This is a genomic window from Aeromonas sp. 2HA2 (assembly GCF_029237345.1).
In the GTDB taxonomy this organism is placed as follows: domain Bacteria; phylum Pseudomonadota; class Gammaproteobacteria; order Enterobacterales; family Aeromonadaceae; genus Aeromonas; species Aeromonas salmonicida.
In genome coordinates this window covers 575304-630598 of record NZ_JAACGB010000001.1, presented here as the reverse complement: position 1 = coordinate 630598, position 55295 = coordinate 575304, and the positions used below count along the sequence as shown (strand labels likewise).

General features: G+C 60.2%; 58 protein-coding genes and 1 pseudogene (2 of these 59 cut by a window edge). 18 read left to right on the top strand and 41 right to left on the bottom strand.

The features are described 5' to 3' along the window. Together GWQ29_RS02895 and fldB are read right to left on the bottom strand one after the other, a co-directional pair. A protein-coding gene (locus GWQ29_RS02895) for a TldD/PmbA family protein (protein ID WP_275918714.1) crosses the window boundary here: on the bottom strand, positions 1 to 656 show its 5' portion. The gene continues 745 nt to the left of window position 1, outside the view; only the first 656 of its 1401 coding nucleotides appear in the window; the start codon lies at positions 654 to 656; the stop codon falls past the left edge of the window. A 196-nt stretch (positions 657 to 852) separates the two neighbouring features. Continuing rightward, positions 853 to 1371 (bottom strand): flavodoxin FldB, encoded by a 519-nt coding sequence (fldB, locus tag GWQ29_RS02890; protein ID WP_005317454.1) that lies wholly within the window; start codon positions 1369 to 1371, stop codon positions 853 to 855. Between the two features lie 205 nt (positions 1372 to 1576). Here fldB and xerD point away from each other — a divergent pair, with 205 nt between their 5' ends. Then, a complete protein-coding gene (gene xerD / locus GWQ29_RS02885) occupies positions 1577 to 2488 on the top strand; it encodes a site-specific tyrosine recombinase XerD (RefSeq protein WP_265462845.1) in 912 nt (303 codons plus the stop codon). On the opposite strand, the gene GWQ29_RS02880 is transcribed toward xerD, so the two are convergent. Both GWQ29_RS02880 and mscL read right to left on the bottom strand, forming a co-directional pair. Then, a complete protein-coding gene (locus GWQ29_RS02880; protein ID WP_275918713.1) occupies positions 2485 to 4020 on the bottom strand; it encodes a sensor domain-containing diguanylate cyclase in 1536 nt (511 codons plus the stop codon). The two genes, xerD and GWQ29_RS02880, sit on opposite strands and share 4 nt — an antisense overlap. Positions 4021 to 4105: 85 nt before the next feature. Then, positions 4106 to 4513, bottom strand: coding sequence for a large-conductance mechanosensitive channel protein MscL (gene mscL / locus GWQ29_RS02875; RefSeq protein ID WP_005317444.1), 408 nt, complete (start codon positions 4511 to 4513; stop codon positions 4106 to 4108). 257 nt (positions 4514 to 4770) lie between these two features. On the opposite strand from mscL, the gene GWQ29_RS02870 reads away from it, so the two are divergent. From GWQ29_RS02870 to nqrE, 4 genes are all read left to right on the top strand, one after another. Continuing rightward, on the top strand, positions 4771 to 5487 hold the full coding sequence (locus tag GWQ29_RS02870) for a disulfide isomerase DsbC N-terminal domain-containing protein (protein WP_275918712.1): 717 nt from the start codon (positions 4771 to 4773) through the stop codon (positions 5485 to 5487). Further along, positions 5453 to 7183 (top strand): single-stranded-DNA-specific exonuclease RecJ, encoded by a 1731-nt coding sequence (gene recJ, locus GWQ29_RS02865; RefSeq protein ID WP_275918711.1) that lies wholly within the window; start codon positions 5453 to 5455, stop codon positions 7181 to 7183. Before GWQ29_RS02870 ends, recJ begins: the two co-directional genes overlap by 35 nt. A 395-nt stretch (positions 7184 to 7578) precedes the next feature. After that, complete coding sequence (locus GWQ29_RS02860; RefSeq protein WP_265462849.1) at positions 7579 to 7905, top strand: hypothetical protein; 327 nt, start codon at positions 7579 to 7581, stop codon at positions 7903 to 7905. Positions 7906 to 8071: 166 nt separating this feature from the next. After that, on the top strand, positions 8072 to 8671 hold the full coding sequence (nqrE, locus tag GWQ29_RS02855; RefSeq protein ID WP_169045550.1) for an NADH:ubiquinone reductase (Na(+)-transporting) subunit E: 600 nt from the start codon (positions 8072 to 8074) through the stop codon (positions 8669 to 8671). A gap of 41 nt (positions 8672 to 8712) precedes the next feature. On the opposite strand, the gene GWQ29_RS02850 is transcribed toward nqrE, so the two are convergent. From GWQ29_RS02850 to leuS, 18 genes are all read right to left on the bottom strand, one after another. After that, complete coding sequence (locus GWQ29_RS02850) at positions 8713 to 9285, bottom strand: alpha/beta fold hydrolase (protein ID WP_275918710.1); 573 nt, start codon at positions 9283 to 9285, stop codon at positions 8713 to 8715. A 141-nt stretch (positions 9286 to 9426) separates the two neighbouring features. Continuing rightward, entirely contained in the window at positions 9427 to 9918 is a 492-nt protein-coding gene (locus GWQ29_RS02845; protein WP_234592739.1) for a GNAT family N-acetyltransferase, read from the bottom strand. Between the two features lie 120 nt (positions 9919 to 10038). Then, the gene (lipA, locus tag GWQ29_RS02840; protein ID WP_017412924.1) at positions 10039 to 11004 is read right to left on the bottom strand and encodes a lipoyl synthase; all 966 of its coding nucleotides are present in this window, start codon (positions 11002 to 11004) and stop codon (positions 10039 to 10041) included. A gap of 85 nt (positions 11005 to 11089) precedes the next feature. Beyond that, positions 11090 to 11767, bottom strand: a complete 678-nt coding sequence (lipB, locus tag GWQ29_RS02835) for a lipoyl(octanoyl) transferase LipB (protein WP_169045553.1) — start codon at positions 11765 to 11767, stop codon at positions 11090 to 11092. Between the two features lie 81 nt (positions 11768 to 11848). Then, the gene (ybeD, locus tag GWQ29_RS02830) at positions 11849 to 12112 is read right to left on the bottom strand and encodes a DUF493 family protein YbeD (RefSeq protein ID WP_005317360.1); all 264 of its coding nucleotides are present in this window, start codon (positions 12110 to 12112) and stop codon (positions 11849 to 11851) included. Between the two features lie 279 nt (positions 12113 to 12391). Continuing rightward, on the bottom strand, positions 12392 to 13582 hold the full coding sequence (locus GWQ29_RS02825; RefSeq protein WP_059111444.1) for a serine hydrolase: 1191 nt from the start codon (positions 13580 to 13582) through the stop codon (positions 12392 to 12394). Between the two features lie 194 nt (positions 13583 to 13776). Next, positions 13777 to 14736 (bottom strand): septal ring lytic transglycosylase RlpA family protein, encoded by a 960-nt coding sequence (locus tag GWQ29_RS02820; protein WP_275918709.1) that lies wholly within the window; start codon positions 14734 to 14736, stop codon positions 13777 to 13779. After that, positions 14678 to 15676, bottom strand: a complete 999-nt coding sequence (mltB, locus tag GWQ29_RS02815; RefSeq protein ID WP_275918708.1) for a lytic murein transglycosylase B — start codon at positions 15674 to 15676, stop codon at positions 14678 to 14680. Before mltB ends, GWQ29_RS02820 begins: the two co-directional genes overlap by 59 nt. Beyond that, positions 15676 to 15810 carry an FtsW/RodA/SpoVE family cell cycle protein gene (locus tag GWQ29_RS02810; RefSeq protein WP_111587331.1) on the bottom strand — a complete coding sequence of 45 codons (135 nt, stop codon included), beginning with the start codon at positions 15808 to 15810 and terminating at the stop codon, positions 15676 to 15678. Before GWQ29_RS02810 ends, mltB begins: the two co-directional genes overlap by 1 nt. Next, positions 15810 to 16913, bottom strand: coding sequence for a rod shape-determining protein RodA (gene rodA, locus GWQ29_RS02805; RefSeq protein ID WP_021138172.1), 1104 nt, complete (start codon positions 16911 to 16913; stop codon positions 15810 to 15812). Before rodA ends, GWQ29_RS02810 begins: the two co-directional genes overlap by 1 nt. After that, positions 16906 to 18822: a penicillin-binding protein 2 gene (gene mrdA / locus GWQ29_RS02800; RefSeq protein WP_021138173.1), complete on the bottom strand. Its 1917-nt coding sequence runs from the start codon at positions 18820 to 18822 to the stop codon at positions 16906 to 16908. Before mrdA ends, rodA begins: the two co-directional genes overlap by 8 nt. 47 nt (positions 18823 to 18869) lie before the next feature. Then, positions 18870 to 19337: a 23S rRNA (pseudouridine(1915)-N(3))-methyltransferase RlmH gene (gene rlmH, locus GWQ29_RS02795; RefSeq protein WP_017411988.1), complete on the bottom strand. Its 468-nt coding sequence runs from the start codon at positions 19335 to 19337 to the stop codon at positions 18870 to 18872. Positions 19338 to 19356: 19 nt separating this feature from the next. Beyond that, entirely contained in the window at positions 19357 to 19698 is a 342-nt protein-coding gene (rsfS, locus tag GWQ29_RS02790; RefSeq protein WP_005317340.1) for a ribosome silencing factor, read from the bottom strand. Positions 19699 to 19883: 185 nt separating this feature from the next. Beyond that, positions 19884 to 20528 (bottom strand): nicotinate-nucleotide adenylyltransferase, encoded by a 645-nt coding sequence (nadD, locus tag GWQ29_RS02785; RefSeq protein WP_275918707.1) that lies wholly within the window; start codon positions 20526 to 20528, stop codon positions 19884 to 19886. 76 nt (positions 20529 to 20604) lie between these two features. Then, a complete protein-coding gene (gene holA, locus GWQ29_RS02780; protein ID WP_005317335.1) occupies positions 20605 to 21636 on the bottom strand; it encodes a DNA polymerase III subunit delta in 1032 nt (343 codons plus the stop codon). Beyond that, a complete protein-coding gene (locus GWQ29_RS02775) occupies positions 21636 to 21782 on the bottom strand; it encodes a DNA polymerase III subunit delta (protein ID WP_275918706.1) in 147 nt (48 codons plus the stop codon). The genes holA and GWQ29_RS02775 overlap by 1 nt, the downstream gene beginning before the upstream one ends. 13 nt (positions 21783 to 21795) lie before the next feature. Beyond that, positions 21796 to 22278, bottom strand: coding sequence for an LPS assembly lipoprotein LptE (lptE, locus tag GWQ29_RS02770; RefSeq protein ID WP_021138176.1), 483 nt, complete (start codon positions 22276 to 22278; stop codon positions 21796 to 21798). A 166-nt stretch (positions 22279 to 22444) separates the two neighbouring features. Further along, the gene (gene leuS / locus GWQ29_RS02765; RefSeq protein ID WP_275918705.1) at positions 22445 to 25024 is read right to left on the bottom strand and encodes a leucine--tRNA ligase; all 2580 of its coding nucleotides are present in this window, start codon (positions 25022 to 25024) and stop codon (positions 22445 to 22447) included. Positions 25025 to 25169: 145 nt separating this feature from the next. On the opposite strand from leuS, the gene GWQ29_RS02760 reads away from it, so the two are divergent. Then, complete coding sequence (locus GWQ29_RS02760) at positions 25170 to 25676, top strand: zinc ribbon-containing protein (protein WP_005317324.1); 507 nt, start codon at positions 25170 to 25172, stop codon at positions 25674 to 25676. A gap of 86 nt (positions 25677 to 25762) precedes the next feature. On the opposite strand, the gene lnt is transcribed toward GWQ29_RS02760, so the two are convergent. From lnt to miaB, 5 genes are all read right to left on the bottom strand, one after another. Continuing rightward, entirely contained in the window at positions 25763 to 27307 is a 1545-nt protein-coding gene (gene lnt, locus GWQ29_RS02755) for an apolipoprotein N-acyltransferase (RefSeq protein WP_275918704.1), read from the bottom strand. 278 nt (positions 27308 to 27585) lie between these two features. Next, entirely contained in the window at positions 27586 to 28470 is an 885-nt protein-coding gene (gene corC / locus GWQ29_RS02750; RefSeq protein ID WP_005317320.1) for a CNNM family magnesium/cobalt transport protein CorC, read from the bottom strand. 95 nt (positions 28471 to 28565) lie between these two features. Continuing rightward, a complete protein-coding gene (gene ybeY, locus GWQ29_RS02745; RefSeq protein ID WP_275918703.1) occupies positions 28566 to 29030 on the bottom strand; it encodes an rRNA maturation RNase YbeY in 465 nt (154 codons plus the stop codon). Then, positions 29027 to 30070, bottom strand: coding sequence for a PhoH family protein (locus tag GWQ29_RS02740; RefSeq protein ID WP_058393795.1), 1044 nt, complete (start codon positions 30068 to 30070; stop codon positions 29027 to 29029). Before GWQ29_RS02740 ends, ybeY begins: the two co-directional genes overlap by 4 nt. A 56-nt stretch (positions 30071 to 30126) precedes the next feature. After that, on the bottom strand, positions 30127 to 31560 hold the full coding sequence (miaB, locus tag GWQ29_RS02735) for a tRNA (N6-isopentenyl adenosine(37)-C2)-methylthiotransferase MiaB (protein ID WP_005317314.1): 1434 nt from the start codon (positions 31558 to 31560) through the stop codon (positions 30127 to 30129). Between the two features lie 267 nt (positions 31561 to 31827). Between miaB and GWQ29_RS02730 the strand changes: the two genes are divergently transcribed. From GWQ29_RS02730 to GWQ29_RS02715, 4 genes are all read left to right on the top strand, one after another. Continuing rightward, positions 31828 to 32991, top strand: a complete 1164-nt coding sequence (locus GWQ29_RS02730; protein WP_275918702.1) for an FAD-dependent monooxygenase — start codon at positions 31828 to 31830, stop codon at positions 32989 to 32991. 49 nt (positions 32992 to 33040) lie between these two features. Beyond that, positions 33041 to 33607: an isochorismatase family cysteine hydrolase gene (locus tag GWQ29_RS02725; protein ID WP_275918701.1), complete on the top strand. Its 567-nt coding sequence runs from the start codon at positions 33041 to 33043 to the stop codon at positions 33605 to 33607. A 119-nt stretch (positions 33608 to 33726) separates the two neighbouring features. Beyond that, on the top strand, positions 33727 to 34386 hold the full coding sequence (locus tag GWQ29_RS02720; RefSeq protein ID WP_275918700.1) for a cold shock domain-containing protein: 660 nt from the start codon (positions 33727 to 33729) through the stop codon (positions 34384 to 34386). 202 nt (positions 34387 to 34588) lie between these two features. Next, positions 34589 to 35545: a sensor domain-containing diguanylate cyclase gene (locus tag GWQ29_RS02715; RefSeq protein ID WP_021138185.1), complete on the top strand. Its 957-nt coding sequence runs from the start codon at positions 34589 to 34591 to the stop codon at positions 35543 to 35545. Here GWQ29_RS02715 and GWQ29_RS02710 read toward each other — a convergent pair. Continuing rightward, complete coding sequence (locus tag GWQ29_RS02710) at positions 35531 to 36493, bottom strand: LysR family transcriptional regulator (protein WP_275918699.1); 963 nt, start codon at positions 36491 to 36493, stop codon at positions 35531 to 35533. The two genes, GWQ29_RS02715 and GWQ29_RS02710, sit on opposite strands and share 15 nt — an antisense overlap. Positions 36494 to 36608: 115 nt before the next feature. On the opposite strand from GWQ29_RS02710, the gene GWQ29_RS02705 reads away from it, so the two are divergent. Both GWQ29_RS02705 and GWQ29_RS02700 read left to right on the top strand, forming a co-directional pair. Next, positions 36609 to 36833: a hypothetical protein gene (locus tag GWQ29_RS02705; RefSeq protein ID WP_058393800.1), complete on the top strand. Its 225-nt coding sequence runs from the start codon at positions 36609 to 36611 to the stop codon at positions 36831 to 36833. Then, positions 36830 to 37483, top strand: coding sequence for an HAD-IA family hydrolase (locus GWQ29_RS02700; protein WP_275918698.1), 654 nt, complete (start codon positions 36830 to 36832; stop codon positions 37481 to 37483). The genes GWQ29_RS02705 and GWQ29_RS02700 overlap by 4 nt, the downstream gene beginning before the upstream one ends. Before the next feature lie 62 nt (positions 37484 to 37545). On the opposite strand, the gene GWQ29_RS02695 is transcribed toward GWQ29_RS02700, so the two are convergent. Next, positions 37546 to 38148 carry a nitroreductase family protein gene (locus GWQ29_RS02695; protein WP_275918697.1) on the bottom strand — a complete coding sequence of 201 codons (603 nt, stop codon included), beginning with the start codon at positions 38146 to 38148 and terminating at the stop codon, positions 37546 to 37548. Between the two features lie 307 nt (positions 38149 to 38455). Between GWQ29_RS02695 and GWQ29_RS02690 the strand changes: the two are divergent. Further along, positions 38456 to 38795, top strand: a pseudogene (locus GWQ29_RS02690) (diguanylate cyclase); the annotation flags it as partial. 234 nt (positions 38796 to 39029) lie between these two features. Then, entirely contained in the window at positions 39030 to 39503 is a 474-nt protein-coding gene (locus GWQ29_RS02685; RefSeq protein ID WP_212538966.1) for a YMGG-like glycine zipper-containing protein, read from the top strand. A 70-nt stretch (positions 39504 to 39573) separates the two neighbouring features. On the opposite strand, the gene GWQ29_RS02680 is transcribed toward GWQ29_RS02685, so the two are convergent. The 5 genes from GWQ29_RS02680 to GWQ29_RS02660 all read right to left on the bottom strand — a co-directional run bounded on the left by GWQ29_RS02680 (position 39574) and on the right by GWQ29_RS02660 (position 44686). Then, on the bottom strand, positions 39574 to 40530 hold the full coding sequence (locus GWQ29_RS02680; protein ID WP_125599522.1) for a D-2-hydroxyacid dehydrogenase: 957 nt from the start codon (positions 40528 to 40530) through the stop codon (positions 39574 to 39576). Positions 40531 to 40657: 127 nt separating this feature from the next. Beyond that, the gene (locus tag GWQ29_RS02675) at positions 40658 to 41410 is read right to left on the bottom strand and encodes a DUF3530 family protein (RefSeq protein WP_021138193.1); all 753 of its coding nucleotides are present in this window, start codon (positions 41408 to 41410) and stop codon (positions 40658 to 40660) included. A 119-nt stretch (positions 41411 to 41529) separates the two neighbouring features. Further along, positions 41530 to 42096 (bottom strand): elongation factor P, encoded by a 567-nt coding sequence (gene efp / locus GWQ29_RS02670; RefSeq protein ID WP_021138194.1) that lies wholly within the window; start codon positions 42094 to 42096, stop codon positions 41530 to 41532. Between the two features lie 45 nt (positions 42097 to 42141). Then, positions 42142 to 43329, bottom strand: a complete 1188-nt coding sequence (gene earP / locus GWQ29_RS02665) for an elongation factor P maturation arginine rhamnosyltransferase EarP (RefSeq protein ID WP_275918696.1) — start codon at positions 43327 to 43329, stop codon at positions 42142 to 42144. A 313-nt stretch (positions 43330 to 43642) separates the two neighbouring features. Beyond that, the gene (locus GWQ29_RS02660; RefSeq protein ID WP_265455705.1) at positions 43643 to 44686 is read right to left on the bottom strand and encodes a GMP reductase; all 1044 of its coding nucleotides are present in this window, start codon (positions 44684 to 44686) and stop codon (positions 43643 to 43645) included. Positions 44687 to 45089: 403 nt separating this feature from the next. On the opposite strand from GWQ29_RS02660, the gene GWQ29_RS02655 reads away from it, so the two are divergent. Continuing rightward, a complete protein-coding gene (locus tag GWQ29_RS02655) occupies positions 45090 to 45593 on the top strand; it encodes an ATP-dependent zinc protease (RefSeq protein ID WP_265462868.1) in 504 nt (167 codons plus the stop codon). Positions 45594 to 45667: 74 nt separating this feature from the next. On the opposite strand, the gene GWQ29_RS02650 is transcribed toward GWQ29_RS02655, so the two are convergent. The 7 genes from GWQ29_RS02650 to GWQ29_RS02620 all read right to left on the bottom strand — a co-directional run bounded on the left by GWQ29_RS02650 (position 45668) and on the right by GWQ29_RS02620 (position 52356). After that, on the bottom strand, positions 45668 to 47113 hold the full coding sequence (locus GWQ29_RS02650) for an ATP-binding protein (RefSeq protein WP_275918695.1): 1446 nt from the start codon (positions 47111 to 47113) through the stop codon (positions 45668 to 45670). 76 nt (positions 47114 to 47189) lie between these two features. After that, positions 47190 to 47879 (bottom strand): response regulator, encoded by a 690-nt coding sequence (locus tag GWQ29_RS02645; RefSeq protein WP_265422823.1) that lies wholly within the window; start codon positions 47877 to 47879, stop codon positions 47190 to 47192. Between the two features lie 112 nt (positions 47880 to 47991). After that, positions 47992 to 48624, bottom strand: a complete 633-nt coding sequence (locus tag GWQ29_RS02640) for a tetratricopeptide repeat protein (protein ID WP_265422810.1) — start codon at positions 48622 to 48624, stop codon at positions 47992 to 47994. A gap of 1 nt (position 48625) precedes the next feature. Continuing rightward, complete coding sequence (locus GWQ29_RS02635) at positions 48626 to 49495, bottom strand: SDR family oxidoreductase (RefSeq protein ID WP_275918694.1); 870 nt, start codon at positions 49493 to 49495, stop codon at positions 48626 to 48628. Between the two features lie 70 nt (positions 49496 to 49565). Continuing rightward, entirely contained in the window at positions 49566 to 50222 is a 657-nt protein-coding gene (locus GWQ29_RS02630; protein ID WP_265462870.1) for an iron-containing redox enzyme family protein, read from the bottom strand. Next, positions 50219 to 51715 carry an AMP-dependent synthetase/ligase gene (locus GWQ29_RS02625; protein WP_275918693.1) on the bottom strand — a complete coding sequence of 499 codons (1497 nt, stop codon included), beginning with the start codon at positions 51713 to 51715 and terminating at the stop codon, positions 50219 to 50221. Before GWQ29_RS02625 ends, GWQ29_RS02630 begins: the two co-directional genes overlap by 4 nt. After that, entirely contained in the window at positions 51712 to 52356 is a 645-nt protein-coding gene (locus GWQ29_RS02620; protein WP_005317227.1) for a thermostable hemolysin, read from the bottom strand. The genes GWQ29_RS02625 and GWQ29_RS02620 overlap by 4 nt, the downstream gene beginning before the upstream one ends. A 238-nt stretch (positions 52357 to 52594) precedes the next feature. On the opposite strand from GWQ29_RS02620, the gene GWQ29_RS02615 reads away from it, so the two are divergent. The 3 genes from GWQ29_RS02615 to GWQ29_RS02605 form a co-directional block, all read left to right on the top strand. Next, complete coding sequence (locus tag GWQ29_RS02615; RefSeq protein ID WP_275918692.1) at positions 52595 to 53233, top strand: class I SAM-dependent methyltransferase; 639 nt, start codon at positions 52595 to 52597, stop codon at positions 53231 to 53233. A gap of 74 nt (positions 53234 to 53307) precedes the next feature. Continuing rightward, complete coding sequence (locus GWQ29_RS02610; protein ID WP_275918754.1) at positions 53308 to 54537, top strand: winged helix-turn-helix domain-containing protein; 1230 nt, start codon at positions 53308 to 53310, stop codon at positions 54535 to 54537. Positions 54538 to 54586: 49 nt separating this feature from the next. After that, a protein-coding gene (locus GWQ29_RS02605) for a transporter substrate-binding domain-containing protein (RefSeq protein WP_275918691.1) crosses the window boundary here: on the top strand, positions 54587 to 55295 show its 5' portion. Its footprint extends 68 nt past the window's final position; only the first 709 of its 777 coding nucleotides appear in the window; its start codon is at positions 54587 to 54589; the stop codon falls past the right edge of the window.

The following is a 55295-nucleotide window of genomic DNA, read 5'->3' as shown; positions in this document are numbered from 1 at the left end:
CGAGTGGCAGTGAGGGCCAGCTCGCGCGGATCGATACGATCTGCGTGTTCCCAGCCCATCAGGGCACCGGGCGCCTCATAGCCTACGCTCTGCTCGCTCCCCTCAACGGCGATGGTCTGGGCCATGATGCGGTTGTAGTGGCGGCGATCGCTCACCTGCAACCCTTCGCTGTTGAAGATCTCCACCTCCTGCTCCCAGCCCAGCACATTGCCGGAGAACTGGCTCACCTTGCTGTTTTCGGCGCGGGCCACCACATCCATGGCGTGCAGATAGGCAATCTTCTGCTCCAGCTGCTTGTCGGCTGACAGCGGCAACGCCACCGGGTTGCGATCGGTCAATCGGGTGAAATCGAAGGCGGTGGCGGTCACCACTGGGTCGCGTCTGTCTTTGGCCGCCAGCAGAGTGACGATGCGCAGCAGTTCGTCGCGGCTGGCCAGATTGGTGTAGCCGTAGAGCACCTTGTGGCCGTAGCACAGGCGCACGCCTATGCCGAAATCGAGGCCGCCACTGATGTTCTCTATCTGGCTGGAGAGCAGGCTGAGCTGGCTGCGGCGTTTGCGCTCCACAAACAGCTCGGCGAAGTCAGCCCCTAGCGCCAGCGCGTGATCGAGTACGTCGCGGGCAATGGCAGGGGCCAACAGGGAGAATGGGGTCATAGAATATCCTTTTCTGGTCTGTTCCTGTTTGCTTCCGACACCCGTTCTGATTGTGTTATGGGGTGTCGATTGCATTGTTGCAGACCAGCACAAAAAAGTCGCTATAGCGTCAAGCGATGATACCGATTGAGAAAATCGGTGCGATAACTGCGCCCGGACGGCCAATGCATCGGGACACTGGCCGTCGGTCAGGGGCTCACAACAGTTCGTGGATCTCGCCGAGGATCTGGTCGACCCACTGCTCGATGCGAGATTCGGTCTGGTCATACTGGTTGGCGTCATCGAGGGCCAGCCCGACAAAATGCCGGCCATCGTCGATCAACGCCTTGGAGGCGTCGAACTCGTACCCTTCGTTTGGCCAGTAACCCACCAGTTTGACCCCCTTGGGCACCAGCTGATCGTGCAGGAGGCCGAGGGCATCCTGATACCATTCGCCATATCCCAGCTGATCGCCCATGCCAAACAGGGCTATGATGCGCCCCTCCAGATTGACATCGGCTATGTCTTCCCAACGGGATTCCCAATCTTCCTGCAGTTCGCCGAAATCCCAGGTGGAGATGCCCAGGATCAGGATGTCGTACTCCTGCATGCGGACAAGGGGCACATCCTTGATGTTATGGATATCGACCAGCTCGGGGCCAATGAGGGCGCGGATCTTCTCTGCGGCCATCTCGGTGTAACAGGTGGTGGAACCGTAAAACAAACCTATCTTCATCGCACTGTCCTTACCGTAAAACAGATCGCTCTTCATCCTGGCGGCGCGTGGGGCGTACGCGCCCGGAGGCAACAGGGAGGGGCGCCAGTTTAGCAGATAGACCGACGCCCTTCACGGGGCAAGCGTGGCGCAGGCCCTCAGATCCCGCTGTCGTCCGGCGCCGGGCGCGCTACAATGAGCCACCGTTTGCCCAAGACCCAGTACCATGACCAAGCCAGCCCCCGCCGTGCACAATCATCCCCTGATCGAACCCTTTCTCGACGCCCTCTGGCTGGAGCGGGGACTCTCTGACAACACTGTCAGCTCCTATCGCAGCGATCTGGAGAAATTTGCTTTCTGGCTCGACGGGCAGGGGCGCTCTTTGTTGCTGGCGGGGATGGATGACATACAGCACTATCTCGCCTGGCGGGTGGACCACCAGTTTGCCGCCAGCAGCACGGCTCGCTTTCTGTCTGCCCTGCGCCGCTTTTACCAGTATCTGAACCGCGAAAAGCTGCGCAGCGATGATCCGACCGTGTTGCTGGAGGGGCCCAAACTGCCCAAGAAGCTGCCCTCTGACTTGAGTGAAGTCGAGGTGGAAGCACTGTTGCAATCACCGCTGGTGGACGACCCGCTGGAGCTGAGGGACAAGGCGATGCTGGAGCTGCTCTACGCCACAGGGCTGCGGGTATCCGAGCTGGTGGGGCTCACCGCCGAGCATGTCAGCCTGCGTCAGGGGCTGGTGCGGGTGGTAGGCAAGGGCAACAAGGAGCGACTGGTGCCCATGGGGGAGGAAGCAGTGCACTGGCTGGAGCGTTACTACCGGGAGGCCCGCACCCTGCTGCTGGGGGGCACCAGCTCGGACGTGGTATTTCCCTCCAAGCAGGCCCGCATGATGACCCGTCAAACCTTCTGGCACAGGATCAAGCTCTATGCCCAGCGTGCTGGTATTCGCGGGGAGTTGTCTCCCCATACCCTGCGCCACGCCTTTGCTACCCATCTGCTCAACCATGGCGCCGATCTGCGGGTGGTGCAGATGCTGTTGGGCCACGCCGATCTCTCCACTACCCAGATTTACACTCATGTGGCCAACGAACGGCTCAAGGCGCTGCACGGCGAGCACCATCCACGTGCTTAAGCGCGCTGCAGGCGATTCTTGCCCGTTTGCTTTGCCTGATAGAGGGCAGCATCCGCGCGGGCCATCACACTGTCCGGTGGGGTATCGAGGGATTCGGCAATGCCGCCGCTAAAGGAGACGCTCAAGCCTGGTTCACGCCAATCCTGCTGACCCATGCTGGCGCGCCACAGCTCCATCAACTGCTGCGCGCTGGCAATGTCAGTTTGTTCAAAAATAGCGACAAACTCTTCTCCCCCAAAGCGGCAAAGGATTGCGTGTTCCTCCAGCAATTGGTTACCGAGCTGAGCTGTGCGCTTTAAGACGGCATCGCCGATTGGATGGCCATAGGTATCATTGATTCGTTTGAAGTTATCAATGTCGATAATCGCCAATATGTATTGGTGATTATCTCTGTGTAGCGTGCCCAAGGTCTCTTCCAGATGGCGGCGGTTGTATAAGCCGGTTAAAGCATCACGCAGAGATTTCTCTGTCTCTGCCTGCATTTTGTCTGAAATCATCACTATTTCATCTTCCAGCTCTTCAATGCCGGCCAGTTTTGGGATCACAATTTGTTGTCCTGCTGGTGTGACCCTTAATTGGCGCACCACTTGAACCAAAGTGCTTATTGTATGCTCCAGTCGCTGTCTGAAAATGATAGCGACCAGCGTAAAAATAGAGAGCGACAATATCAGGCTGATTAATGTGGTTGGCAACATTTCACCAATCAAAAAACTGTTGGTAAAAGGGAACACTGTGATGACCAGCCAGGACGGATTATTATGCAATGCATGGTAAGCGATGAGCTCTCCATCCGTACTCATGAATGAGCCATTGCGACCTTTCAGTTCATCAGTCCAGGATGTGACCAATGGCATGCCGTTTTCAAGCGGATCACTGTGGGCGATAACCAGTCTGCTGCCTCGGTCGTAAAGCATATAGCCGACCTTGTCACCGCTCTCCAACAGCCTGCCTATTCTGGCTGAAAAAACCTTCAAGTTGAGATCTATACCGATTACTCCCAGAAAATTGCCTTGATTATTCAATACTGCATGAGAAAGCGTTACGACAGGTGTTTTTTGAACGGCATCAATATAAGGTGAGCTCCAGATACTGGTACTTGGCTTTTCCATCGCATTCTGGTACCAAGTTCGTTGGGTTACATTGATATCTTGTGGCATGGATGCCAGCGAGAAGTTGGTTTTCTCATTATTTTTCAATACATAATAAACCGTTTTTATCGGTCCGTCAGGATAAAGAAGATATTGCCAAATATCGTGATATCTGGTGCGCAAGGAAATCGGCAATTGGCCATCGTTTTTTTTAATGTCATCGATGATGATGTTTATTTGTCGTTCGACAGAAGACAGCGAGTTATCCCATTGCTGGCCAGTGCTGTCATTAAAAAACCGCATTGTATTCAGCAGGGTGTTTTTTTGCATCACAGAAAAAAGATATGCGCTGCCCAACGTTGTCAAAACAAGAGGCAGCGCCAGCAAAAATAGAAAGCGAAGAATAAAACTGTGATTGGAGCTGGATGAGGGGGTCACTGACATAGTCACGATGCCTATCTAGCGATGGAATAGGTATAACCATAGCTGATGGGCATCGTGATATGTGGTCGCTGCTTATATGAGCTGTTTACTTGCCTTGTTGCGACTTGAGCAGATCGCGAATTTCGCTCAACAGCTCCTGATCCTTGGTGGGACCGGCGGGGGCTGCTGCCTCTTCCTGCTTCTTCTTGAGGGTGTTGATGGCTTTGAGCCCCATGAAGATGGCGAAGGAGATGATCAGAAAATCGATGATGGTCTGAATAAATTTGCCGTAGGCGATGACCACGGCCGGGGTTGCACCCTCGGCGGCCTTCAGGGTCACGGCCAGATCGCTGAAGTCCACACCACCCAGGATCAGGCCGATGGGTGGCATGATGACGTCGCCCACGAAGGAGGAGACGATTTTGCCGAAAGCGGCGCCAATGATGATACCGACCGCCATGTCGATGACGTTGCCTCGGGCGGCAAAGGCCTTGAACTCTTGAATCAGACTCATGTTTCCCTCCAAAAATGGGTAAATTGCAGCCGTCGCCGCATCAAAATTTGAATAATCAAGCATCAGGAAAACAGAGGATGGCCGCTTTTTCCTGTCGTCACGGTTAGCTTGCTGGGCCGCTGCCCAATTGGCAACCTGTCAGGGAGGGATTTTTTTGCAGGTCTCTCTATTAATCAATCAGTAATTAACAAGTTGAGGCCAGGATATGGCCTGAGTTACCTTGTGAGTCCATTCGTTCATGCCAAGTGAGTAAAAGAGTGAAGCATTTACTACTGGGAATGATGCTGCTGTGCACCTTTGCTGCCAGCGCGGGGATGGATCCCCAATTATTGAAACAGCGTATAGAGCAGCGGCTCGGGGTGCAGGTCTATCTGGTGGATGAAACCCCCATGCCCGGTCTCTTCATGCTGGGCACCAGTCAGGGGCCGCTCTATACCGATGCCAGGGGCGACTATGTGCTTCAGGGCATCATGCTGGATCTGGGCCACGACATGAAAAACCTCACCATGCTGGGTCAGCGTCAGCAACGTCAGCGGGCGCTGGCCCAGATTGGCGAACGGCGTATGCAGCTCAAGGCTGAGCCCGAGCGTCACAGCGTCACCCTGTTTACCGATCTGACCTGCCGCAACTGCCGTACCGCGCTGGATGAGTTGCCCGTTTTGCAGGCACAGGGAGTGAGTGTACAGTTACTGCCAGCGCTGGGTACCTTCGCCGATGTGGCAGAGGCACAGGCACTCTGGTGCGATCCCGAGCTGCTGCGCGAACTTGAGCTCAGTGATCGTTTGCCTGCGACCGGCTGTAATGAGATCCTTGCCCATCATATCGGCCTGAGCCAGTGGCTCGGGATCAAGGCGCTGCCGAGCTGGGTCCTGCCAAACGGGGATCTGGTGCGGGGTTATCAGAGCCCTGAACAACTGCTCAAGATACTGGATCACATCAATGCCCCTGCAAATCCGTCGTCGTCCGCGAGTTGATGATTCCCATCTGCCCGCTACTTTGCACCCACTGCTTCGTCAAGTCTTTGCCAGCCGGGGGGTAGAGGATCCTGCCCTGCTCGAGCGCAGCGCCAGCCAGCTGTTGCCGCCCCAGCGCCTGTTCGGCATGGAGCAGGCGGTGCCCCTGCTGGCAGCTGCGCTGACCGCCCAGCAGCGCATCCTCATCGTCGGAGATTTTGACTGCGATGGCGCCACCAGTTCGGCCCTGTGCGTGCTGGCGTTGCGAGCAATGGGCGGCCACCACATCGATTTTCTGGTGCCCAACCGTTTCGAATTCGGCTATGGCCTGACTCCGGAGATAGTCGAGCTGGCGGTGGCACGCGGCGCCGAGTTCCTCATCACGGTGGACAACGGCATCTCCAGCATCGCTGGGGTGGCGGCGGCCAAGGCCGCCGGCATGCAGGTTCTGGTCACCGATCATCACCTGCCAGGCCAGGAGCTGCCTGCTGCCGATGCGATAGTGAACCCCAACCAGCACGGCTGCGACTTCCCCTCCAAGTCCCTGGCCGGGGTGGGGGTGGCCTTCTATCTGATGGCGGCCCTCAACACTCACCTGCGCCAATTGGGCTGGTATGAGCGCCAGGGCATTCGTGCCCCCAATGTGGCGGATTATCTGGATCTGGTGGCGCTCGGCACAGTCGCCGACGTGGTGGCGCTGGATGGCAACAACCGTATCCTGGTGCATCAGGGGCTGCAGCGGATCCGCGCTGGTCGCTGCCGTCCCGGCATTCAGGCGCTGGTGGATGTGTCGGGCCGCGATGGCCGCCGTCTCACCGCCGCCGACCTCGGTTTTGCGCTGGGGCCGCGCCTCAATGCCGTGGGTCGGCTCGATGACATGTCCCTCGGGGTCGCCTGTCTGCTCAGCGACGATCTCAATCTGGCGCGCCAGCTGGCGGCCGAGATGGACAGCCTCAATCAGGAGCGCAAGGAAATAGAGCAGGGGATGCAGCAGGAGGCACTCGCCACCCTGGAGCAGATCCGCTTTCGCGATGGCGAGGTGCCCTCCGGCATAGTGCTGCACAGAGACGAGTGGCATCAGGGGGTAGTGGGGCTGGTGGCCTCCAAGGTGAAGGAGAAGTACTACAGGCCGGTGATCGCGTTTGCCGAGAGCAGCGAGACCGAGCTCAAGGGCTCAGGTCGCTCCATTCCCGGCGTGCATCTGCGCGATGCCCTCGAACTGCTCGATACCCGCCATCCGGGCCTGATGGGCAAATTTGGCGGCCACGCCATGGCGGCCGGGCTGACCCTGCCCAAGGCCAATATCGAGGCCTTTGGCCGCGCCTTTGAGGCTGTGATCGGCGAGCTGGTGACCCCTGAGCTGCTAACCGGGGTACTGCTCACCGACGGTGAACTGCTGCCGGATGAGCTCAGCCTTGAGCTGGCTGAGCTTATTCGCGCCTCCGGCCCCTGGGGCCAGGCTTTCCCCGAGCCGCTGTTTGACGGCGAATTCGTGCTGGTGCAGCAGCGACTGGTGGGGGAAAAACACCTCAAGATGATGCTGACCACGGATTCGGGCCATGCGGTGGATGCCATCGCCTTCGGGGTCGACCTCAAGCGCTGGCCGGATGCCTCGGTAAAGCGGGTGCGGCTGGTCTACCGGCTCGATGTCAATGAGTGGCGCGGCAACCGCAGCGTGCAACTGCTGGTGGAGCATCTGGAAGCGGCCGGTCTCTAGTCCGGCAGCAATAGCGCTCTGTTGATGACAACGGCCACCCTCGGGTGGCCGTTTTGTTATCGGAGACGGCGCGCATCATACCTGATGGACTCGAGTGCCAACGAGAGGGGCCGGTACGCCCCCATTTTTACCCCAGCTTCTAAATGCCGGTTTTGTGGGTAAAGTGGGTGTTTTACATCAAGTTTCGCTTCGTACTGGATGCAAGAATTCAATAAAGAGCATGCCTGTGATATATTCGCCCCCGTTCAATCCCTTGCCTTTTCAAGGAGTCTGACCTTTTGCCACCCCTTGGCCGATCACAGCCGGGATGGATGGCTCTCGCCATCGCCTGCTTACTGTGGCTTGCTGCGTTTACCGCGGCAGGGGTCACTGCATCCGATCAGCCGGCATCTGTTGTGTCTGCGGCCCCGATGCAACTGCACGGGGCGTCCGATCAAGGGTTGGCAAACAGTGTCAGTTTGCCACCTGCCGCGCATTGGCGGCTCGGCGTCGAACAGGGGCGCAGGCTGGAGGGGGCCTATCACCCCCATTTCGACCAGATGCTGCTGGCCTGGTTCCAGCACGACATCCTGGGTTTGCTCTGTGGTTTGTTGTTCTTCCTGCCCCTCATCTACCTCAGACAGCTGTCCAGCTATTTGGGGGACCTTCATAAACGGCTGCTGTTCGGCCAGCATCTGCAATTTCGCTTCTGCCACGGTGACTCGTGTCCGGCTTGCCGCTGAGCGCGCACCGGATCCCGGCTTCTTCTCGTCGATAGACAACTGGCACCCGCCTGCTGGCTGATGCCGGGGTCTGCTGCCGCGCCTTGTTGCCCCTGCCTGTTTGCTCTGACCTGTTGGTCGGGTGCCGTGGCAGGGTTGTTCCCTGCACAAGCTGTGAGCCGATCCGATGGATTATTATGTAAACCTGTTTATTCAGTCGATTTTTGTCGAAAACCTGGCGCTGGCCTTCTTTCTGGGCATGTGTACCTTTCTGGCCGTTTCCAAGAACATCAACACTGCATTTGGCCTGGGCATGACGGTGCTGGTGGTGATGGTGATCGCCATTCCCCTCAACAACCTGATCTACCGTCATATCCTGCGCCCGGGCAGCACCTTCCTCGGGGAGTTTGATCTCGGTTTTCTCGATTTCATCATCTATATCGGGGTGCTTGCCGCGCTGGTGCAGGTGATGGAGATGGTGCTCGACAAGCATTTCCCGGCGCTCCATCACGCCCTGGGCATCTATCTGCCGCTCCTGACGGTGCACTGCGCCATCTTCGGCGGTGTCATGTTCATGGCCCAGCGGGATTACGATTTCATCGAATCCGTGGTGTATGGAGCGGGCTCCGGACTTGGCTGGTTGCTGGCCATCGTCGCCATCGCCGGCCTGCGCCAGAAGATGAAGTATTCGAATGTGCCCGAGGGGCTGCGCGGCATCGGCATCACCTTCATAGTGGCAGGGCTGATGTCGCTCGGCTTTATGTCCTTCTCCGGCATGTCGCTCTAGGCACGCTATCTGTGAAAACGGCCACTTGCGTGGCCGTTTTGCTATTCAACGGGGGTTATCATCCCCAGCAGCCGGTCGTGGACCAGCGGCAGTGTCAGGAAACCGTCCCGATCGAGGAAGTGGCCACCCTGCTCCAGGCTGTAGAGTGGCGCGGCCAGCTGCTCGCTCAGGTGCTGGCAGTAGCGATAGGGCACTATGGCATCGTCCCGGGAGGCAACGACAACCCGTTGTGGTGCCAGCATCATGATGTGCGCCGGGTCGTAACGCTGGGTCATGAAGGCATCCAGCTCCGGCAGGGTATGCAGCGGCTGGTCGAAACCGGATACCAGCAGGATACCGCCCACCCGGCGGGAGGCGGGCAGGCGGCTGAGCTGGCGCAGTATGGTGATGCAACCAAGGCTGTGGCCCAGCAAGAAGGTATGCTCGTCGTGATCCTGGACAAGGCGGTCCATGGCTTGATCCCAGGCATCAGGCTCGGGATGGTGCGGGTTTGGCATGGCCAGCACCTCGACCTGAATACCGCGGGACTCGAGTTTCTCCTTGAGCCAGGGGAACCAGTGGGACTGGGGGGAGGCGGTGTAACCGTGCACGATAAAGACGCGGGTGTGTGACATCTGCATGATCCTGAAACGGGGCAACAGGGAATGAAAAACCGTGCCGCTGCGGCAACTGGCCGGGGCGGCCACATCATAGTAGCCCCCGCCTGACCGCAACACGCCCCTGGCGGGATGGGGGCGAAATGAGGCTCAACAAAACTAACCCAGCAGCTTGGCCATGTTGTGCCCTGTGATGATGAAGCCTGCCTCCTGATAGAGCGCCAGGGCGCGCGGGTTGTCGTACGCGACCCGCAGCTTGATCTGGCTGATGCCACTGGCCCTGAGACTGGCTTCCAGTGCCGCTATGGCGGCCTTGCCATAGCCCTGGCTACGCAGGGCCGGGTCGATATAGAAGTCGTAGATAAAGGTGGCGTCGTCATCGGCATCGATGGCGTGCCAGAGATAGCCCAGCGGCTTTGCCTCTTCTCCCGTCACCTCGCCCGGCATGATGCAGAGCAAACAGTGACCCGGGGTGGCGATCCCCTGTGGCAGGTACTGCAGCAGGGAGGCCTCTGACTTGCGGCGAGCGGTGGCGAGATCATAGCCATGGTTGCTGGCCAGATCTTGTGCGTAGTCCTCGAGGGAGCGGTCGTAGAAGACGGAATAATAGGCAGCGCTCATGGGGAGCAGACGAACGAGGGGGGTTGGCATCTTGGGTATCACTCCTGAAAAAGGAGTGATTACGTTAACGCTATGGCGGGGCGATCGCAAACGACTGATCTATAAGAAGAGCGCCCTTGGGCGCTCTTCTTTGGTGAAGGAGGGAAGAGATTACTTGACCTCTTCACCCTTGGCTTGCAGGTCCGCATGGTAGGAGGAGCGCACGAAGGGGCCGCAGGCGGCGTGAGAGAAGCCCAGTCCCATGGCGACATCTTTCAGCTCGTCAAACTCTGCGGGCGGCACGTAGCGCTTCACCGGCAGGTGGTGGCGGCTCGGCTGCAGGTACTGACCCAGGGTCAGCATGTTGACGCCGTGCTCGCGCAGATCTTTGAGCACCTGCACTATCTCTTCGTTGGTCTCGCCAAGGCCCATCATGACACCGGATTTGGTCGGCACATGGGGGTGCATCTCCTTGATGCGACGCAGCAGCTCAAGGGACCACTTGTAGTCGGCACCGGGGCGGGCGACACGGTACATGCGCGGTGCGGTTTCCAGGTTGTGGTTGAACACGTCCGGCGGTGTCTCGCGGAACACCTCCAGCGCCTGCTCCATGCGGCCACGGAAGTCCGGGGTCAGGATCTCGATGCGGGTCTGGGGGCTGTGCTCGCGGATCTGCTTGATACAGTCGGCGAAGTGCTGGGCACCGCCGTCGCGCAGATCGTCGCGGTCCACCGAGGTGATGACCACGTATTTCAGCCCCATCTCCTTGATGGTGAGTGCCAGCTTCTGCGGCTCGTCGGGATCCAGCGCCAGCGGGCGGCCGTGGGCCACGTCGCAGAAGGGGCAACGACGGGTGCAGATGGCCCCCATGATCATGAAGGTGGCGGTGCCGTGGTTGAAGCACTCGGCCAGGTTGGGGCAGGAGGCCTCTTCACACACTGAGTGCAGCTTGTTCTTGCGCAGCGTGCTCTTGATGTGCTCGATCTTCTGGCTCGACGGCGGCAGCTTGATCCGCATCCAGTCCGGCTTGCGCAGCACTTCCTCGTTGGGATCCGGCATGAATTTCACCGGGATCAGGGCCATCTTGTCGCCATCGCGCAGCTTGACGCCCGGCTCCATACGAACGGGTTTGCTCATGATTCACTCTCGGTGTTTGTTATTGTCTGGTTGATAGCCGATTGGGCCATTTTCATGCCCTCATGGACGCCCGACATGGGCTTGCTCATGGGGTATCGTCGGCATTAGTGATCGTTTGATAGCCAATCAGGCTGGCCAGTTCGGCCACCAGAATGGCTTGCACCTCGGCCACGCTTTGCGGGCCGCCCAGGGCGCTGGTCTGGGTCATGGCCATGCCCGCATAGCCGCACGGGTTGATGCGCAGGAAGGGGGTCATGTCCATGTTGATGTTGAGTGCCAGGCCGTGAAACGAGCAACCCTTGCGGATCCGCAGGCCCAGGGAGGCGAGTTTGGCCTCCATGCCCAGCTCGTTGGTCACATAGACGCCGGGGGCATCGGCCTTGGCATAGGCCTGGATGTCGCTTTTTGCCAGGGTATTGATGATGGCGGTTTCCAGGCAGGTCACCAGCTCGCGTACCGACAGCTTGCTGCGGCGCACATCCACCAGTACATAGAGCACCAGCTGGCCGGGGCCGTGATAGGTCACCTGACCGCCACGATCGCTCTGCACCACGGGGATGTCACCGGGAGCGAGCAGATGCTCGGCCTTGCCAGCCTGGCCCTGGGTGTAGACGGGATCGTGCTCCACCACCCAGAACTCATCCGGGGTATCGCTGGTGCGGTTATCGGTGAAGGCCTTCATGGCATCCCATACCGGCTGGTAGGGGCGGCGACCCAACTGTCTGACTAACAGCTGTGGTTGGGCGGGGATCTGGAGTGACATGGTTCCTCACTGACAGGCGCTTGAGTCGGCAAAACAGGATTGCACAAAATCAATCGCCCCTGGCGGGGCGAGAGAGGTGGCTTACAGAACGTAGCGAACCAGCTCGATCTTGCCGAGAGCTGTGTACATGGCTTCGATATGTTCCTTGCTCTGGGCCGTCACAGTGACCCGCACCGAGTGGTAGTTACCCTTGGTGCTGGGTTGAACGGTCGGGCTGTAAGTGCCTGGGGCGTGCTGCTGCAGCACTTCTACCACCAGATCAGGCAGTGCCGGATCGGCTACGCCGAGCACCTTGAACGGGAACTTGCAGGGGAACTCCAGCAGTTCATCAAACTTGGTATTCATCTACTCACCTTTTGGCGTCATCACGGGATGACCTTATCTTTCATCTTGTGTGGCCAAGTGGCCTATGGCCCATCAGGGCCGCCAGTACAAGTCTATATGGGCATTGCCCGGGCCGGGATCAAGGCCCGGACTGATCGACAAGACATGGAGGTGCTGCTTTTTACCACAAATCAGCTGTCGGCGGAACCTGCAGATTGCAGGGTTATTCGCTCACAGAGACCCTAACTGGAGAGCGGCGCCTATTGGCGCCGCTCTTTTATCACTATTTTATCCTGTGGCTTACTTGAACCAGCTGGTGACCAGCAGTACCAGGTAATCCCACAGACGGCTCATCAGACCGCCTTCCTGCACTTCTTCCAGCGCAACCAGGGGAACCTGCTTGATCTCCTTGTCGCCCTGCTTCAGGAATACTGTGCCCACTCGCTGACCCTTGGCCAGCGGTGCTTTCAGTTCGCTTTCAAGCTGGAAGTCCGCCTTCAGGTTGTTGCCCTGACCACGGGTGACCAGCACTGATACGTCCTTGTCGACACCCAGTTTCACTTCCGGCTTGTCGCCCATCCAGATCTTCTGGGTGACCAGCTCGGTGCCGGCCTTGTACGGGGTCAGGCTCTGGAAGAAACGGAAGCCGTAGGTGAGCAGTTTCTTGCTCTCGGCGGCGCGGGAACCTTCGCTGCTGGCACCCAGCACAACGGCGATCAGGCGCATGCCTTCATTGTTGGTGGCGGAGGAGACCAGATTGTAACCAACCTGGCTGACGTGGCCTGTCTTGATGCCATCCACTTGCAGGGACTGATCCCACAGCAGGCGGTTGCGGTTGTGCTGGGTGATGCCGTTGAACACGAAGGATTTCTGGGCGTAGATCTTGTACTCCTCCGGCTGATCGTGGATCAGGGCCTGACCCAGACGAGCCATGTCGCGAGCAGTACTGTAGTGACCTTCTTCATCCAGTCCGTGGGGGTTTTTGAATTGGGTATCTTTCATCCCCAGCTTGGCGGACCAGGCATTCATCAGGCTGGCAAAGGAGTCAGTGCTGCCCGCCAGGAATTCGGCCATGGCGACGCAGGCGTCGTTGCCGGACTGGATGATGATGCCCTTGTTCAGGTCGTCGACGGAGACCTGCTTGCCCACCTCGATAAACATCTTGGAGGAGTCTGTGTAGTTTTTGGACCAGGCGTTTTTGCTGATGGTCACCATGTCGGTGTTCTTGATGTTTCCTTCCAGCAGCTCGTGACCAATGATGTAGGAGGTCATCATCTTGGTCAGGCTGGCGGGCGGCAGGCGTTCATCGGCGTTGTCTTCTGCCAGCACCTGGCCCGAGTAGTAGTCGATCAGAATATGGGCCTTGGCGGAGATCTCCGGCGCGGCGGGAACGACCATGGGGGCGGCGTTCGGTGTGGGTACAGGTGTGTTGGCCTGGGCGGTGGCGCTTATCAGGGAGGCCAGAATAACTGAACGGGCAAATTTGGACATCTTGAAATTCCTGGAGCCTGGATGGGGGGTAACCCAAGTTAAAATGCGGGCTTAACTATACCAGAAGCGCCCGTTGGTCATAGTCCGACGTGCCATCTGGCCTGGTTTTTTATCCATCAATAGTGGGTATCACGCCGGGAAACGACGTGATACCCATCAGATGGCGGTGGCCACCTTCATATGAGCCACACGGCTCAGGGGACGATAAAGGCTTGCTCCAGCCCCCCCTGACGGATCTGTGCCAGCAGGGTGGCCTGCTGATCGGCGGCGACCGGGCCCAGCAGGACACGGAAGAGGGCATTGTGTGTCACCACTTGATATGGCACGCCGTAGCGCTGGGTCATCACCTTGCCCATGGCCTCGGCTCTCTCTTTGGATCCACTGGCCAGCACCTGGATCATCTTGCCGTCGCCATGGCTGGCGGGGACGGCAGCCTTGGCCGGTGCCGGTTTGGCTGCGGGGGGGGGGGCGGGCGCGGCGGCAGCGGCAGGGGTTGCCATCGCCTGCGCGGTCGGTTCACCCAGGAAGCCGTCTTGCGATATCGTCTTGGGCGCTGCTGCGGCCGCAGTCGTCGGGGTCATTGCGATGGGCTTCATGGGGGCCATGATCATCATCTGATCCGGTGTGTCGTTGATAAGCTCGAGCCGCACCCGCGCCTCGCCCCCTTCCACCATCCCCAGCTGCTTGGCGGCGGCATGGGAGAGGTCGATCAGCCGATCGCTGCCGAAGGGGCCGCGATCGTTGACCCGCACTATGGTCTCCTGCCCGTTGTCCAGATTGGTGACCCGCACATAGCTGGGCAGCGGCAGGTTGCGGTGGGCGGCGCTGAACAGCTTGCTGTCCTGCACGTCGCCGTTGGCGGTCTGCTGGCCGTCCAGATCCTGGGAGAGCCAGCTGGCGGTGCCTTCTTCGCTGTAGTGCTTGATGTCGCGCCACACCTCGTTCTTCTGCTTGCCAATCCAGTAGTCACGGTTGCCGCTGGCGCTCAGGGGCTCGGGACGCGGGATGGCGCCGGTGGCCTGCGGGATCTCGATGACCTGGGGTTTTTCCGGCTGGACCGGTTCGGGCGGCGGGGGAAGCTGTTCCGGCTGGCTGCTACAGGCGGCCAGCAACAAGGTCAGGCTGAGCGGGAGAAGTTTGTGGCTGTAATGCATACGCGTCCTGGATTGCTTGACTGAGTTGATGCACCGCCATCGCATAGAGAGGGCTGCGGTTATAGCGGGTGATCACGTAAAAATTATGGCGCGCGACCCAGTATTCCGGTCCATCGGCCTGTTCCAATGCCAGCAACTTCACCGGCGTCTGTGGCGCCAGCTGCGTGGCGACTTCAATGCCGGCGGCGGCCAGCTCTGCCCACTGCTGCTTGAGTTCAGGCTCGGGTCTGAGCAGGGTACTGACGGGGGCCAGACCGATCAAGGCGGGCTCGACGGCAGACTCGCCCCAGCGCCATTGATGCTCGGCGAAATAGTTGGCGACGCTGCCGATGGCATCCACAGGGTTGCGAAACAGATCCCGCCGACCATCGCCGTCAAAGTCGACCGCGTAGTGGCGATAACTGGAGGGCATGAACTGCCCCATTCCCATGGCACCGGCATAGGATCCCTTGAGCGTAGTGAGGGGCCACTGCTCCTCCCGGGCCAGCAGCACCAGCTGGGCAAACTCCTTGGCAAAGAAGTCGCTGCGTTCCGGATAGTGGAAGCCCAGGGTGTAGAGACTGTCGAGCACCGAGTGGCGGCCCATCTGGCGGCCATAGAAGGTTTCGATGCCTATGATGGCGACGATGAGGGCGGCGGGCACGCTATAGGTCTGCTCGGCCCGCGCCAGGACATCGGCATGGCGTTGCCAGAAGTTGACTCCGTCCTGAATGCGGCTTGGCGTCACAAACAGCGGTCGATAGCGATGCCAGGGTTTGGCTTCCCACGGGCGGCTGATAGTGTCCAGGATCTCCTGGCGCAACTGCGCCTTGGCGGCAGCATCCTGCAACGCCGCCAGCGGCACCTGTTGCTGCTCCGCCAGCAGGCTCAGTCGCTCGGGCGAAACGGTCGCGCCCGCCGTCAGCGAGCACAGTGCGAGTGCCAGCCACCATGGTTTCATCAGGCCAGCAGTCTTCTGTGAGTCTGGATGGACATCAGAATGCCGAAGCCAGCCATCAGGGTCACCATTGAGGTGCCGCCATAGCTCACCAGCGGCAGGGGCACCCCACCACAGGCAGAATATATCCACCTCATCAGGCCAGCAGCCTTCTGTGAGTTTGAATGGACATCAGAATGCCGAAGCCCGCCATCAGGGTCACCATTGAGGTACCACCATAGCTCACCAGGGGCAGGGGCACCCCCACCACAGGTAGTATGCCGCTCACCATGCCCATGTTGACGAACACATAGACGAAGAAGGTGAGGGTCAGGGCGCCACCGAGCAGACGCTCGAAGCTGTTCTGGGCCTGCATGGAGATAAACAGGCAGCGGCTGATGATGTAGAGATAGATGACCAGCAGCAGAGCCACGCCCACCAGTCCGAACTCTTCGCTGAAGACCGCAAAGATAAAGTCGGTGTGGCGTTCGGGCAGAAACTCCAGCTGGGACTGGGTGCCTTGCAGCCAGCCTTTGCCAAACACGCCACCCGAACCGATCGCTATCTTGGACTGGATGATGTGATAGCCGCGACCCAGGGGGTCTTTCTCGGGGTCTAGCAGCATCAGTACCCGCTGGCGCTGGTAGTCGTGCATCAGGAAGAACCAGAGTACCGGCATGAAGGCGCAGATCAGCATCACCGCCAGAGCAATCAGCCACCAGCTGATCCCCGCCAGGAAGATGACGAAAAAGCCGGAAGCGGCCACCAGTATGGAGGTGCCGAGATCCGGTTGGGCCGCGATCAGCAGGGTCGGCAGCAACACCATCAGCAGCGCAATGATCACATGGCTGAATTTGGGAGGCAGGGAGTGGCGACTGAGCCAGGCTGCCACCATGACGGGCATGGAGAGCTTCATCACCTCAGAGGGCTGGAACTTCATAAAGCCAAGATCAAGCCAGCGCTGTGCCCCCTTGCCGATGTGGCCAAACACGTCCACCGCGATCAGCAGCAAGACCACGACCACAAACAGGGGGACAGCCCAGCGCGCATAGAGTGAGGGAGGCAACTGGGCCAGGCCTATCATCAGGCCGAAGGCCAAGCCGCCGCGTACCAGCTGGCGCACTATGGAATCCACATCCTGACCTGATGCGGAGTAGAGCACCACCATGGAGAGGGACATCAGGGCCAGCAGGCCGAGCAACAGCGGCAGGTCGATGTGCAGTTTGTACCAGAGACTCTGCTGCCGTGAGGAATTACTCATTGGGAACGACCTCGCTTGGTGGGGACGACGGCTTGGGCGCTGGTGGCAACTGGGGCTCAGGCGGTACCAGATAGGCATCCAGCATCTGGCGCGCCACGGGCGCTGCCATGCTACTACCACCACCGGCGTTTTCCAGCACCAGGGCCACCACGGCCTTGGGCGCATCAAAGGGGGCAAAGGCGACGAACAGTGCGTTGTCGCGATGCTCCACCTTCATGGTGCTGGCGTTGTAGACCTGATTCTCTTTCATGCCCACCACCTGGGCGGTACCCGACTTGCCTGCAGCCTTGTAGGGGGTATTGGCAAAGGCGCGCCGCCCGGTTCCTTCATGGCCGTTGATGACGCGCCACATGCCATCCCTGGCCACTTGCCAGTAGCTGTCGCTCTTGGCCTGAAGGGCGATATTGGGGTTGACGGGGGCGTTGACCACGCCCTCTTGCGAGGCGGTGCTCTTGAGCAGGTGTGGCGTCACGTCGTGGCCGTTCTGGGTCAGTATGCTGGTGGCCTTGGCCAGCTGGATCGGCGTGGAACTCCAGTAGCCCTGACCTATGCCGATGGAGATGGTGTCCCCCTGATACCAGGGCTGGCGCCAGCGTGCCATCTTCCAGTCGCGGGACGGCATGACGCCTCGGGTCTCTTCATACAGATCCACGCCACTGTACTGGCCGAAGCCGAACTTGGTCATGTAGCTGTGGATCTTGTCGATACCGACCCGATAGGCGAGATCGTAGAAATAGGTATCCGCCGACACCTCGATGGCGCGATAGACATCGAGCCAGCCGTGACCCCATTTACGCCAGTCACGAAACTTCTTGGTAGTGCCCGGAATGGAGAAGCTGGGGCCGCCGAAGTAGCGGTAGTTGGCGGTGATGGCCCCTTCGTTCAGCCCCATTACCGCCATCATGGGCTTGACGGTGGAGGCGGGGGCATAGATGCCCTGGGTGGTGCGGTTCACCAGTGGGCGGGCCGGATCGTTGAGCAGCGCCGAATAATTGGTGTTGGAGATGCCGGTCACGAACAGGTTGGGGTCATAGCTGGGGCTCGACTCCATGGCCAGGATGGCGCCCGTATTGGGATCCATCATGACGATGGCGCCCCGGCGACCGGCCAGCAGTTCCTGAGCCTTCAGTTGCAGGCGGATGTCGATGTTGAGGTAGATGTCCTTGCCAGGTTCGGGTGGCTGGAATTTGAGGGTACGCACCACACGACCGCGGTTGTTCACCTCGACCTCCTGATAACCGGCTACCCCGTGCAGCTGATCCTCGTAGAATTTCTCCACCCCCTGCTTGCCGATGTCTTTGGTGGCGGCATAGTTGGCGAATTTTTCCTCTTTCTTGAGACGAGCCTCATCCTGGGTGTTGATCTTGGCCACATAGCCCAGCGCATGGGTGAGGGTGTCACCAAACGGATAGTAACGCTTGAGGTAAGCCTCGATGCTGGCACCCGGGAAGTTGTGCTGGTTGACCGAGAAGAGGGCGACCTGATACTCGGTCAGCTTCTCGAACAGGGGGACCGGCTTGAAGCGGCGCTGGCGCTTGACCTCGGCCAGGAACTTCTCCTTGGTCCCCTCTGGCAGCGCCAGCAGGGTGATCAGCTCATCGGCGGTCTTGTCCAGATCCCGAGTCTCTTCCGGCACGATTTCCAGGCTGTAAACCGGGCGGTTTTCCGCCAGCAGCACGCCGTTGGCGTCATAGATGAGGCCCCGCGGCGGCGCCACGGGCACAACCCGGATCCGGTTGTCGTTGGATCGGGTCTGATAGGTTTCGAAGGACTCGACCTGCAGATAATAGAGATTGCCCAGCAACACCAGCATCAGCACCACCATGCCGATGTAGGCGACCAGTGTGCGTCGGAAGAAGAGGCGGCCTTCGGCGCTGTGGTCGCGCATTTCGATGCGATTCTTCAGCATGCCGCTACCTTATGACAGACGAAGGGATAAGACAAAAACCCCATGGGTTATTCCCTGTGATACGGATGATTGGTGGTAATGCTCCAGGCGCGATAGAGGCTCTCGGCCACCAGCACCCGTACCAGCGGATGGGGCAGAGTCAGCGGCGACAGCGACCAGCTCTGTTCGGCGGCGGCCTTGCACTCCGGCGACAAGCCCTCCGGGCCTCCCACCAGCAGGGCCACATCGCGGCCATCCAGTTTCCAGGCTTCCAGTTGCACGGCGAGTTGCTCCGTGGTCCAGGGCTTGCCGGGGATATCCAAGGTCACAAGGCGCGAGCGGCCGGCCGCGGCCAGCATGGCTTCCCCTTCTTTTTGCAGAATGCGGGGAATGTCGGCATTTTTACCGCGCTTTCCGGCGCCAATTTCGACGAGTTCGAATGGCATGTCTTTGGGAAAACGGCGACGGTACTCTTCGAAGCCACGCTCTACCCAGGCAGGCATCTTGGTGCCCACTGCAATCAACTGGATCTTCATCGTTTGTTACACTTGTGCCCTATTGCGCATTCACTTGAGCGGCACCGCTCCAGAGTTTTTCCAGTTGGTAGAAATCGCGATACTCATCCTGCATCACGTGCACTATTACGGACCCCAGATCCACCAGTACCCATTCACCCGTGAGCTGGCCTTCCACGCTCAGCAGGTCGAGCCCCGCATGGCGGGCTTCGCTGGCCAGATTGTGAGCGATGGCGCTGACGTGGCGGCTGGAGTTGCCGGAACAGACGATCATGGTGTCCGTGATGCTGGATTGACCGCGCACATCGAGGGTGATGATGTCGCGGCCTTTCATGTCATCGATCTTGTCGACGATAAAGGCTTGCAGTTCTTGGCCTTGCAATGATTCTCTCCTGTATTCCGGCGCCCTGCTACTTACGTCAGGGCGGCGGATTATATCATGGTCACTCCCGTTTCCCAGTCTGGAGAAGGGGAGTGGAGCGGGGGCCATGCCGGGTCGGCAAACCAGGCCCCTGTTGATCAATATAGTGCGCAACCGGCCCGGACAATAGTCGGCACCAGTTGCATTCAGTCCGCCTGGTAGAGGCCCTGTTGCCGGATGTAATCGGCCACAGAGGCTGGCAGCAGATAGCGGGGATCCTGTCCCGCCGCCAGCAGCTCTCTTAGCCGGGTTGCCGACAGCGCTATGGGCAGATTGTCTGCCAGCCAGATATGGCCGGCAAGGCGCCGGTGCAGCGCGCTGGCATCCGTGGTGTGATGGTGTGCCAGCAGGTCGGCCACCTCGGTCGGGTAGTCAGGTTGCCAGCCGGGGCGCACGCTCACCACCAGGTGGGCGTAATCGAGCAGTGCCTGCCAGCGATGCCAGCTCGGCAGCGTGAGCAATGAATCCATCCCCATCAGGAAGCAGAGCGGGGTATCGGGCAGTTCTTTCCGCAGCGCCATCAGGGTATCTATGGTGTAAGACGGCTTGTCCCGCTTGAGCTCCCGCTCATCCACCACAAACCCCGGGTTTTCCGCCGCCGCCAGTCTGACCATGGCGAGGCGCTGCTCGCTCGAACAGAAGGGATTGGCCTTGTGGGGCGGTATATGGTTCGGTATCAGGCGGATTTCGGCCAGCCCCAGTGCGTCGCGCGCGTCGATAGCCGGCCGCAAATGGCCGATATGGATGGGGTCGAAGGTGCCGCCCAGCAGGCCGATGGGTGCTTTCAGCATGACCTTGCCCCCGCGTCGTCAAATGGTTTGGTGGCAACAGGGCCACTTCGTTTCTTCAGGTCTGGCGGCGAGCTCATCATGATGCTGGCTCCAGCAAAGGCAGGGGAGTGCCATCGCGAAAACCGAGGGCGAGGGTCTGCAACATCAGCCAGGCCCGTTCGGTGTCGAAGCGACGCAAGGCGTCGTCAAGCTGGGCCATCAGTTGCCACAACTGCTGCAACTTGGTGAAGGGCAACCGGGTCAGCGCCTGCTGGATCAATTGCTGGCGGCTCTGCCAGATGCGCAGGCGTGAGAAGTGCTCCACCAGCGGCTGGCCGGCTCTGGCAGCCAGGGCCAGCTCGGTGAGCTGTTCCAGCTCCCGGCACAGGGCCCAGGAGAGCATGCCGGGCTCTGTGCCCTCGGCGCGCAGGGCCAGCAGAATGCGCTGGGCCCGGTTTACCTTGCCTTCCAGCAGGGTATCGATGAGCTGGAATGGCGTGAAGTGGGCGTGACGTATGATGGTCTCTTGCAGATAGGCGACGCTGATGGGCTGGGGCGGCGCCAGCAGGGTCAGTTTTTCTATCTCCTGGCTCGCGGCCAGCAGGTTGCCCTCGTAAGAGTGGCACATGAAGTTGATGGCATCGGGCAGCGCCTTGAGGCCGAAACGCTGGAAGCGGGCCCCCATCCAGCGTGGAAAGAAGCGGGGCTCGGGGTGATTGACCGGCACATAGGTACCGCCCTGGCTGAGCTTGTCGAACCAGGCTGCCTTCATCTGGGTCTGGTTGAGGCGACCACCGCTGAGCACCAGCAGCAGATCCGGATGCAGTTGCTTGCCAATCTCGCTGATGCGGGCGGCGAGATCCTTGTCGACCTTGGCCGGCAGCTCCAGCTCTATGATCTGGCGGGCGGAGAAGAGGCTCATGGCCTGGCAGGCATCGTAGACCTGATTCCAGTCCAGCCCCGCCTCGACCACAAAGGTATGACGCTCGTCGAAACCCTGCTTGCGGGCGACCTGACGGATGGCGTCGATAGCCTCCAGTTTGAGTAGAGGCTCGTCACCAAAGATGAGGTAACAGGGCTTGAGCCCTGTTTTGAGATGATCCGCAAACTGCTCGGGATAGATCCGCATCAGAACTTGGCCTGGTTGAGTCGGTGGGGCGCAGGGGCGATGGCCTGCTCTTGCAAATTGCGCTGAGGCTCGTCACCAAAAACGAGATAGCAGGGCTTGAGCCCTGCTTTGAGATGGTCCGCTAACTGCTCGGCGTCGACTCTCATCAAGATGCTCGCATCAGAACTTGACCTGGCTCAGCTGGCGGATGACCAGACTGGCTGCCTGCTCCTGCATCTCCTTGCCCAGCTGCTCCTGCTCACGGGAGGAGGCCAGTGCCGCGTCCGGTTTGTTCAGGAAGCTGCGGTTGAAGGTGATGGGAAACACCTGAGTCGGTTTGCCCGGCATGGAGACGGTGAATTGGGTGCTATAGCCCAGCAAATACTCACGATCCTGGCCGATGGCGTCAACCGAGGCTACCTGGCTGGTGCTGCGCACGCCAGCCAGGGTGAGCACAGGGATGCCCTCCTTGTCTGCGAGCTGTACGCCAGCGGCCTTGAGACGAGTGGTCACCAGACGGTAGAAGTCGCTCTTGTTGTCACCGACCACCTTCATGGTCATCAGCTCGGGCGGGATGGCGGTGCCCCGCATCTGAAAACCGCAGGCCTGCAACAGCAAGCCCATCAGTGCGATGGCCATCCAGCGAGTGAGGGTGGTGCCCATATGAAATCCTCTTTGCGTGAAGTGAAGAGCGGCGGGCGTCTGCCCGCCGTCATCATGATTGGCAACGGTCAGCTGACTCCTTCCCGACCTGCTTGTTTGCAAGGGAGAAGGAGCAAGACGCTCCCTCCCATGACAAAAGGAGTGCAGGGGAGGGGCCTTGCCACCATTAGCTAGCGACAATGTTGAGCAGCTTGCCCGGTACATAGATAACTTTGCGCACTGTCAGACCGTCGGTGAACTTCTGCACAGAGGCATCGGCCATGGCGAGCTTCTCGACATCAGCTTGGCTTACTTCGGCCGGCACTGTCAGTTTGCCACGCATCTTGCCGTTGATCTGCACCACGACCAGCTTCTCGGTCTCGACCATGGCAGCTTCATCGGCCACCGGCCAGACGGCGTGATCCACGTCGTCGCCCTTGCCCAGCATCTTCCACAGCTCGAAGCCGATGTGCGGCGTGATGGGGGAGAGCATGACCACAACGGCTTCCAGCGCTTCCTGCATCAGGGCGCGGTCCTGCTCGTCGGTGCCCAGCTTGGCCAGATTGTTCATCAGTTCCATGATGGCGGCGATGGCGGTGTTGAAAGTCTGACGGCGACCCACGTCATCGCTCACCTTGGCGATGGTCTTGTGCAGCTCGCGGCGAACGGCTTTCTGTTCGCTGGTGAGGACTGCCACATCCAGTGCCGGAACGGCACCCGCAGAGACGTGCTCGAAGGTCAGACGCCACAGGCGGCGCAGGAAGCGCTGGGCGCCTTCTACACCGGAGTCGGACCACTCCAGGGTCATCTCGGCCGGGGAGGCGAACATCATGAACAGACGGACGGTATCTGCGCCGTAACGCTCGACCATCAGCTGCGGGTCTATGCCGTTGTTCTTGGACTTGGACATCTTGGTCATGCCGGAGTGGATCACTTCACGACCATCGTTGTCGATGGCCTTGGTGATGCGACCCTTCTCGTCACGCTCTACCTTGACGTCGGTCGGGCTGACCCAGACGTTGCCGCCCTTCTCGTCTTTGTAGTAGAAGGCGTCGGCCAGCACCATGCCCTGGCAGAGCAGGCGCTTGAACGGCTCGTCGCTGTTGACCAGACCCGCGTCACGCAGCAGCTTGTGGAAGAAGCGGGCGTAGAGCAGGTGCATACAGGCGTGCTCGATGCCGCCTATGTACTGATCCACCGGCAGCCAGTGGTTGGCAGCAGCTGGGTCCAGCATGCCCTTGTCGTAGTCCGGAGAGCAGTAGCGGGCGTAGTACCAGGAGGACTCCATAAAGGTGTCAAAAGTGTCAGTTTCCCTGAACGCTTCCTGACCGTTGTAAGTGGTCTTGGCCCACTCGGCGTCGGCCTTGATCGGGCTCTGGATGCCATCCATCACCACATCTTCCGGCAGCAGTACCGGCAGTTGATCTTCCGGAGTCGGCACTACTGTGCCGTCAGCCAGGGTCAGCATGGGGATGGGGGCACCCCAGTAACGCTGACGGGAGACGCCCCAGTCACGCAGACGGAAGTTGACGGTGCGCTTGCCGTGGCCGAGGGCTTCCAGCTTGTTGGCGATGGCATCGAAAGCGGCCTGGAACTCGAGACCGTCAAACTCGCCGGAAGCGAACAGCACGCCCTTGTCGGTGTAGGCTGCCTCGATCACGTTCGGCGCTTCACCGTCAGCCTGCTTGATCACCGCCTTGATCTCGAGACCGTACTTGGTAGCGAACTCATGATCGCGCTGGTCGTGGCCCGGAACGGCCATCACGGCGCCGGTACCGTAGTTCATCAGTACGAAGTTGGCGACCCAGACCGGCACCTTGCGACCATCCAGCGGGTGAATGGCATAGAGGCCGGTGGCCATGCCCTTCTTCTCCATGGTGGCCAGCTCGGCTTCGGCGACCTTGGTGTTTTTGCACTCTTCGATAAAGGCGGCCAGGGCCGGATTGCTTTCGGCAGCCTGCAGCGCCAGCGGGTGACCGGCGGCGATACCGACATAGGTGACGCCCATGAAGGTGTCCGGACGGGTGGTGTAGACCTCCAGCTGCTCAGCCTGACCCTCAATGGCGAAGCTGATGTTGACCCCTTCGGAGCGGCCAATCCAGTTGCGCTGCATGGTCTTGACCATCTCCGGCCAGCCTTCCAGATTGTCGATGTCGTTCAACAGCTCTTCGGCGTAGTCGGTGATCTTGATGAACCACTGGGGGATCTCTTTTTGCTCCACCGGGGTGTCACAGCGCCAGCAACAGTTGTCGACCACCTGCTCGTTGGCCAGTACCGTCATGTCGTTCGGACACCAGTTGACGGAGGAAGTCTTCTTGTAGACCAGACCCTTTTCGTACAGCTTGGTAAAGAACCACTGCTCCCAGCGGTAGTAATCCGGCTTGCAGGTCGCCAGCTCGCGATCCCAGTCATAACCCAGCCCCAGCATCTTCAGCTGGTTCTTCATGTATTCGATGTTTTCGTAGGTCCAGGGGGCCGGTGCGGTATTATTCTTGACCGCAGCGTTCTCCGCCGGCAGACCGAATGCATCCCAACCTATGGGTTGCAGCACGTTCTTGCCATTGAGGCGTTGATAACGGGAGATCACATCACCTATGGTGTAGTTACGAACGTGCCCCATGTGTAGACGACCAGACGGATAGGGGAACATGGACAGGCAGTAGAATTTCTCCTTGTCTACTTTCTCCACGGCCTTGAAGGTTTTCTTGGCATCCCAGTGCTTTTGCACTGCTGGTTCGATCGATTGGGGAACGTATTGCTCTTGCATTGGTGACATCCGGATCTGTGAAATGAATAGATAAATCAGCTGGGAAATCGCAATAGAATACCCATATCCAGCGGCGGCAACAACCGCCAGCATCCGTCAGGCCTTATGCCGGGCATGATCAGGGTTCAGTAGAGGAGTAACGACCATGGACAAACGTCAAAAAGGGTACGAAGCCTTCATTGCAGAGTTGCAAAAGCAGTGGCAGGAGACCGAACAGTTCCAGGGGGAGCGCCTCAACCGGATGATCGCCAAGGTGCAGGCCTATCTGGAGGCCGCCAGCGACCTGACCCAGGATGAGCTGGCGCTGATTGCCGAATACGTGAAGCGGGATCTGGGCAACTATGAGCTGAGCCGCAACGATGATAAAGCCCGCAGCGATGAGGCCGTGGAGGAGTCCGCCTTCATGCTGGCCCTCAAAGACACCGCCTGGTCCTGGTTGGCGGATGTGACCGACCGCGCCCAGGTGGAGTGGCGCGAGCTGGCCGACGAGTTGGAACACAAAGGGGTGTACGAAGCGGGAGACTGGGTGGGACTCGGCGTCATGGTGTGCGAGCAGTGCGGCTGGCGCCATACAGTGCTGCACCCTCAACCACTCGATACCTGCCCCGAATGTGGCGGCCACGAATATCACCGCGAGCCGCTCTCGCCCTGAATACCATCAACTAGCGAAATGAAATGGCAAGAGGCGCCCCATGGGGCGCCTCTTTTGTTGATGTGCAGGTGTCTGAACGTGCCGGATCAGAGTTCACGGGCCCAGGGATGGGCACGTGGACGTAACGCCAGTGCGAGCCCCAGCAGCAGGGCCGTCATGCCGTACAGCGGCCAGTCGCCAAAGCGCAGGTAGGGGGTCGAACCGTGGGCGGGACGTACCTCGGCGCGCAGCACCCCTGCTTCGAACTGCGGGATCTGACCTATGATGCTGCCGTCAATCTCGGTGACGACAGTGATGCCAGTGTTGGTGCCCCGCAGCAGCGGGCGTGCCAGCTCGAGGGCGCGCATGCGGGCGATCTGCAGGTGCTGCCAGGGGCCGATACTGGTGCCGAACCAGGCATCATTGGAAACGGTCAGCAGGAAGTCGGTATCGGGCTGTACATTGCGGCGCACCTCTTCGGGGAAGATGATCTCGTAGCAGATGGCGGCGGCAAACTTGAGCCCCTTGGCAATCAGGTTCGGTTGCTGCTCGTCCCCCCGGCTGAAGGAGGACATGGGCAGGTTGAAGAAGGGGGCTATGGGGCGTAGCAGATCCTCAAACGGCACGAACTCGCCGATGGGCAGCAGGTGGTGCTTGTAGTAGCGGTTCTTGTGCTCATAGTGATACGCCTCCTTGCCGTCAGCGTCCTGCACTCCCATGCCAAGCACGGTATTGAAGAAGCGCTGCTGCTCGAAATCGTAGTGGACTATGCCGGCCAGCAGACCCGTATCGTTCACCTTCATCGCCTTGTCCAGGCTCTCCAGGTAGTTGCCCATCTCTTTCTCGATGGCCGGGATCGCCGATTCCGGCCAGATGATGATGTCGGCATCCTGATTTTCGCGGCTGAGATCCTGATAGGTGCGCACCGTCGGTACCAGGGCCTCCGGATCCCACTTGAGGGACTGGGCGATATTGCCCTGTACCAGAGCTACCTTGACCGGCTCGCCCCGGGTCACCCAGTTGAGCTGCATCAGTCCATGGGCGGCACCGATCAGTGCGACGGGCACCAGCAGCCAGACGGGTTTGCGGTTCTGCCACACCAGCCAGAGGGCGGACGTCGACAGCAGCAGTGCCAGCGTGATGCCCTGCACCCCCAATATGGGGGCGAAGCCCTTGAGCGGCCCGTCGATCTGGCTGTAACCAAACCAGAGCCAGGGGAAGCCTGTCATTACCCAGCCCCGCAGCCAGTCAGCCACCAGCCAGAGTGCCGGGAAGGCGAGCAGCCAGCGGCTCCAGTGACGGCCACTGAAGAAGCGGGCAAAGGCCCAGCAGGCCAGGGCCGGATAGACTGCCAGATAAGCCGAGAGCCCTGCCAGTAATACGAAGGCGACCGGCAGCATGATGCCGCCAAACATGGTCATGCTGACGTGGATCCACCATAGCCCCGGCAGGAACAGGCCCATGGCATAACCAAAACCGCGCCAGGCAGCCTGTTTGGGATTGGCCTTGTCCAGCAGCGCATAGAGGCCGAGCAGGGACGGGATGACCAGAGGCCAGTAGTCGAACGGCGAGAAGGCCAGGACGGCGAGCGCGCCGGATGCCATGGCAAACAGACTGGTCAGGAGTTTTGATTTCACGGGCGATGATTTCACGGACTATGCAGGCTCGGATTGGACGATAACAGGTTGATTGGCCGGTATCTTAACCTGTAAATGCGGTTAACGGCGAGCCTCCCGACTGCCTGGACCTGTTCAAGCAAAAAGCCGGGCAGAAAATGGGAGACGGGCACGGTTCACTGAGGTAAGGGAGGGTTGTGGGGTCAAGGGGCGACAGCTTGCCCTGCCACCAAACGGCAAGCGCCCCGACGAGCGGGGCGCTGATGCTTCACGGCAAGTATAGCTGCGTGAGGCTTATAGGGCGTCAGAGCGACTTATTGCGCTTCAGACTGGGCCGCGACATGGTTGTCGGGGATCTTCACCTGCAGCTGTTGCAGGCGGCGCCGGTCGGCGTGCATCACCTTGAACAGGTAACCTTGCAACTCGATCTCCTCACCCTTTTTCGGCAGGTGGCTGAAGGCGTGCATCACAAGACCGCCCACAGTATCCACCTCTTCATCGCTGAATTGGGTGCCGAAGAAGTCGTTGAAATCCTCGATCTCGGTGAGGGCACTGACTGCGAAGACCCGCTTGCTGATGCGGCGGATCTCGTCCGGCTCATCTTCGATGTCGTCGAACTCGTCATCGATCTCGCCGACGATGAGCTCCAGTATGTCTTCAATGGTCACGAGACCCGAGACACCGCCAAACTCGTCCACCACGATGGCCATGTGATAGCGCTCTTCGCGAAACTCCTTGAGCAGCCTGTCGACCCGCTTGCTCTCGGGCACTATCACGGTCGGGCGCAGGATTTTTTCCAGCTGCAGCGGCTCGCTGGCATGGTGGCCGCCAAAACCGAACGGCAGCAGATCCTTGGCGAGCAGTATGCCCTCCACATGATCCTTGTCTTCGTTGATCACCGGAAAGCGGGAGTGACCTGACTCTATGATCACGGGCAAGATATCGTCCACCGGCTGGGACTTCTCTATGGTGACCATCTGGGAGCGGGGGATCATGATGTCGCGAACGCGCAACTCGGCTATTTCGAGTACGCCTTCAATCATGTCCTTGGTGTCCTGATCGATGAGATCGCGCTCCTCGGCATCCGCTATCACATCCACCAAATCGTTGCGGTCTCTTGGCTCGCCCTGGAAGAGTTGGCTGAGTTTGTCGAGCCAGGTTTTCTTCGGCGAGCCGGTACTAGGGTGATCGTCAGTCATTTTTTCTCTTGGTTACTCGCTTGAACACATTTGGAATTGTTTTGGGTATGTAAGGATGGCCATCGGCTGTTTCAAGGCGATGACGATCCCGTCCTTTACTTTTCGTCGTTCAGATAAGGATCGGCAAAGCCGAGTTCCTGCATGATGTCACGTTCCAGCTGTTCCATCTCCTCTGCCTCGTCATCCTCGATATGGTCATAACCTAGCAGATGGAGACTGCCATGCACAACCATGTGGGCCCAGTGTGCTTCGAGCGGCTTGTTCTGCTCGGCAGCCTCCTGTTCCACCACCTGGCGGCAGATCACCAGATCGCCGAGCAGCGGCAGCTCCAGACCGGGCGGTGCCTCGAACGGGAAGGAGAGCACATTGGTGGGCTTGTCCTTGCCGCGATAGGTGAGGTTGAGCTCGCGGCTCTCCGCCTCGTCGACGATACGCACCGTCACTTCGGCCTCTTCTTGGAAGCCGAGAATGGTACCGTCCAGCCAGCCTTGCAGCTGTGCTTCGCCGGGCAGGCCGTCGGTGTCCGCGCAGGCCAGTTGCAGATCCAGGGTCACACTCATTGGGCACTCTCCTTATGGGATTTGCTGGCCGCCTGCTCGTCTGCCAGTTTGGCATCGAACGCTTCGTACGCCTGCACGATACGGGCCACCACTGGGTGGCGAACCACGTCTTTGGATTCAAAGAAGTTGAACGACAGGCCATCGACACCTTGCAGCACCTCCAGCGCGTGGCGCAGACCGGATTTGGCGCTACGTGGCAGGTCCACCTGAGTGATATCACCGGTCACCACCGCCTTGGAGTTGAAGCCGATGCGGGTCAGGAACATCTTCATCTGCTCTGTGGTGGTGTTCTGGGCCTCATCCAGGATGATGAAGGCATCATTGAGGGTGCGACCGCGCATATAGGCGAGCGGCGCCACTTCGATGATGTTGCGCTCCATCAGCTTCTCGACCCGCTCGAACCCCAGCATCTCGAACAGGGCATCGTAGAGCGGGCGCAGGTAAGGGTCGACCTTTTGGGAGAGGTCCCCGGGCAGAAAGCCGAGTTTCTCACCCGCTTCCACCGCAGGACGGGTCAGCAGTATGCGACGGATCTCCTGACGCTCCAGCGCATCCACCGCCGCCGCCACTGCCAGATAGGTCTTGCCGGTACCGGCCGGGCCTATGCCGAAACAGATGTCGTGGCTGACGATATTGGCGATGTACTGGGCCTGATTGGGGCTGCGTGGTTTGATGAGGCCGCGTTTGGTCTTGACCGTCACCTCCTTGCCATAGGGGATGCTTGATGCCGGTTCGTCATCTTGCTCCAGCACCCGCGACTCCTGAATGGCCAGATGCACCATGTCGGGGATGATGTCGGTCACCTTGCCGCCCTTGAGGGGCTGGGTTTCCACATAGAGGTGCTTGAGGATGACGGCCGCCGCATCCACCTGGGCCTGTTTGCCCAGCAACTGGAAGTGGTTGTCACGGTAGCTGATCTCGACGCCGAGACGGCGCTCCAGCTGTTTGATGTTGTCATCGAAGGGGCCGCACAGGCTGGCAAGGCGCTGGTTGTCGGCGGGCTCCAGATGCAGATTCAGGGTCGCTATGTGTCGGCTCAAAATATCCTCGTCTTGACGCTGTGCCCATCCGGCAAGGCCAGATGGGCACGAAGAGATTAGTGGGGAGTGAAGGCGGCCACGCCGAGGGCATCGGGCACATTGTCGGGACGACGAGCCAGGATCTCGCGGGGCGCAGTGGCGATGCGCAGGTTCATCTCATCCTCACCGCGGATAAAGCGACCGCGCAGGGAGTTGGGGCGTACCTCGGTGATCTCCACATCGGCAAAGCCGCCGATGAGGGTATGCGCCCCTTCGAAGTTGACCACGCGGTTGTTCTCGGTGCGACCACACAGCTGCATAGGGTCGAGCCTGGAGGGCCCTTCCACCAGGATGCGCTGGGTGGAGCCCAGCATGGCACGGCCAATCTGCATCGACTGGTTGTTGATGACATGCTGCAGGCGAGCCAGACGGACCTTCTTCACCTCCATGTCGACGTCGTCTGGCATGTCGGCGGCCGGCGTGCCGGGACGCGGGCTATAGATGAAGCTGAAGCTCATATCGAAGTTGATCTCTTCGATCAGCTTCATGGTGGCCTCGAAATCCTCGTCCGTCTCGTTCGGGAAGCCGACGATAAAGTCGGAACTGATGGTGATGTCGGGACGGGCGGCGCGCAGGCGGCGGATCTTGGACTTGTACTCCAGCACTGTATGCGGGCGCTTCATCATGGTCAGGATGCGATCCGAACCGCTCTGCACCGGCAGGTGCAGGAAGCTGACCACTTCCGGCGTGTCCTTGTAGACCTCGATGATGTCGTCGGTGAACTCGATGGGATGGCTGGTGGTGTAGCGAATGCGGTCTATGCCGTCGATGGCGGCCACCAGGCGCAGCAGCTCGGCGAAGGAGCAGATGCTGCCATCAAAGGTCGGGCCCCGGTAGGCGTTGACGTTCTGGCCCAGCAGGTTCACCTCGCGCACGCCCTGTTCGGCGAGCTGGGCGATTTCGTAGAGCACGTCATCCATCGGCCGGCTCACCTCCTCGCCGCGGGTGTAGGGCACCACGCAGAAGGAGCAGTATTTGGAGCAGCCTTCCATGATGGAGACAAAGGCGGTGGCGCCTTCGGCGCGGGGTTCCGGCAGACTGTCGAATTTTTCGATCTCGGGGAAGGCGATGTCCACCTGGGCACCACGGCCCTCCTGGACCTGCTTGATCATGGCGGGCAGGCGATGCAGGGTCTGCGGACCGAAGACGATATCCACATAGGGGGCGCGACTGCGAATGTTCTCCCCTTCCTGAGAGGCCACGCAGCCACCCACGCCGATCACCAGACCGGGTTTGTTTGCTTTGAGCTTTTTCCAGCGGCCCAGCTGGTGGAACACCTTCTCCTGTGCTTTTTCGCGAATGGAGCAGGTATTCAGCAGCAAGACATCTGCCTCTTCGGGCTCTTCGGTCAGCGTGTAGCCATTGCTGGCATCTAACAGGTCGGCCATCTTGGACGAGTCATACTCGTTCATCTGGCAACCCCAGGTTTTAATGTGAAGTTTCTTGCTCATTGCTTCTCTTGACTTGTGTTGAAATCGGCATGGTCAAAGGACCGGGCATTTTACTCCGCAATCTGGATACTGCCTAGCTAATATCCAGCCCGCCATGGGGGGCTTTGCCCCGGAGCCTGTCCGTATGGGCATGGGCTTTCTCCTTGATTTGGCGCAGCAATTCGCAATTTGTCTCACTGTTTCTGCCGGTTCCTTGCGGTATCATGTCCCCATTCGGTCCGGCCCCGCCTACCCTGGTCCGGGGTGTCCCTTTTCAGGAATCAAGTTATGGAACAGTGTGATATCGCCATCGTCGGCGCTGGCATGGTCGGCGCTGCCACCGCCTGTCTGCTGGCGGCGCAGGGCCTCTCCATTCGGGTCATAGAGACCCAATTGCCCGAGCAATACGCCCCTGAGCAGCCGCTGGATCTGCGGGTTTCCGCTATCAGCCAGGCCTCGGTGGCGATGCTGGATCAAGCCGGCGCCTGGTCGCACCTGCAGCAGATGCGGCTCTGTCCCTACCGCCGGCTGGAGACCTGGGAGCTGGATGGCTTTGCCACCCGGTTCGACGCGGCCGATCTCGGCCTGCCCCAGCTTGGCTACATCATAGAGAACCGGCTGGTGCAGCTGGCCCTGCTCAAGAGGATGGAAGATTTCCCCAACATCCAGACCCACACTCCGGCAGCGGTGATGAGCCTGCGTCAGAGCGCGGATGAGGCGGTACTGACCCTGGACGACGGCACAGAGCTTTGCGCCCGCTGGGTGCTGGCCTGCGATGGTGCCGAGTCCCAGATGCGCCGGCTGGCTGGGATTGGCGTATCGCGCTTCGAGTATCGTCAGCACTGCATGCTGATCAACATCGACACCGAGTTTGTGCAGGAAGACATCACCTGGCAGCAATTTACCCCGAGTGGTCCGCGCGCCTTCCTGCCGCTACCCGGCCAGCACGGCTCCCTGGTCTGGTATGACAATCCCGCCCGCATTCGCGCCTTGTCGGCCATGAGCAACGAAAAGCTGGGGGAGGAGGTGCGCCGCCACTTTCCGGCCCGGCTCGGCGGCTTCACCGTCACGGCCAAGGGGAGTTTCCCGCTGGTGCGACGCCACGCCAATGACTATCACGCCGGTCGGGTGGTGCTGCTCGGCGATGCCGCCCACACTATCAACCCGCTGGCGGGGCAGGGGGTCAACCTTGGCTTCAAGGACGTGGCCTGCTGGGCCGGGTTGTTGGCAAAAGCCGGTGCCGACTGGCATCAGCTGGCCCTGGCGGAGCGTTACGAGCGCCACCGTCGCCCCGACAATCTTTTAATGCAGTCGGGGATGGATCTCTTCTATGGCGTGTTCAGCAACGAGATAGGACCGCTCAAGCTGGCCCGCAATCTGGCCCTCAATCTGGCGGACAAGGCAGGCCCGCTCAAGGAGATGGCGCTGCGCTACGCACTGGGTCTGGTATGAATGATGTGAACAAGATTGCCGGATCTGAATCTTCGCAGAGGAGAAAGTGATGAACAAAGCACTGCTGGTTATCGATTTTATCAACGACATCGCCCACTCGGACGGACGTATCGCCGCCTCGGCTGCCCATGTTGTGGAACAAGACGCCATCGCCCATGCCAATCAGGCGCTGGCCCATGCCCGCGGCCACGGCTGGCTGGTGGTGCTCATCAAGGTGGGGTTTGACGGCAATTATCTGCTGCAACCCAAGGACTCGCCCATGTTTGGCCGGGCCAAGCAGTTTGGGGCTCTGTCGCTTGCCGATAATGGCACCGATTTTCACCCCGAGCTGGATGTGCAACCCGGTGATCTGGTGCTGACCAAGCCCAGAGTGAGCCCCTTCTATGGCACTGCACTGGAACCGGCACTGCGGGCCAATCATATCGATCACCTCTATCTGTGCGGGGTCAGCACCAGCTGGGCCATTCAGGCGGCGGCGCGGGAGGGGCACGATCGCGACTACGCCATCACCATACTGGAGGATGCCTGCGCGGCGGCGGATGCCACCGAGCATCACACCTCGCTGCGCCTGCTCGGCCGTATCGCCGAGATCATCAAGGTGGCCCAGCTGGCGTGATCTCGCTGGTCAAGGCTGTTTTCGCTCACCATTTTGACATTTTGTCCCCAGGCCCCTGTTGAGCTGGCGCCGTTTTAGGGCAACATGGGATCAGCATTGATGGCCACAAGGATGAGGGCATGCGTTATCAGGGACGGATCGCGAGCTGGAACGAGGCGCGAGGCTTCGGTTTTATCACGCCGGAGCAGGAGGGGGGCGAGCAGCAAGGGAGCGAACTGTTCGTGCACATTTCGGCCCTGCAATCCGATGGCTCGCTGCCCAACGTCGGGGAGCGCGTCTCCTACCAGCTAGGCACTGGCAAGGATGACAAGCCCAGAGCCGTGCAGGTGTTCTTTCCCGACAGACCCTTGTCGCTGGCGGACGGGTTCAATCCACCTTCTGCATCCCCCCGGCTCGGCAGAGAGACCAGCACCCGATCGTCACAACCAGCATCACCCAGACCTGGATCCCGCCCTCGCCCCGCCTATCGCCACAAGAGCAGCTGGCGTGGCAAAGTGATCCCCCTGCTGCTGGTGGTGGGATTGTTCTCCCTCTACTCCCGTTTTTCGACCGACTCTGTGGTCCCCTTGCCGGTTTCCTCCTTCATCGGTGATGAAGGCAGTGCCTCCCGTAGCACGCCACAGACCTCTACTCTCAGCTATCAGTGCGATGGTCGTGAGTATTGCTCCCAGATGACCTCTTGCGAGGAGGCTACCTGGTTCTTGCGACATTGCCCGAACACCAAGATGGACGGAGAGGGGGATGGGGTGCCCTGTGAACGGCAGTGGTGTGGCCACTGAGGCTGGCCTGCCCGATTGCCGCTGCTAATATCCACAGCTCTTTTCATGCTGATGCGCCATGTCGGATAGGGTAATACCGGGCCAGGCCCTGTCTGTTCGTTGGCGCCACCTTTGTTGGCAAGGTGACGGATGGCGGCTTTACTTCTAGTGCTGACTCGTTTGTTGCCGTATATGCCGTTTATTATTTTTCAGGATCATGGTCATGGTGGATTACTTTCAGGGCTCGTTGTTTCACTTTTCCGAACGGGCGCAGTACCTGGCAGCCTTGCTGAACTCGCTGGAGGACCAGATCGCCGTGATTGATCGGGCTGGGGTTATCCACTACACCAACCTCGCCTGGAACCGGTTTGCCGAGCAAAATGGCATGCCAAAAGGGTATGACTGGCTTGGTATCAACTACTTGCGGGTGTTCGACAGCGCCGTCGAGCCGCTGGTGCTGATGGCGGCAGAGGGGATCCGCCGGGTGCTCTGTGGCGAACAGGACCATTTCCATCTGGAGTATCCCTGCCACAGCCCGGATATACAGCGCTGGTTCATGATGCGGGTCTCCCCCGTACTAGGGGTGGATGTCGAGTTTTATACCATCACCCATATCAATATCACTGAGCGCAAGTTGCTGGAGCTGGATGTGACCCACCTCTCCCAGCATGATCCCCTGACAGGTCTTGCCAACCGGCGCCTGTTCAACAGTTTTCTGCATAACGAGTGGCGCCGCAGCATGCGGGAGCGCACGCCCATCTCCTTCATCATGCTCGATCTGGACAACTTCAAGGCGTGCAACGATCACTTCGGCCATCAGGTTGGAGATGATCTCTTGCGGCAGGTGGGTCACCTGCTCAACGCCTTTTGCCAGCGGCCTGCGGATCTGCCAAGCCGGTTCGGGGGCGATGAATTTGCGGTGGTCCTCGGCAATACCGGCAAGGAGGCAGCCTTGAGGATGGGGGAGGCGATTCGCCTCGGGATCAAGGAGTTGAGTATGAATGAGCTGGGCGATGCCCGGCTCAGCGCCAGTATCGGCATTGCTACCCAGCTCCCTGAGCGGGTGCTGGTCTCGGAAGATGAGCTGCTGGCCGCTGCCGACATGGCTCTCTACACGGCCAAGAAGGAGGGGAAGAACCGTTGCCACAGCGTGGCTTGTCCCTCATTACCCAACCCTTGAGTGAAGGCCACATTCGATAATGGGACCGTGGCAAGGCCTTATCCCTTCGGACTCTGCCTGCTGAGGTGCGGGATGTGCCGCCATGACCAGTTGCAGGAATCGATCGCGAATAGGGTCGGCAAACTCGGAATTCCAGACCAGACTGATTTCCCACTCTGACTTTGGCCCGGACAAGGGGTAGAGGGTAACACCCTGGCCCGCGATAAAGCTGACGCTGCGTGGCAGTATGGCGTTGCCGATCCCGGCGGCCACCAACGCGACCAGTGTCTGTATATCCTCTGCTTCCTGGACTATGGCGGTCAGCCGGTTGGCGCCAAGGAAGCTGGCGATCTGCTGGCTCAGCCCAGGACAACGATGGCCGACCATTTGCAGCAGGGGCTGGTTGGCGAGGGCCCACTCAACGTCGAAGGTGGCCGGATCCGGCCCCGTCATCTGGCTGGGAACGGCCAGCACCAGCCGGTCGGTCAGCAATCTGTACTCTTGCAATTGAGGGGCCTGTGGTCTGCGCATGAAGCCCAGTTGCAACTGACCCGACAGCAGACGCTCATGCTGGGTGGCTGAGGTCATGTCCTGCATATGTACCATCACATCGGGTACCTGCTGCTTGAAGCGGGCGACCAGCGAAGGAGCCAGCGCAAAGCTGGACAGCCCGAAGCCGATCTTGAGCCGTCCGGCAATGCCGCTCGCCAGCGCCAGGGCATGGCGTTCAAATCCCCTGCCGTGCTCGACCAGTGCGCTGGCCTGGGTGAGCAGCTGGGTGCCGATGGCAGTCAGTTGGGCGCCATGGCGACCCCGGTTGAACAGGGTGCTGCCAAGGGCCAGCTCCAGCCCCTGGATCTGCTTGGTCAGCGCCGGCTGGGTGATAAACAGCCGGCTGGCAGCCTCCCGGTAGTTGGTGGTCTCGGCCAGCATCACGAATGCCTGCAGTTGCCTCAAGTCGAATTTCATTCCGTTTGGTTATCCAATGTGGCGATTAATTGATTATAAATTATCTAACTGCCTTGTTCTAATGGTCTCGTTACGGGCCATTTGCCCGCTCTGACGTGCAACAAGGAGCCATATCATGTCTACCGAACGCTATCTGTTTCTGATCAAGGGAACCCTGGTGATGGCCCAGCCACTGGCTGCGCCGGAGACGGGAGAACTGCTGACCAGCCTGCTGCAACAAGGCTTCGTCGTCGGGCCTTTGCAAGTGTGGGCGAGCAATGCCGAGCAGGCGTTGGCCTGTTATGAGCAGAGTGCCCAGCAGCGGGCCTTCAGCAATGTGCTGGCTGGGGCTTCGTCATGACCCGGCTCACCCTGCGGGCTGCGGCCCTGTTGCTGGACATGGATGGCACCCTGGTTCACTCCACCGACGAGGTGGAAACCGTGTGGCGGCTCTGGTGCCGACGTCATCAGCTGGCCCCTGAGCCCGTGCTGGCGATGTGCCACGGCTTGCGCTCGCGGGAGGTGATCAGGGCCCTGGCGCCGCAGCTGGACATGGCGCAGGAGGTCGCCCTGCTCGATGAGCTGGAGATCCATCACACCGGGCGCGGTGAAGCCATCATGGGCAGCCGGGCTCTGCTGACCCGCTTGCCAGCCGAGCGCTGGGCGCTGGTCACCTCCGCCAGCCAGAGGGTTGCCCGCCATCGGCTGGAGAGTGCCGGTTTACCGTTGCCTACCCTGCTGGTGGCAGCGGAGGACGTGGTTCATGGCAAGCCGGACCCCGAACCCTATCTGCTGGGGGCCAAGGGGCTCGGGGTTGCCCCCGCCGACTGTCTGGTGTTCGAGGATGCACCGGCTGGCATACAGAGCGCCCTGCGAGCCGGCTGCGCCGTGGTGCAGGTCGGAGGCAAGCGGTTGCTGGATCCGGCCGTCATAGCCGTGATCCAGGATTGGCGTCAGGTGAGTGTGGAGGAAGACGAGAAGGGTATGTTGCAGGTTGGCCTGCTGACCTGACAGGCGTCTGGAAACAAGCAGCCCCCGACCAGCGGGGGCTTGAAGCGGATGTGGGGGCCGGGTTATTTGAAGACGCGAAACCGCACTGCATCATCCATGAAGGTCTTGTCGCCAGCCGGTTGCTTGATGCTGCCAAAAGGCATCTGGGCGCGCAGCAGCCAGCTGGTGGGCAGGTCCCACTCCTTGCGTACCGCTTCGTCGATCAGCGGATTGTAGTGTTGCAGGGAGGCGCCAACCTTCTCCTGGGCCAGGGTGGTCCAGACCGCAAACTGGGCGATGCCGGTGGCATGTTCCGACCAGATGGGGAAGTTGTCGGCATACAGCGCAAACTTCTGCTGCAGATCCTTGATGACATCCGTATCCTCGAAAAACAGCACTGTGCCGAACCCTGCGCGGAAGCTGCCATCTACCTTGGTTTCACTCTGGGCATAGGCGTCCGGTGGCACGATTTTCTTCAGCTCGGCCTTGACGATATCCCACAGCTTGTGGTGCTGGGCGCCAAACAGTATGACGGCGCGGGAGCTCTGGGAGTTGAAAGAGGAGGGACTGTGCTTGATGGCATCCTGGATCAGGGTCGTCAGCTGCTCCGGCGTGTGAGACACCTGGTCGCCCAGGGCATAGATGGTACGACGTACTTTGATCTGTTCGATAAACGGACTGCTCATAACATCTCCTTTGTTTGACAGATAATCGCATTCGGTGGTTGTTGCAAGGCCATCCGGCTCCGATTGTGCAAGCTATAGACTATAACACTCGTTTCCTCCTTAACCGTCAACGCCCAGTGGTCACTGTTTTTACTCTCCGTGGATATTGGTTGGCAGGGAAGAATGAGCCGCCTCACATTCTGGCGTTTTTAATCCATAGGCGGTTCTCCAGCCGATTTCTATCGACTATTGATCCTGTCTTTTCACCACAAGTTCGGTTCACATCGACTGTTTCAGTGGCAGCGTGATGATCAAGCGGGTGCCCAACCGGGTAGGCGAGCTGCTGACTGCCGAGCCTGGCACCGGCGCCGTCTATCGGATCGGGGGGACGAGTTTGCTGCCCTGCTGCCGTGGGAGCGCCACGAGCGGGAGTCACGACTGCATCATCTGCTTGCGCGGGTACGCAACCAGCACTGGCTGGAATCCAGGCACAGGTCACCCTGAGCGCGGGCGGTGCCCACTACCCGGAGGATGGCCTCTTTTTGTTCGAGCGAGCCGACGAATGCCTCTACCAGAGCAAGCGACCAGGTCGGGATCGCTGGCATCGCTCTCCATCCCCGGATACTGGCGGTGAGCCTGCATCCCCCGGGGTGACAATATCTGTCTGATCCCTGCATGCCCGCGCCGGGCTGCGACAGCCTGACGTTGGACTAAATACCGTTCACCTTGTGCCGAACTGAGATTTTTTATCTTTATTTTCATGGTGTTAATTTTTTATTTTTCTTCCTGACGTCTTGCCGGGATTCCTTTGGATTAAATGCCAGGCTGTTTGCGCTACTGGCGCGGCGGGTGGCCATTTGTATAGTGCAGGGGAAATTAATCAGGTTTGACAGGAGTACCCCATGGAGATGAAAAAGCGCGGCATGAGTGCCCTGGCCCTGTTGGGCTCCCTGCTGCTGATGAGCGGCGCTGTGCAGGCCTCGGAAACCCTCAACACCATACTCGGTGGCGGTGCAGGCGGTGTGGCGGGCACCATGATTGGCAAAGAGCTGGGGGGCGATACCGGAGCCCTGGTCGGTGCGGCACTCGGCGGTGCGGCCGGTGGCGCCGCCACTGCCAATAAGGGAAACAAGAATGAGGCTGCCCTGGGTGGAGCCGTCGGTGCACTGGGTGGCGCGGCCATCGGCAAGAGCGTCGGCGGCAGCACAGGCCAGCTGATCGGGGCCGGTGTCGGGGGGGCCAGCGGCTCGGCCATCGGTGCCAAGACGGGGGATGGTCACAAAAGCAATAACAACCGCTACGACGACGATCATCACTACAAGAAACATAAGAAGCACAAAAAGCACAAGAAACACAGATGGCACGACGATGACTGATGTCAGCCTTGCGGCGTGCTGGCGACAACTAGAAAGAGGGGCCAACAGGCCCCTCTTTGCATGATATGACTCAGACCAGCCGGTGCTGGCGTCGTCCCTCGGCGAAGGCGTTGATATTGTCGATCAGCTGATCCGCGAGGCGCTGCATCGACTCCTCGCTGGCCCAGGCCACATGGGGCGTCAGGATGAAATTGGGGTATTGCAAAGCCTGCATCAGCGGATGATCCGGGGGCGGCGGCTCGACGCTCGCCACGTCGAAACCGGCGCCGCCGAGGCGACCGTTGGCCAGCGCCTTGAGCAGTGCCGCTTCATCCACCAGGCCGCCACGGCCCACGTTGATGAGCAAGGCGCCCGGTTTCATCAAGGCCAGCTCCCGTTCGCCGATCAGGTGGCGGGTGTAGGGGGTGAGCGGGCAGTGCAGGCTGACCACATCCGAGCTTTGCAGCAGCGCATCCAGCGGCAGCCTATCTTCGTCGTGGCTGGCGCCTATCTGGCTCTGGGCGTAACGCACTATCATGCCCATCCCCTGCGCCCGTTCGCCGAGCGCCTGACCCAGGGTACCTTTGCCTATGATGCCGAGCTGCTTGCCGTGCAGATCCATGATGTTGTGGTCGAAGAAGCAGAACTGGCCGCTCTGCTGCCAGCGCCCCTCCAGCAGGGACTGGCGCCAGGCAAACAGGTTGCGCGACAGGGCCAGCATCAGTGCCATGGCGTGCTCCGGCACAGAGGGGCCCGAGTAGTTGCGGATGTTGCACACCCCGACATTGGCTGCCCGGCACGCCTCCAGATCCACGTTGTCGCTGCCGGTGGCCGCCAGGGCGATCAGCTTGAGATCCGGCAGTTGTGCCAGCTCAGGGGCGCCGATGCGTACCTTGTTGATGATGGCAATGCTGGCATTCTTGAGCCGCTCCACCACCTGCTCGGGGGCCGTGCTTGGATGGCTCTGCCAGTGATGAGGAAAGTCGGGCCTGTGCAGTGTGATGCCCGCATCCAGGGTATCGCTATCGAGAAAAACTATCTGCTGCATGACGCCTCCTGCCATTGGAGCCGTCATGATGCCAAATATGGGCGCCAGGGAGCCAGCCTGAACGCCGTCAATGGTGAATCAATGGCGCTGTCTGTGACGCTGGCTGCATTTTGGGGGCAGGTCGAGGTCAGAGCCAGCCGAGGTGGGTGAGCCAACCCTGAATGCGGGTCGGTGTTTCATCCAGCTCCATCAAGGCGTAGGGACGGTAGTTGAGCTTGTGGCTGCGGCGGCTCTCGCTGCGACGAGCTTCGGCGGCCAGCAATGGCCAGCGCCCTCCCTCTTCCTGATAGAGATCCAGGGTCGGCATGGTGGCCTGGGCCACCTGCTTGGCTAGGGTCTGGTTACTTTGCACATTCGGGAAGAAGCCATCGAGCAGCACCAGAGCATCGGGGGCGGGCACTTGCTCGCTGGCGATGAGATTGGTGGCCCAGGCGGCGCTGGTGCCCTGGGCCAGTATCAGCTTGAAGCCCCCTTCTTGCAGTTTGGCATCCCCCAGCTTGATGATGCGGGCGGCAAACTGTTTGCGAAAGTCGTCGATGGCCTGCTGTTTCTTCTCGGCGGCGGGGTCCAGCTCCGCCTGTTGGGGAGAGGGAAGCAGCAGCAGGGTATCGAAGCCGAGCCGGCCGAGGGCCCGGGTCAGTTGCCACAGCTGGCCGCTGCGCTGCCAGTCCGGCAGCAGGATCGCCAGCCCCACATAGCTGTCGCTGTCGTGCTTGGCGAACAGCACTGTCTGCTTGTCGATCTGGGTGCTATCGGGCAGTCCTTGCCAGTCACTGTTCTGCCAATAGTCGAGGGGGGCGGGTGGCGTGACTTCGCTGGCCTGCGAAGCACCGCTTGCCAGCAGGGTCAGTAACAGCAGTGATAAGGATAATCTGGCCATAGTACGCTCCCCGGTTAACTGGGTTAGCGGCGGCGGGCCGGTTTTCTGAAGTGCGGCCAGGGGATCAATAAAAAAGCGAGCCAATGGCTCGCTTTTTTGCATTCAATTCAAGGGGTCGATCAGGAGAGACGACGCTTGAACTCGCCGGTGCGGCTGTCGATTTCGATCTTGTCACCGATCTCTACGAAGGCGGCAACAGCCAGCTCGTAGCCAGTGCCCTTCAGGCGGGCAGGCTTGGTTACTTTACCTGAGGTGTCGCCACGGGCGGCCGGCTCAGTGTACTCAACTTCGCGAACTATGGTGGTCGGCAGTTCTACGGAGATGGCTTTCTCGTTGTAGAAAGTCACTTCGCAGATGTCTTCCATGCCGTCTACCAGGTAGTTCAGCACGTCACCCAGGTTGTCTTTCTCGACGTCGTACTGGTTGTACTCGGTATCCATGAAGACATACAGGGGGTCGGAGAAGTAGGAGTAGGTGCACTCTTTACGCTCCAGCTGAACCACGTCCAGCTTGTCGTCGGCCTTGAATACGGTCTCGGTCGCGCTACCGTTGAGCAGACCCTTCAGTTTCATCTTGACCACGGCGGAGTTACGGCCGGATTTGTTGAACTCAGCCTTCTGGACCACCATCGGCTCGGTGCCGATCATGACTACGTTACCAGCGCGGATTTCCTGTGCGGTTTTCATGTAAAAAATTCCTGTTCGTGAAACGGACGGATAAAAACTGCCAGATTATATACGGCTTTCTAAAAATTTCACCAACCGCGTGACGAGATCCCCGTCCTCGAGCAGCTTATGTGACCAGCTTCGCGCATCTTGCTGCCAAATGGCGCTATATCGGGGCCATTGGGCCCAAAGTTTGCTGGTATCTTCCCCCAGGTTGAGGGCGTGGTTGAAAGCCCGCAACCATTGGGCTGCCTCCGGGGGAAAGTCCGCCAGATAGTGATCGAGAAAACCGTCCAGCTTGACCATATGGGCCTGCTCTTCCTGTGGGTAGATGTGCCACAGGAAGGGGCGGGCGGCCCACTGTGCCCGCACGAAGGAGTCCTCGCCGCGCACCAGATTGAGATCGCAGCTCCACAGCAGCCGGTCGTAGCCTGCCTGATCCGTCATGGGCAGCAGCTTGATGGTGAGGCTGCCCGCGTGCAGCAGATCCCCCGCCTTGGCGGTGGCGATGGCGCTCGCAAGGCCGGCGCCGCTCAGCACGTCATTGAGCGAGCGCCCCAGCGGCAATAGCAAAGTGACGGGGGTTGGGCTCTGGCACCAGCCCTCTATCAGGCTCACAAGCGCTTCGCTCTCGTAGGTAAAGAGGCTGACTCTCAGCTCATTGTCCCCTTTGGGCGGCAATCCCAGGCTGGCCCAGTAGGCGGCAAGGCCAGTCTCATCCTGTTGCCACTGGTCACGTTCGGCGATGAGCCCCTGTTCGCACAAGAGGCCGCCGGTGCTGGGGGTGAAGCCCGGGAAGAAGAAGTATTTGTTGAGGCTCAGGTCGCCGACCCGCTGGGGCGACGCAAGGCCGTGGCAATCTTCGACCCAGCTCTCGGCCGAGAGGTACTCCAGATTGATCCAGCAGGGGGTTGGCTGCTGCTGCGCCATACGTTGGGTAAAGGCAGCGGGCAGTTCGCAGGCAAACGCCTCTATGACCACCTTTGCCGGGATCACATCCGCCGGCAGCGCGTCGTGCCAGTGCTGGATATAGATGCCCTGTTGCCACTGACCGTCCAGCGCGGGATCGAGCCCCGGACAGATGCGGGCGAAGCTGGCCAGATCGTCCACCCAGAGCCTGACGCTACCCTGGTCTTGCTGTTTCAGCTGACGAGCGAGCCGCCAGGTGACGCCTATGTCGCCGAAGTTGTCCACGACGCAGCAGAAAATATCCCAGTCGAATGGCGGTAGTTTGAGTGGCGAAGAGGTTGTCATGTGAGGGCACCGATGGAAAAGAGATACAAAAAAACCGGTGTGCAGGGTAGCACACCGGTTGGCTGGCTTCGAAGGGACTGTCGTCAGCCTGCCTGGCTCATCGCGTTGCGATGGCTGCCAGCAGGGGCAGGTTCATTCCTTGCCGTAGACGTTGTTTTCTTGTTCGCGCACCCGGGTGAAGGTGATGTGTGCTGAGTTCAGCTCCTTTCTCGGGGCAAGCTCATTCCTTGCCGTAGACGTTGTTTTCTTGCTCGCGCACCCGGGTGAAGGTGGTGTGTGTTGAGTTCAGCTCCTTTCTCGTCTCGGGGCAAGCTCATTCCTTGCCGTAGACGTTGTTTTCTTGCTCGCGTACCCGGATGAAGGTGGTCCGTTTGGTCAGCTCCTTGAGCTGGCTGGCGCCGACGTAGGTGCAGGTGGAGCGCACGCCGCCCAGGATGTCGCGCACCGTATTCTCGACCGGGCCGCGATAGGGCAACAGCACGGTTTTGCCCTCGGAGGCGCGATAGTCGGCGACGCCACCGGCATGCTTGTCCATGGCACTCGATGAGCTCATGCCGTAGAACTTCATGAAGGGGGTGCCATCCACGTCCACCACTTCGCCGCCACACTCCTCGTGGGCTGCCAGCATGCCGCCCAGCATCACGAAGTCGGCGCCGCCACCGAAGGCTTTGGCTACGTCACCCGGGCAGGTACAGCCGCCGTCACCGACGATCTGGCCGCCCAGACCGTGGGCCGCATCGGCACACTCTATGATGGCGGAGAGCTGGGGGTAGCCAACGCCGGTTTTGACCCGGGTGGTGCAGACAGATCCAGGGCCTATGCCGACCTTGACGATGTCGGCACCGGAGAGGATCAGCTCCTCGACCATCTCGCCGGTGACCACATTGCCGGCCAGGATGACATGGTTCGGGCAGGCTTCACGGATCTTGCGCAGGAACTCGACGAAGTGCTGGGAGTAGCCGTTGGCCACGTCCACGCAGATGAAACGCAGGGCGGCTGACATGGCCAGGATCTGGCGGGTCTTGGTGAAATCGTCTTCGGAGGTGCCGGTCGATACCATGACATGGCCGAGCAGTGCCGGATCCGTGCTGTTGACGAAGGCTTGCCACTGCTCAAGGCTGTAGTGCTTGTGTACCGCTGTCATCATCTCGAAGCCTGCCAGTGTCCTGGCCATGGCGAAGCTGCCGACGGTATCCATGTTGGCGGCGATGACGGGAACGCCCTGCCATTGGGTCTGGGTGTGCTTGAAGGTGAACTGACGGGTCAGGCTGACTTGGGAACGGCTCTTGAGGGTAGAGCGCTTGGGGCGGAACAGGACATCCTTGAAACCGAGCTTCAAGTCTTCTTCGATACGCATTACGAATTCCTTATTGAGCCTTGTTGAAAGTCACTTTTGCAGTGGTCAATTTTCGGCAGGCGCAAAAAAACCGGCGGTTTTCAGGGCCTCCGGTTTACAACAGTGTAGGCAAAAATCCCGCCAGAACAAGACTGATAATTCACACATCATTGTGGTAGCCTTTGGCGTCACAACCTGAGCGCAGCCTCAGGTGTCATCCAGCACCACTTTTTCTCCGAACGCTTCCGCCAGGTAGCACCTCAAAAGAATCCCTTTATGGCCTGAGGCCGTGATCCTGACGCGGGCAGCTCGAGCGCCGTGTTCACCGGCATGACGCCGCGTTTCGTCAGTTGACAGCAGGCGTTTCCATCCCCACTCTTGGCCTTTCGGGCCCTTGTCGGCCCTGATCTGACGAGGAATGAAGATGCTTGTATTGCGAACCATGACCTTGCTGTTGGCTTGCCTCTCCCTGCCGGGAGTGGCATGGGCGGCAGCGTCCCCTGCCGTGTATGGCTGGATTGAGAAGGGACTGATCATGCCAGGCGGTGTGGCGGTGAAGATGAAACTCGATACAGGCGCACTGACCTCTTCAATGGATGCGCGGGATCTGCACCACTTCAAGCGCGATGGCAAATCCTGGGTGCGCTTTACCCTGCAACTGACCGATGCCAACACCAACAAGTCGGTGAGCCAGACGCTGGAGCGGCCGGTGGAGCGCATGGTCAAGGTGCGAGGCGCCGGTGGTATGGAGCAGCGACCGACCGTGACCATGTCCATCTGCCTGGGGGACAAGGTGTACAAGGAGTGGTTCACTCTGAGGGATCGCAGCAAGATGATCTATCCGGTGCTGATTGGCCGCCGCCTGCTGGCGGAGCTGGGTGCTGTGGATTCGAGCCAAACCTTTACGGTGAAGCCCGCTTGCCGTTGAAGGTCAGTGTGAATGTCATGAACAAGGAAGTAGAGGCTCCGGCCTCCACTTTTTATTGATGCGCCTTGCCGGCTTTATGCCAAGGTACGCAGGGGCGGAGCAGGCAGCCGCACGCTGACTTCCAGCCCTCCCTCTGGCCGGTTGTGGATGTCCAGATCTGCGCCGTGCAACTGGGCGATGCGCGAGACGATGGCCATGCCGAGCCCGACCCCGTCACCTTGCTGGGGATTGACCCGAAAGAAGCGCTCACACAGGCGCGATAGAGCCGCAGTGGGAATGCCGGGGCCGGTATCGCGGATATCGATCCTGACCCGATTGCCCTCCTGCTGCGCCTCGACCGCGATCTCGCCCTGAGCCGGGGTGTAACGCAGCGCGTTGTCGATGAGGTTGCTGAACATCAGATCCAGCAGTGTGCTTTGACCCATTACAGTCAAGTGCTCGGCCCCCTCCAGTGACAGCTGCTGGCCCTTTTTAAGGGCGATGGGCGCCAGCGTGGCCAGTGTGCCTTGCAGCAAATACCCCAGGTCAAGTTCGGTCAGCTCCAATCCTTGCTGGCTGTCGATGCGCGCCTGGGTCAGCAACTGGCGGATCAAGCGATCGCTGCGATCGAGCGCCAGCAACATCTTGTGCAGTGACTGCTGGCGGCTGGCGTCATCCTCGGCGGCCAGCGCATTCTCGCTGTGGATGCGCAGTACTGCCAGCGGCGTGCGCAGCTCGTGGGCCGCCTCGTTGGTAAATTGCTTCTCCCGCTCTATGGTGTCGGCCAGAGCGTGCATCAGGCGGTTGATCTCGTCGGTGAGCGGGGTCAGCTCTTTGGCTCGGATCTTCAGGTTGAGCGGGCTCAAGTTGGCTGGATGACGTTCGCTTATGGCCTGTGCCAGCAGTCGCAGCGGTGCCAGGCCACGAGAGATGAGCCACCACAGCAGACCGAGCAGGAAGGGCAGGGTAATGAGCAGCGGCAACATGGTCAGGGTAGCCATCTTGCTGGCCAGCTCACTGCGCTCGTCATCCCGCTCCGCCACGACGAGCCAGGTATGCTCGTTCTGGTTGTAGAGGGTAAAGGTACGCCATTGATGCCGGTCTTTTTCTACCGTGTTGAAGCCGGGAGCCAGCTCGACCAAGGGCTGGTTTGGTGCGCTCGGGGAGCGCAGCAGTATGCCGCCTTGCTCATTGAGCAGCTGAAAGTAGAGATTGCGCTCGAACTCGTGCCCAAAGGGGGTCAGCTCCCTGTCCTCTCCTCGCAGATTGAAGCTGGTGTCCTTTTGCCACTGGTCCGGGTTGTGCTGTTCCCACTCTTCATAGACGGTGCCGTTGGCGGGCAGGGCGCTGTGCTGATCCAGATAGCGGCTGAGCAGCTGGTTGGTGATGCGGGAGGATTGAGCGAGACGAGCATCGAACAGCTCCTCCATCTCGTGGCTCGCCTCCAGATAACCGATAAGGGCGCTGATGGCCAGGCTGGTACTGACCAGCGCCAATATGCCGGAGAGCAGAAAGCGGCGGATGGAGCGGGGGTGATTCATGCAAAGGGCTCCCTGTGCTGTGGTGGCTCAGAGTCGGGGGATATGTTGCCGCTGCCGCGAGCTGAACCTGGGTGACTCATGCAAGGTGACCTTTGTGCTGTGACTGTTCAAGCTGGGGGACTATATAGCCGACACCGCGAATATTGCGGATGAGGTCGCTGTAGAACTTCTTGCGCAGATGGTGGATATGCACCTCTACCGCATTGCTCTCGGCGCCTTCATCCCAGCCATACAGGCTCTGCTGCAACTGATCCTTGCTCAGTACCCGACCGCTCTGGGTAACGAGCTCCTGCAACAGCTTGTATTCGTGGGGGGTGAGCTTGACCGGTTCGCCCCGATAGGTGACCTGTTGTGACTCCGGGTGGATGAGGATGTCGCCGTATTCGAGCACAGCCTGGGCTTGCCCCTTGCTGCGCCGCACCAGGGCGCGCAGGCGGGCATTGAGCTCCTGCAGGGCGAAGGGCTTGACCATGTAATCGTCGGATCCCGCATCCAGCCCCAGCACCCTGTCGTCCAGGGCATCGCGGGCCGTGAGGATCAGTACCGGCAGCGCCTGGCCTTCCCGGCGCAACTTGCGCAGCAAGCTGATGCCGTCGATGTCCGGCAGGTTGAGATCCAGAATGAGGGCGGCGAACTCCTCACTCTTGAGCACAGACAGGGCAGGCAGCCCCTGCTGCAGCCAGTCCACCGTGTAGCCACTGCTGCGCAGGGCATCCACCATGCCATCGCCCAGCATCACATCATCTTCTACCAGCAGGATCCGCATTGTGTTCCCCCTTGCTACCTGATTCATGGTTTACGCCAGTGACATAAACGACGCTGCCCACCAGTATGCAAGCGGGCGGGCAGAGTTTACATCACTGATTTATCAGGCTGGTTTATAGCTTGGCGAGCCGGTTGCGAATTTCGAGGCGACGGCCCTGATCTGCCAGCTCGCGACCGGGGCGGTCCGGTGCGGCCAACGCCCTGTCCAGATAGGTTTTCGCTTCGGCTTTGCGACCCTGATCCAGCAGGAAATCGCCATAGAAGAAGTTGGGATCTATGCCGGCGGGGTTGAGTGCCAGCGCCTGCTTGAGCAGCTCCTCTGCCTTTTCATCATCGCCAAATCCCACCGGCCAGCCCGGTACCTGATAGTAGAGTGAGCCCAGACTGGTGTAGGCAGAGCCTTCCAGCGCCTTGGGATCCTGCTTGAGGGCTATCTCCAGTTTGGCCTTGGCCTCTTTCACCAGACCCAGGGCATCAAGCCCACCCTTGGCACCGGCCCATGTGCTCTTGACGATGGCCGACCAGATCAGCAGGTCGGTCCGAAAGGCCTCTTTGGCGCTGGCCTGATCGGCCTGGCTGCTCAGGGTTTCAAGGCAGCTCTCCTTGGCCTTGCCGGTTTGCTGGTACTGGCAGACTGCCCACTGTTGCTGGATCGGAATGAGCGCATCATCCGCAGCCGCGACACAGCTTGAACCCAGCAGGAGGGCGATGGCACAGGAGGTGGCAGAGTGAAGGGAAAAGCTCATATCAAGGTTCCTTTTTGGTCGGGTTCGGGCGGGACAATGCCGGTTGCGGCGCAGCGCTTGCGCTGGTGTCTGCCGTCCTTGGTGGAAGGTGGCGGGCGTAGCGTTCAATGATGGGCAGTTGTTTGGCCAGCGCCCGATCGACGATGCCGGGCAGCAAGGCATTGAGCCGTACGAACAGTTTTTCCGGCCAGCCGAGCCAACTGCGGCGGGTCTCGTTGCACAGGGCGATGACGGCGGCTTCGGCAACTTCCTGCGGGCTGTCGGTCTGGGTACCGAGCTCGGCATTCATCTCGTATGCTGCTTCTGAGTTGAGACTGGTACGGGTCGCACGGGGAGCGAAGTGCAGCACCTTGATGCCGGAGCCTTCCAGTTCCCGCCCCAACGCTTCGCTAAAGCCGCGCAGAGCGAACTTGCTGGCACAGTAGACGCTGTAACCCGGATACCCTATTGCACCAAAGCTGGAGCCGATATTCATGATGATGGCGGGTTTGCGCAAATGGGGCAGCAGGGTGCGGGTAAGCTGAATAGGGGCCTCAATATTGAGCAGCAGCTGACGCTCCACCTGCTCGGCGCTTTGATCTTCCAGCCAGGCGAACTGGTTGCAGCCAGCGTTGTTGATCAGCACATCCAACCCCTCTTCCAATGCAGGGTGTTGCAGCAAACGGGCCCGTTCCTGGTGGGATCCCAGATCGGCGACCACTGTCTGGTGGCGTTCCGGATGGGGGAGCTCCTTGCAGAGGCGATCCAGCACGCTGGCTCGGCGGCCGTGCAGCAACAGGTGTGCCCCCTGCGCCGCCAGCTCCTGGGCCAGTGCTTCGCCTATCCCGCCGCTTGCGCCCGTGAGCAGCACTCGCTTTCCTTGCAGTTTCATAGGGTTGGGGTTCCTGTTCCTTTATTGATCCTGCCGTGGGTGAGCGACATGTCTTTCTCCCTTTGCCGTCTCATTGCGGGTTGTTTGTCAGCTGATAGAGCATGTCGGCATAGAGGCGATAAACCACCTTGGCCGAGTGGATGATGGCGGCCTGATCGGCGGGATCTTCCACCCGGTTCATCAGGGACTCGAAGAACTTGAGATGCTCCTGATCCAGGGTGCCGTGGGAACTCAGGTAGCTCATGGCCTGGGGGGGCAGACCGAGGCCAGCCTTCAACTGGTCGGCCACGGTCAGAGCGATGGCGACACTGGTGCCTTCCAGCACCTGCACCATGCCGAAGAATCCCATGGGGTTGCCGCGCTGGATCTGGTCATAGAGAAAAGCCACCATCAGCTCGATGGGCAGACCGGGCTGGCCATGGCGCACCGCCTCGGCATCCCCGCCACAGGCGCGAATATCGTTCAGGATCCACTCCTGATGGCCGTACTCCTCATCGATATATTCGGCAATGGCGCCCCGTACCCATTCGTACTCCTGACCCAGCTTGCCGCCTGTGGCCATCAGCAGCGGTACCGTATGGCGCACGTGATAGAAGGCTTGAGACAGAAAATCAACATAGGTGCCGCGGGAGATATCTCCCTTGCGGCACGCCTCTATGATGGGGGCATTGAACAGATGTTCCCGTGCCGATGCGGTAGCGTGTTGCAGCGTGTGATAGAAGCTCATGAGGTCTCTCCGGTAAGGCATTGGCTGATTTGACGGGAAAAGTGGTGATAGATCCGCTCGCGGCGGGGGCGACCGTTGGCAGTCAGCAGATCGGGATGCTGATCCAGTGTCACCGGCAGCCAGTGATGGATGCGGGCGTAGTCGGGCAGGCGATGGTTGAGCTGCTCGATCTGCTGGGCCAGCAGGGCGTCGGTGCCTGGCTGTGGCTGGATCAGAGCGACGTTGGCCGGCTGGCCGTCACCGAAGATCACGATGCGGGCAATGGCCGGACATAGCTGGGCTTCGGCCTCAACCCATTCGGGGGAGAAGTTGCGGCCAAAGGCGGTGATCTGCACGTTCTTCTTGCGCCCCGTGATGTGCAGGTAACCCGCCTCATCGAGATGACCCAGATCGCCGGTGGCGATCTGCACGGTAGAAGGGTCATCGGTGGCAAGCCGGGCGGGTTGTTGTTCGTCTGACCCCAAATAACCCAGCATGGCAGCGCCCTCCACCAGGATCTCGCCATCAGCGGCGATCTTGATCCGGCAGTGAGGCAGGGACTGACCCACGCTGCCGAGGCTGTGGCCATCAGGCCCATTGAGTGCGACGACGGAGCCGCATTCCGACAGGCCATAGCCTTCAAATACCGGCAGCCCCAGCTTGCGGGCGCGGCTGATAAGCTCGGGGGCGACCTTGCCGCCGCCCACGGCGACGAAGCGCAGGCTGGTGAGGCGTTCGGCCAGTGCCACATCGGCACTGCACAGGGCGAGCAGCAGGCGCAGCAACTCGGGCACCAGCACCAGGCTGTGGGTTGGCCAGCGCAGCAGGGCCTGGGTCAGGGTGGCAGGATCCAGTTTGCTGGAGCCGGAAAATCCCAGTTCACCCAGCGAGGGAATACGGCTGCAGGCACCGGTGAGCAACGGCACGTAGAGGCCGGTCAGGTTCTCCAGCAGTGTGGTCAGCGGCAACAGGGTCAGGTGTTTCTCTACCTGCGCCGGGGCGACTCGCCGGGCCAGCGAATCACAGACCGCCATCATATGTTCAAGGGAGAGACAGACCCCCTTGGGTTGCCCCGTGCTGCCGGAGGTGTAGGTTATCTTGGCGGTACCGGCGGGCAGGGTGGGCACCCGTACCGGCTGGATGCGCCACAATGGCAATTCACCCACTGAGAGGAGCAGTGGCGCGCTTGCCTGCCAGCCCTGGTGATGAGGGCCGATCAGGGCATCTGCGCCGCTGCTCTCCAGTAGCCACTCCTGCTGCTCCGGGCTGAAAAAGTGCGGCACAGGAATGACGACTATGCCTGCCTTTGCGCAGGCGAGATCGACCAGCGCCCAGGGCAGGCCGTTATCCAGTTGCAGTGCCAGCCGGGCAATGCCTGCCTGTTGCAGGCGCTCGGCCAGGGCGGAGATCTGCAGCCACAACTGTTCGTAGCTGATCCTATGATTGCTGCCGCTCAGCGCCGTGCTGTGCGGATCACTGTGGGCGAAGTGGGCTATCCGGTCGAACAGCATCATAAGGCGCTCCGCTGCGGGCAGTTGAACAGGGATGGCATGGGGGCGAGCAAGGAGAGCAGCAAGCTGCCCTGGGCCAGGGCTTGCCGCCCCTGATTGAGGTCACCCACCATCACCTTGGGCTGGCAGTGGTAGTAGGCTCCCCAGGCATTGGCATCCTCTCCGACCTGGTCGGCCCTGGCGGGGGCCAGCTCGATCAGGCTGAGACTGAGGCGATGAAAACTGTTGCGCAGTTTGGCTGTGCTGGTGAAGACAACGTGATCGAGGGCGTTGTCGCACAGCAAACGACACAGCGCCGCAAACATCAGGCGGGCATTGCCCGGTTCGCTGCAGGCCAGATTGCCGACCTCGACGATGCGATCCCGCCGGGCACGCACACCCAGCCGTGTCTCGATGGCTGCCTCTATGGGCTGATCCAGATACTGTTCCAGATAGAGGCGCTCCTCGCTGGCCTGCTTGAGGCCACAGGCGCCGACCAGCAAGCCATCGGCCCGGTAGAGACCCAGCAAGCAGGGCAGGAAGTGGGGGATACGGGCATCGAATTCGTGGCTGTAGGCGGCCTGAATATAAGCCTGCAAGGCCATGACCTGTTCCGGGGTGTCGGCCAGGATCAGCCGGTAGGGGGCTTGAATGTCTGTGGTCATGGATGGCTCCTTCTTGTCTGTTAGGGTCAGACTAAAGGGGCAAACTTAAGAAACACTTAAGAGTGGGAAGAACAGTCTCATTTTTACCCAAAGGAACAGAAAACAGCCGCAACTAGCGGGGCTGCAGGCAGTTATTCCATGGGACAAAACCCTTTGTCAGCGGCCGTCCGGGCAGGCAAGCTGGCGCCCATTTCGAGCCCATCCCGGATTGGGCCTGTCACTCTCGTGAGGAAATCCCATGTGCCCGTCTCCTTGCCCGCTGTGCGGTTCAGTCGATTCCTATGCGCTGCCGGTGGCCGGCAAGCATTACCATCGTTGCCGGTCCTGCGAGCTGGTCTGGCTGGATGGAGCCGATCATCTGGGGTCGTCAGCGGAGAAGGCAGTCTATGACGGACACGACAATCAGGTGGACGATCCCCGCTACCGCCATTTTCTGATGCGTGCCTTCGGCGAGGTGCTGAGCCGGGTGCCGCCACCGGCCAGCGGCCTCGATTTTGGCTGTGGCCCCGGGCCTGCGCTCATCGCCATGGGGCGGGAGGCGGGCTACCAGATGGCGGGTTATGACAAGTTCTATGCCAATCTTCCCGACTTGCTCACCCGCCAATATGACTTCATCACCAGCACTGAGGTAATCGAGCATATCGCCGACCCGCGCGCAGTACTGGACGTGCTCTGGGACTGCCTCAAGCCCGGCGGCATCCTGGTGCTGCAGACCCAGCGGGTGCTTGACGACGACCGTTTCAAAACCTGGCGCTACCGCCACGACCCGACTCACATCGTCTTTTTTGCCGAGGCATCGTTTCGCGCAGTGGCCATTCGCTGGCAGGCCGACGTCCTGTTTCCCCATGGGGATGTGGTCGTCTTCACCAAACCCTGAGCAGGGCGTTTTCATTTGGTCATGAGTTGGGCATGCTGATGGCCTTAAACCCTGGAACGGATGCCCCTATTTCCATGTCGATCCCTCATTTGTCACTGCAAGATGCCCGCCACCTGCAGCTCGCAGCCCAGGGGCTGCTGACCCCGCGTCGTGCCAAGGCCAAGCCTGCGGATCTGCTGGCGACCATTCGGCGTATGGCGCTGCTGCAAATAGATACCATTTCAGTGGTGGCGCGCAGCCCCTATCTGGTGCTGTTCAGCCGACTGGGGCAGTACGATCCTCGCTGGCTCGAACAACTGTTGGCCGAGGGGGACATCTTCGAGTATTGGGCCCATGAGGCCTGTTTCATTCCCCGCGAGGATTACCGCCTGCTGCGTCATCGCATGCTGGATCCTGCCGCCATGGGCTGGAAGTTTTCGGCCAACTGGCTCGCCACCCATCAGCAGGAGATAGGCCAGATTATCGAGCGTATTCGTCAGCATGGCCCGGTGCGGGCCGTCGACTTTGAGCGCAAGGGGGAGAAGGGCAACGGTTGGTGGGACTGGAAGCCGGAGAAACGCCATCTTGAGGTGCTCTTTACCGCAGGCCAGCTGATGGTGCGCGAGCGGCGCAATTTCCAGCGAGTCTATGATCTCGCCGAACGGGTCATGCCCGACTGGTGTGACGAGCGGGATTTGCCGAGCCAGGAACAGGTCCGGCGGGAGATGGTGCAGGCAAGTTGCCGCGCCCTTGGGCTGGTCAAGACCGGCTGGGTCGCCGACTACTATCGGCTGCGCCGCGGTAAATACGATGCCCTGCTCCATCAGCTGGCGGACGAGGGGGAGCTGTTGCCGGTACGGGTGGAAGGGTGGCAGCACGGTGCCTTTGTTCATGCTTCCCTCGCCGATGAGTTGGCCATGGCCCGGGCCGGTACCCTCAAGGCAACTCACACCACGGTACTGTCGCCGTTTGATCCCCTGGTCTGGGATCGCAAGCGGGTCAGCGAGCTGTTCAACTTTGACTATCGCATCGAGTGCTATACCCCGGCGCCAAAGCGCCAGTATGGCTACTTCGTGTTGCCGCTGCTGCACCGTGGCAAGCTGGTAGGGCGCATGGATGCCAAGGCCCATCGCCAGCAGGGGATCTTCGAGATCAAGAGCCTCTATCTGGAAGATGGGGTGAGAGTGACCCGTACCCTGGCGCAGGGTTTGGCCAGAGCGCTGCAAAAGCTGGCCGACTGGCATCAGACGCCGGCCCTGCAATACGGCGTCATTCCCACGCCCCTGCTGGCGCTGTGGTGTGACACAGTCAGGTCTGAGACATGAGGGGACTGGCCGACTGAACTAAGTTGCATAGGTAGTCAAGGAGGGGGCAATGAACCGAACAATCTTGCTGTTGATGGGGCTGGGAGCCAGCAGTCTGGCTCAGGCGGCCGAACCGCAGGTGCAGATCTGCCTGGGGGAGGGGAACGAATGGGCTCCCTTTACCTATTGGGAGCGCAAGGATGGCGTACCCGATACCAGCCGACTCACTGGCTCGGCCACTACGCTGGTGCTCGAGTCCCTGAAAAAGCTGGGGATCTCATACCAGATCCGCTATCTGCCCTGGGCGCGGGTACAGCAGGAGCTGGCGGACTATCGTCAGAACGGCCTGTGCGAGCTGACCTGGGATGCCAGTTACAAGCCGGAGCGGGCCGAATATGCCCTCTACAGCGTGCCGCTCTACTACACCCACCTCGGTTTTTTCTATCTCAAACGTCGCTTCCCCGAGGCGCCGGATCTACAAACGGTCAATCGCTCCCGTGTGTGCGGCGTGATTGGTTACAACTATGCCCCCTATGGCTTGACGCGGGAGCCCCATCTGGTCAAGCAACTGCAGCAGGCGCTGGATATGCTGGGGCGGGATCGCTGTGATTTCTTGCCAAGTGAAATAGAACCGCTGGTGAGTGGAATTGGCCTTGGCATCTATCGAAGTGAGAGCGGCCTGCTCAACCTCTCCCTGCCCAGCCGCAAAGGCTTCTATCTGTTGGTGAGCAAGGGCTCCCCGCGCGGGTTCGAACTGGTTACCCGCCTCAATCAGGTGC

Bases quoted from the DNA above. Each gene is read 5' to 3' on its own strand.
- fldB (WP_005317454.1), bottom strand. From the start codon at position 1,371: ATGAAGATAGGTTTGTTTTACGGTTCCACCACCTGTTACACCGAGATG.
- xerD (WP_265462845.1), top strand. From the start codon at position 1,577: ATGACCAAGCCAGCCCCCGCCGTGCACAATCATCCCCTGATCGAACCC.
- GWQ29_RS02880 (WP_275918713.1), bottom strand. From the start codon at position 4,020: ATGTCAGTGACCCCCTCATCCAGCTCCAATCACAGTTTTATTCTTCGC.
- mscL (WP_005317444.1), bottom strand. From the start codon at position 4,513: ATGAGTCTGATTCAAGAGTTCAAGGCCTTTGCCGCCCGAGGCAACGTC.
- recJ (WP_275918711.1), top strand. From the start codon at position 5,453: ATGCCCCTGCAAATCCGTCGTCGTCCGCGAGTTGATGATTCCCATCTG.
- nqrE (WP_169045550.1), top strand. From the start codon at position 8,072: ATGGATTATTATGTAAACCTGTTTATTCAGTCGATTTTTGTCGAAAAC.
- GWQ29_RS02850 (WP_275918710.1), bottom strand. From the start codon at position 9,285: ATGTCACACACCCGCGTCTTTATCGTGCACGGTTACACCGCCTCCCCC.
- GWQ29_RS02845 (WP_234592739.1), bottom strand. From the start codon at position 9,918: ATGCCAACCCCCCTCGTTCGTCTGCTCCCCATGAGCGCTGCCTATTAT.
- lipA (WP_017412924.1), bottom strand. From the start codon at position 11,004: ATGAGCAAACCCGTTCGTATGGAGCCGGGCGTCAAGCTGCGCGATGGC.
- lipB (WP_169045553.1), bottom strand. From the start codon at position 11,767: ATGTCACTCCAGATCCCCGCCCAACCACAGCTGTTAGTCAGACAGTTG.
- ybeD (WP_005317360.1), bottom strand. From the start codon at position 12,112: ATGAATACCAAGTTTGATGAACTGCTGGAGTTCCCCTGCAAGTTCCCG.
- GWQ29_RS02825 (WP_059111444.1), bottom strand. From the start codon at position 13,582: ATGTCCAAATTTGCCCGTTCAGTTATTCTGGCCTCCCTGATAAGCGCC.
- GWQ29_RS02820 (WP_275918709.1), bottom strand. From the start codon at position 14,736: ATGCATTACAGCCACAAACTTCTCCCGCTCAGCCTGACCTTGTTGCTG.
- mltB (WP_275918708.1), bottom strand. From the start codon at position 15,676: ATGAAACCATGGTGGCTGGCACTCGCACTGTGCTCGCTGACGGCGGGC.
- GWQ29_RS02810 (WP_111587331.1), bottom strand. From the start codon at position 15,810: ATGAGGTGGATATATTCTGCCTGTGGTGGGGTGCCCCTGCCGCTGGTG.
- rodA (WP_021138172.1), bottom strand. From the start codon at position 16,913: ATGAGTAATTCCTCACGGCAGCAGAGTCTCTGGTACAAACTGCACATC.
- mrdA (WP_021138173.1), bottom strand. From the start codon at position 18,822: ATGCTGAAGAATCGCATCGAAATGCGCGACCACAGCGCCGAAGGCCGC.
- rlmH (WP_017411988.1), bottom strand. From the start codon at position 19,337: ATGAAGATCCAGTTGATTGCAGTGGGCACCAAGATGCCTGCCTGGGTA.
- nadD (WP_275918707.1), bottom strand. From the start codon at position 20,528: ATGCTGAAAGCACCCATCGGCCTGCTGGGCGGCACCTTCGACCCCATC.
- holA (WP_005317335.1), bottom strand. From the start codon at position 21,636: ATGCGGATCTATCCCGAGCAGTTTGCGGATCATCTCAAAACAGGGCTC.
- GWQ29_RS02775 (WP_275918706.1), bottom strand. From the start codon at position 21,782: ATGAGAGTCGACGCCGAGCAGTTAGCGGACCATCTCAAAGCAGGGCTC.
- lptE (WP_021138176.1), bottom strand. From the start codon at position 22,278: ATGGGCACCACCCTCACTCGCTGGATGGCCATCGCACTGATGGGCTTG.
- leuS (WP_275918705.1), bottom strand. From the start codon at position 25,024: ATGCAAGAGCAATACGTTCCCCAATCGATCGAACCAGCAGTGCAAAAG.
- GWQ29_RS02760 (WP_005317324.1), top strand. From the start codon at position 25,170: ATGGACAAACGTCAAAAAGGGTACGAAGCCTTCATTGCAGAGTTGCAA.
- corC (WP_005317320.1), bottom strand. From the start codon at position 28,470: ATGACTGACGATCACCCTAGTACCGGCTCGCCGAAGAAAACCTGGCTC.
- ybeY (WP_275918703.1), bottom strand. From the start codon at position 29,030: ATGAGTGTGACCCTGGATCTGCAACTGGCCTGCGCGGACACCGACGGC.
- miaB (WP_005317314.1), bottom strand. From the start codon at position 31,560: ATGAGCAAGAAACTTCACATTAAAACCTGGGGTTGCCAGATGAACGAG.
- GWQ29_RS02730 (WP_275918702.1), top strand. From the start codon at position 31,828: ATGGAACAGTGTGATATCGCCATCGTCGGCGCTGGCATGGTCGGCGCT.
- GWQ29_RS02725 (WP_275918701.1), top strand. From the start codon at position 33,041: ATGAACAAAGCACTGCTGGTTATCGATTTTATCAACGACATCGCCCAC.
- GWQ29_RS02720 (WP_275918700.1), top strand. From the start codon at position 33,727: ATGCGTTATCAGGGACGGATCGCGAGCTGGAACGAGGCGCGAGGCTTC.
- GWQ29_RS02715 (WP_021138185.1), top strand. From the start codon at position 34,589: ATGGTGGATTACTTTCAGGGCTCGTTGTTTCACTTTTCCGAACGGGCG.
- GWQ29_RS02710 (WP_275918699.1), bottom strand. From the start codon at position 36,493: ATGAAATTCGACTTGAGGCAACTGCAGGCATTCGTGATGCTGGCCGAG.
- GWQ29_RS02705 (WP_058393800.1), top strand. From the start codon at position 36,609: ATGTCTACCGAACGCTATCTGTTTCTGATCAAGGGAACCCTGGTGATG.
- GWQ29_RS02700 (WP_275918698.1), top strand. From the start codon at position 36,830: ATGACCCGGCTCACCCTGCGGGCTGCGGCCCTGTTGCTGGACATGGAT.
- GWQ29_RS02695 (WP_275918697.1), bottom strand. From the start codon at position 38,148: ATGAGCAGTCCGTTTATCGAACAGATCAAAGTACGTCGTACCATCTAT.
- GWQ29_RS02685 (WP_212538966.1), top strand. From the start codon at position 39,030: ATGGAGATGAAAAAGCGCGGCATGAGTGCCCTGGCCCTGTTGGGCTCC.
- GWQ29_RS02680 (WP_125599522.1), bottom strand. From the start codon at position 40,530: ATGCAGCAGATAGTTTTTCTCGATAGCGATACCCTGGATGCGGGCATC.
- GWQ29_RS02675 (WP_021138193.1), bottom strand. From the start codon at position 41,410: ATGGCCAGATTATCCTTATCACTGCTGTTACTGACCCTGCTGGCAAGC.
- efp (WP_021138194.1), bottom strand. From the start codon at position 42,096: ATGAAAACCGCACAGGAAATCCGCGCTGGTAACGTAGTCATGATCGGC.
- earP (WP_275918696.1), bottom strand. From the start codon at position 43,329: ATGACAACCTCTTCGCCACTCAAACTACCGCCATTCGACTGGGATATT.
- GWQ29_RS02660 (WP_265455705.1), bottom strand. From the start codon at position 44,686: ATGCGTATCGAAGAAGACTTGAAGCTCGGTTTCAAGGATGTCCTGTTC.
- GWQ29_RS02655 (WP_265462868.1), top strand. From the start codon at position 45,090: ATGCTTGTATTGCGAACCATGACCTTGCTGTTGGCTTGCCTCTCCCTG.
- GWQ29_RS02650 (WP_275918695.1), bottom strand. From the start codon at position 47,113: ATGAATCACCCCCGCTCCATCCGCCGCTTTCTGCTCTCCGGCATATTG.
- GWQ29_RS02645 (WP_265422823.1), bottom strand. From the start codon at position 47,879: ATGCGGATCCTGCTGGTAGAAGATGATGTGATGCTGGGCGATGGCATG.
- GWQ29_RS02640 (WP_265422810.1), bottom strand. From the start codon at position 48,624: ATGAGCTTTTCCCTTCACTCTGCCACCTCCTGTGCCATCGCCCTCCTG.
- GWQ29_RS02635 (WP_275918694.1), bottom strand. From the start codon at position 49,495: ATGAAACTGCAAGGAAAGCGAGTGCTGCTCACGGGCGCAAGCGGCGGG.
- GWQ29_RS02630 (WP_265462870.1), bottom strand. From the start codon at position 50,222: ATGAGCTTCTATCACACGCTGCAACACGCTACCGCATCGGCACGGGAA.
- GWQ29_RS02625 (WP_275918693.1), bottom strand. From the start codon at position 51,715: ATGATGCTGTTCGACCGGATAGCCCACTTCGCCCACAGTGATCCGCAC.
- GWQ29_RS02620 (WP_005317227.1), bottom strand. From the start codon at position 52,356: ATGACCACAGACATTCAAGCCCCCTACCGGCTGATCCTGGCCGACACC.
- GWQ29_RS02615 (WP_275918692.1), top strand. From the start codon at position 52,595: ATGTGCCCGTCTCCTTGCCCGCTGTGCGGTTCAGTCGATTCCTATGCG.
- GWQ29_RS02610 (WP_275918754.1), top strand. From the start codon at position 53,308: ATGTCGATCCCTCATTTGTCACTGCAAGATGCCCGCCACCTGCAGCTC.